Genomic DNA, 41,726 nt, shown 5'->3' with positions numbered 1-41,726 from the left:
ATATTAAAAACGGTCAACATTATTTAGGGAAGTTCAATTAATAATTAAAAACGATCATCGCTATTTGGGAGTTCAATCTGTGAAATCAGCGTAATCTGTGTCTGAAATATCCCTACATGCAACAGTTAGCTACCAAAAACCAATAACTAATAAAAACCTGTATCTGAAATATCCCTGCAACTAAGAGAGAGCAACAAATATTACAAGAATAAATCCCAAACAACACCAAAGCGCACCACAAAATCACGGTATGGGTTGTTAGGCGCCGAGTAGAAATTATAGCCTGTGAAAGACGAATTGAAGTGTTCAGCCTTTAAAAACAATCGGGCTTGACGAATTTTAACATTCACAAAGTAATCGAATCTCGGGAAATTTCCATATTCACGATCGTTTTGAACATAAAATTCAGCCAAAACAGGATTGTAGGCATCCATATAATACTTGGTGAAGTAATTAAAAGTGAGCCCTGTTTGTAAAAACAAGGCCTTTTTAAACATATGACTCGAAAAATACAAGGTATTACGCGTATTAAACTCAGGCACATTTAATACCTGGTTCTCGTCATCAACATTTTGATACTCTATGGTATTATTAAGTGCAAATTTCCCTAAGCGAAACTCCTTATCTAATCGTACTCGTAAATAGTTTATCGTTTTGTCATTTTGAAACGGAGACACTTGTCCGGTTACAGGATCGCCTTTAAAATAAATATAATTATCGATAGTAGAAAAATCTACCGAAACCGTTGCCCAGCGATCGGACACCACTTTAAAGGCTAATTGCTGACTTTCAACATTTGAAAAATCATTCTCCCAGTTATAGTCTAAATAATTACTTTGATATAATAAGGTGTTAAAATTAGGCATCTTTGAACTGTGATTTATAGAAGCCATAGCCTCGATATCCTTGTTCAATTTAAATGACGCATCAGCTTTAAAATAATTCCCGTCAAAATCTCCAGCAATATTAGCCCCAATATCTCCAGACAAATCAAAGCCCTTATATTGCTTATGGTACATCGCCCCTACTGCAACTACATCGCCTTTTAATCGATTTATAATAGTTTCACCTTCAACAATCACTAATTGATCATAACCATAATTATAATAGGAGTCGTTGATATTAAATTGTAAATCACCAATAATATGATTGCTATAATTTAACTGCAACTCATTATATAAAGTTTTAAGGGTGACTTTATCTGATAGGTTACTCGCGTTAAACGAGCTTCCAAAGTAATCGGTATTCGCTGTGTTTTGCTGGTATTCGTAATACTTACTTTCGGCCGATATGATATGATTTACCGTTAATAAGTTTTTAGATATAGAATCATTATTATTGATGATTTTATAGAAGTGATCTAAATGATAACGTTTACCTACCACCATATTTTCGGCATCTTCAAAACCAACCTCTAAAATAGAGCGGTCTAAAAACTCAGGATCACCACTCTCAAAATTAATCACACTGGCATCATCTAGTCCGCCATTTTCTTGGTTCATAAGGTCTTGAGTAACCCAATGCCCTCTAGCATGATAACGGTCGTTTTTTGAGGCATAAGAAAGTGTGAACCTAAAATTACCCGTACTGGTTAGCAAATGTTGATATTTTCCTAGGGAACGTAAGCCTTTGTAAGCAATGGAAAAATTAATACGAGGTGTCATATTAGTCGTAAAAAAGGCATCAACCAATTGTCCTTGCTCAAAAGCCGTTTTATAAAATAACTCGGTTAACGGGGTTGGCACACGATAGTAGTTAATATCTTCAACCTCCATGTAATTAAAATGCCTTGCTCTTGCCCCAAAAAGCGGCATTAACGCGGTGCTCTCAAAGTTATAAGTTAAGCTATTATAGGTTTGCCCTAAATTTGAAAAAGGGATCAATCCGAAATTATCTTTTCTTAAATAATTGAACTTATAATCCTTATGAACAGACAAGGTTGTATCAACGAAAGTCGTATCGTAGGCATGAGAAATGATTTGATACTGTTCAATATCGCCTTTTAGTTTTACCTTTTTATTATCTGTTCTACCTTCTGCAGGCCTAGGTTCTCTAATAGAATCTTGACTTGGTTCTCCTAAACCTTGTTCAAGATCTACTTGAGCACTAATTATATTTGCAAATAAAAGAAGTACGGAAACAAAACATAGCTTAAGAAGTTGAGGCTTCCTTTTTTCAGTATTCCCTTTTATGGTTAGAATCATATTATACTTATAAGTAAATAACAACATTTACGCTGTTATGGCTCGAATCATTTTTCTTGACGCAAAAGTAATTATTTGAACGTAAAGAGCGAGAAATTATTTCAAATAAAGCGGTTCGTTCCAACACGCTGACATTATCCTTAATAAAGAAAGCTGTTTCCTCTACTGAAACCAATTAAGAAAGCACCATACACCATATTTAAAGAGACTCCTTTTTAAATCACTAATAAAATACATGTTCATCTTTTAGATATAATCAATATTTTAGCGACATGTTATTAAAAAATCATTCCGGTTTTATTTTAGAATGTGGCACAGACGAAGCCGGTCGTGGCTGCCTCGCCGGCCCTGTTACTGCAGCGGCTGTTATTCTTCCTGAAAATTTTAAAAACAGTATACTAAACGATTCTAAGCAAATTAGCGAAAAGAAACGCATGCTTTTAAAGCCCATTATTGAAGAACATGCCCTTTGTTTTGAGGTATCACATGTGTATCAGGAAGAAATTGATGAGATTAACATTTTAAATGCTTCTATATTGGCCATGCACAAGGCGATTGAACAGCTACAGACCTTTCCAGAATTTATTATCGTTGATGGCAATAGGTTTAAAGATTACCCTAAAATTCCGCATGAAACCATCATTAAAGGCGATGGCAAATATTTAAGTATTGCCGCCGCTTCGGTTTTAGCAAAAACTTATCGTGATTTATACATGGACAAAATTCATGAAGAATTCCCGATGTACAATTGGAAAAAAAACAAAGGCTACCCCACTAAAGAGCATCGAGCAGCCATTCGTGAATTCGGAATTACAAAATATCACCGCAAATCGTTCCGATTATTACCAGAACAGTTAAAGTTCCCCCTATAAAGGTTTTAAATGAATTAAAAATTATAGTAGGTTTGTAGAAACAAATGCAACCCATGAGATTTTTTTGGATCCCACTCCTACTTATTGTATTGATTAGCTGTAACGAAGCAAACAGTAAACGTTCTGATCTTTTAGATTACACACCAAAAAACACCAGTGTTATCATTAAAACCGGGCAGTTTAACGGACTTAAAAGCAGTATAAAAAATAACGACCTATTAAATCAGCTTTCTGAAACTAGTTCTTATAAAGGTTTGGAAGTTTCATTAAAAAATCTAGACTACTTTAAACCTTCAAACGACTTTTTAATCTGTTTTTCTAAAGATCAAAACGATAGTTTGCAGTATGCCGTAATTGCAAAATTTGAAAAAAACCTGTTTGAAACTGATTCTATTCCGAATTACATGGAAGAATCATTGACTTACGATAAAAAAACCATCACTAAATCTACTATTAATGATGCGACCTTTTATAGCACGGTAATAGACAGCACTTTTTTTGCTTCTTCGTCTAAAACGCTTGTAGAAGCTGTTTTTGAACAAAGACCTGCAGATTCAGAGTTAAAAAAAATATACAACACCACAACTAACGACAAGGCCTTTTCAGTCATTTTGAAACCTGAAAATCCGTTTATAAAATCTATCTTCATTCAAGATTCCCTGCCTTTAAATCATTTTACCGAATACATCGCGCTTGATGTAGAAATGCATCAAAACAACATCCAGTTTAACGGTATCACTCAAGCTAATGATTCTACTGAAAGTATTATTAATAGTTTTAAAGGTACCGTACCGCAGGAAAATCAAATACAACATATTACCCCGTCTAACAGTGATGGGTTTTTAAGTATGACTTTTGATAGTTTTAAAACCTTTGATACCAATCTTCAGCATTTTAGACATACCGATACCTTGATTATGGACACGCCATTGTTTAATGACGTGATTGAAATTGGTGTGATTTATGAAGATGACAAGCGTGCTGTGGTTTTAAACTCTATTGATGTGATTGCAACCAACGACGCCCTTTTGAATGATCAGTCTTTAACCGACACCTACCGTGAGGTTAAAATCTATGATTTCAGTCAGCCAGAGCTTTTTCAGCAGAAATTTTCGCCACTCATTAGCTTTAATAAAGCGACAAACTACTGCGTTATCGATCAGTTTTTTGTGTTTACAAATGATAAAGCCCTCCTTCAAAACATCATCTCAAATTACCAAAACAAAACCACTTTAGCCGAAAAAGACCTCTATAAGAATACCAAGGAAGCCATTAGTGATGCCGCTTCCCTGCTTCAGTTTAACAATTCGGGAGCTTTAAAAAGCATTTTAAATAGAAATTTTGATGCTTCGGAAGATTATAACCTCCCTAATTATAACGCATCGGCCATTCAATTCATTTATGATACAAATTTTGCCCATGTTAACGGTATTCTTCAGAAGAACAAAACTAAGATTCATCAAAACACCATTTCTGAAGTCCTGAACATCAAACTCGATCATCAGCTTTTAAATGACCCGCAGTTTGTAAAAAATCATATTACCAAGCAGCTCGATATTGTCGTTCAAGATGTGAATAATCACCTGTACTTAATTTCTAACAAGGGAAAAATCCTTTGGAAAAAACAACTTCAAGGTCCTGTTTTAGGTCAAATCGAACAAATTGACATGTATAAAAACGGCAGACTTCAATTAGCCTTTGCTACACCAAACCATGTTTATGTACTAGACCGAAACGGTAATGAGGTAAAGCCATTCCCTTTAAAATTCAATGATAAAATCACCCAACCTCTAGCAGTTTATGATTACGATAAACGTAAAAATTACCGTTTACTCGTTACACAGGGAAAAAACCTACTCATGTATGATGCACGAGGAAAATCGATTAAAGGTTTCAAATTCAGTGGCGCCAAAGAGACTATTATTTCCAAACCCGAACATTTTAGACGTTCAGGAAAAGATTATATCGTATTTAAAACCAAAGACAAGCTACATATTTTAAGCCGTACTGGAAAAACGAGGGTGAAAACAAAAACCCATAACAGTTTCTCTGAAGCCCCGGTGTTCCTGTACAATAACAACTTTACAACAACCACTGACACCGGTGATTTAATTTCAACCGATACCCGTGGCGGTGTATCCATCAAAAATTTAAACCTATCCAAAGACCACAGCTTAGCCACGACTAGCAAAACTTTGGTTGCCCAAACGGAAAACAAACTCACGATTAAAGACAAGACTACGGAACTGGATTTCGGACAATATAGCAAACCTGGACTGTTCTACATCAATAATAAAATTTATGTATCAACCACAGACATACATGCCAATAAAGTGTATTTATTCGATAGCCAATCTGAACTGCTTCCTAACTTCCCAGTTTATGGAAACGGCCCTATGGCTTTAGAAAATATCGACAAAGACAATAAATTAGAGTTTGTAACGAAGGGCGAGAATAATTCAATTATACTTTATCAGATTAATTAGCGCGTGATTTCTACATTTATAAGTCAACATAATTTAATACTATTGCATACCAAATAACACACAGATGATTTCTAGAAAAAACGCGTCCATTTCACAGTTTATAATTCATAAAGTTGGTAATAAATTCAACGACACAAAAAATGCTTTTTCAGATAAAACCGTTGAGTTTGACGAAGCCAGTTATGAGCTCATGCTGCCGTTTTTACTCAGACCTTTTGGTAGCGTGGTACAGAGTTATCGTTTTAATCACCATTCCAACATCAGTTTAAACGAAATTAACAGCTACGCCGCACAACTCTTTAATGATGAAGAAGCTTTTGTAGACGTTTCAAAACATATTGTCACCCATTTATTTGAACAATCAAATTCCTCACAAATTAAAACCGGTGATGTTTTAATCGTGATGTTTGAAGGCATTGAGTTTCGTGACATCACGACCAACGCTATTGGCATTTTCAAAATTGAAAGCAAGGTAAATTTCTTTCAAACGTATTTAGAAGACAACAGCTATGATGTTTTAGTTCAGAAAGGAATCAGCTCTAAAAAAGTAGATAAAGGGTGTTTAATTTTAAATCAAAGTGACAACGAAGGTAATATCATCTTAAGTGTCGATAACAACAGTTACGATGCTCAATACTGGCTCAATCATTTTCTGAATATTAAATATGCCGATGATGCCAATAACCACACCCAACAGTACATCGAACTTTGTAAAGAGTTTTCAAACGAAATCATCCAAACCAGTTATGGCGCTCAAGAAAAAAACACTTTTTTAGCCAAAACCATAGATTTTTTCAAGGAAAATGAAACCGTAAACGTCGAGCGTTTTAAGGAAGAACTTTTTGAAGAAGACAAGCACAAAGAAGAATTTGAAGCCTATAAAAAAGAATTTGAAGGGGCTCAAAACCTTATCATCAGAAATCAATTTGATGTAGCTGAAGCGGTAGTAACTAAAGAGAAACGGAAGATAAAAACAGACATCAAACTCGACACCAATATTCAAATTAAATTGGATATTGACGCGCCTGATGCCTCTTCAGAATATTTAGAACGCGGTTATGACGACGAGAAGAAAATGCATTATTATAAGGTGTATTTTAACGCCGAAGATTAAATGTAAAGCTCAAAACACATTGATTATGTCCTTCCGAGGCTAGTAGAAATCTGAATAACATCCAAAAGGTTCTTCAAAAGATTCTTCAGTCGTCCCTCCTTCTGAATGACAAAATTCAGGTACAATCAAAAAGCCATCTAAAAATAAATTCAGATGGCTTTTTTGGTTTAGTTGATAAAGTGTGGTTCGAATTATACTAATTCTTGTTTAAAAAGAGGTTTAGTATTAAACGCCTCCTTTTAAAACGTCTTGCCAATTTTTCAATTCTTCCCACTCACCCAGATGCGCTAAATTAGCTTGTGCTGGCCAAGTTCTGGTCATCCCGCGGTGTGTAATGAATGCAGGTCCTGCATCTACAAGCATGGTTTCAAGAAAATCAATTGGTGTATTAGACAGTTGTTTATAGCTTATAATGCCTTTATCGTTAAGAAGTCCTTCTATTTTCGGACCAATACCTTCTATCTTTTTCAAATCCTGCTTCACGTAGGTTTCTTTTTCTTCGCTACCACCGCAGCCAAAAATAGACTTTAATAACCATCCTAAAAGGAAACCTAATATAAAGGCTGCCAAGAGCCATAAAAACCAAGGCCAAAAGACGTCAGATCCGTCGCAAGCTGTTGTACTTATTTGTAATAATCTCATAATTTATTTTTTTGGTTAATTGTTATTTTGAAATATGTATTTCTACTCGTCTGTTAAGCTTTTTATTTTCTGGTGAATCATTTGGTTTCAACGGCATGCTTTCCCCTTTAGATTCTACGGTGATTTTATCTTCAGCTACCCCTAGACCTATTAAATGTGCCTTATATGCGTTAGCGCGTTTAAGTCCGAGATCTTCATTATAATCCGATGCCCCGTCGCTATCCGTATGTCCCACAAGTTGAATATGGTCTCCAGAATCCTTTAAAAAAGCTGCTAATTCTTTAAAGTAAGCCAGTACACTTTCGTTAGAAACTTCTTCGGTAGAATCATACTTATAAAATACCATTGTGGTACCAAAGTGCTCAACAACATGATCATTTCGAGTCACCCATTTATATTTCAACTCATGTAAAATTTTAACTTGAGTTGTTTCACAATCGCTGGCAGCTCTGGCTCCAGTTTCAATGTCTTCTGAAGGTAATTCAGTAAATAAAGCTTTTACTTTTTCAGCACGATCAAGTCCGGCTTGTTCAGTTTCACCTGTAAAATAAGGCCCTACTAAAAGCAGTTTCTTCCCTTCTACTTGAGCATCAATAATCTCTTGTTTTTTTTCTGGCCATAAATCATTGGTAATGACTTCACCGGTGGCACAATCAAAAATTAACGGCCCGTAGGTCACAACAGGCTCGGGTTCCGCACAACATACTACCGTATCTTTATACCAGGCCCAGCTAAACCAAGCCAAGAGCAGAAAAAGAATAAACAGTACTAAAGCTAATGTTTTTTTCATTTTTATGATTTTTAGTTTCGCTCTTAAATGTACGAAAAAAACGATAACACATAGACTTTAACTTTCGTAAACTAATAAACAACATGGCTTTTAAAATTCATAACAATTAATTTGTAAAGCTTTAGGTCTCTTATGATTATCATTACAAACTGATAATACTCATGTTTTTTACTTTTTCGAATCCATAATTTCGCAGCTTAAAATATATCTCATGGAAATAAAAACAACACAAATAGCCGATAGCACAGCAAACCCTGCCCCATTAGGCTTATTAGCATTCGGGATGACTACCGTATTATTAAACTTTCACAATGCCGGCATGTTTGAATTAGACGCTATTATTTTAGGCATGGGTATTTTCTACGGGGGCCTTGCACAGGTTATTGCAGGCATCATGGAATGGAAAAAAGGAAACACTTTTGCTACAACGGCTTTTACATCATACGGCTTTTTCTGGCTAAGTTTTGTGGCCTTAGTACTTTTACCAAAAACAGGTTTAATAGCTGCTCCTGAAAATGCATCCTTAGTCGCTTATTTGGTAATGTGGGGCATTTTTACCGGAGCCCTATTTATTGGAACCCTAAAAATTAGCCGTGCTTTACAGTTTGTGTTTGCTTCATTAACCCTACTCTTCTTTTTATTAGCCCTTGGAGATTACACACACAGCGAAACTATAGGTCATTTAGCAGGCTACGTAGGTATTGTTTGTGGGTTTTCGGCCATATATACCGGCTTTGCTCAAGTGATTAATGAATTGTACAAAAAAGTGGTACTTACTATTGGACCTATGGATTAGTTTAAACAGACTATTAGATAAAAACAACCTTTCTCGACTCCGCTCGAAGCCCATCATAAATCATGAATGAAACCGGTGTTCGAGCGGAGTCGAGAACTTTTCTCACTACCAAAAAAAAATCACGTAAAGATGAATAAATCCCAAAATTGTTAAAAACAAAAAAAAATTATACGTCAACGAAGTTGTGTCATTCCGACGCTAGGAGGAATCTATTTCAACAATCAATCAGCTCCATTAATTCCTTAAATACCACCTTCTCGACTCCGCTCGAAGACCGTAAACAAACAATTTCAAAGGCGGAGTCGAGAACAAAATCATTACATTTAAAGTCAGAAAAACGAAATCAATGAAAATCGACAAATTCGTTCTATGCATTGTAGTCACGATCACTCTGGCTTACTTTTTTCCGCAATGGGGAAGTACGCAAAGTCCAATACCTTTAGACCGCATCAGCACTATTGGCGTATCCTTAATTTTCTTTTTCTACGGCTTAAAATTAAGTCCGAACAAAATTAAAGCGGGATTACACAACTGGAAACTTCACCTACTGGTCCAATCAACCACCTTTTTGCTTTTTCCGTTGATTGTTCTAGCTGCAAAACCATTTATTGTTACAGAAGAAGCCAACAGCCTGTGGTTATCCTTTCTCTTTTTAGCAGCCTTACCATCAACGGTATCTTCATCAGTAGTCATGGTATCGATGGCAAAGGGCAATGTGCCAGCAGCCATTTTTAATGCGAGTATTTCTGGACTTATTGGTATTGTGATTACGCCGCTGTGGTTAGAGCTCTTCATTCCTGAGCGTACTGCCAATTTCGACCTTAGTCAGATTTACATCAGCTTAATCGTCACGATACTGCTTCCCGTATTTTTAGGAATCCTTTTACAACGCTTCGGAAACCGTTTTGTTGAAAAATACAAACAGTACCTAACCACTTTTGACAAACTTGTTATCCTATTAATCATATATAAAAGCTTTGCCCACTCCTTTATAGCAGGTATTTTTAGTGGAATCAACATGACAGACTTACTACTCATTTCAGGACTACTCCTACTTCTGTTTTATACGGTGTATTTCACGGTTGCCTTCATAGCAAAAAAACTACATTTTAATCAAGAAGATCAAATCACAGCACAGTTTTGTGGCACAAAAAAATCCTTGGTTCACGGTACGGTATTCTCTGAAATATTGTTTCCAGCAACCTACCCCATCGGTCTAATCCTCTTACCGGTGATGATTTTTCACGCCATGCAAATTTTCATCATCAGCATCATAGCCTCACACTTAGGAAAAACCTCCACTTAACTACTTAACTACTTAACTACTTAACTCCTTACCCCCTCAAATCCTTAACTACTTAACTCCTCAACTCCTTACCTCCTCAACTACTCTAAAACCTCCTCAACTACTCAACTACTCAACTACTTCACCCCTCACCCCCTTACAAAAAACCAAACCCAAACCCACTTCTAAAACAAAATCCCTAAACTTCATATCAAAATTTTAAATTAACCGTAAAAACACCAAATATTTACAGCTGTTTAATGTTTAGTTAAAGTCATGTTAAGAAAATTCCATAACTTTGCAGTCGAAATATGACAATCATGACTTGACAGAAACAGAGTATATTATATTAATCCATTAATCCCTATCATTGTGAAAAAAATAAAACTTTTTAGTATGATTTCCCTCTCTCTCTTAATCATTGGCTCATCCCTATCCTTACTATATGTTATTATGTGTTGTTAAATATTTTAATAAACATTAATGCATAACAGCTCCCTAAAGGATTGGAAAGTCTTATACGTTAAACCAAGAAATGAAAAGAAGGTGGTTACCGCACTTTCAAAGCTTGGTTTGATGGCTTATTGTCCAATAGTGACAGAAATTCGACAATGGTCAGACCGTAAAAAAAAGGTAGAAGTTCCACTACTCACATCTTATGTCCTTGTTAAAATCAAGGATAATGAACACGATTTGGTTTTTCAAGTCCCAGGTGTAGTACGTTATCTTTTTTGGTTAGGCAAACCGGCTTTGGTAAAAGATAGCGATGTAGAAGTTATGAAAAATTGGCTTAACAAGGAACAAACTAAAGCCCAAGTTGATAACATTCAACCTGGCGACCGTATAAAAATAAAAGAGGGCGTTTTTAAAGGTAAAAAAGCCCTAGTTCATGAAATAAATACCAATAGAATCCAATTGATTTTATTAGATTTGGATATAAAAATTACTTTTAGCCGAAACTAAAGCGGTTTTAAGTATTTTTTTTGGTAAGATATCAACCTTTGCTGTGACTCAGGAGGCGTAGCGGTGGGATAAAGTCACGAAAACAGCCTATCAACACGCTAAATATCTAAAAAAAGAACCCCAAAAATAACGTTAAAACCAAACACAAAAACAGGATCTATGGTCGACCATATAAAATAATCGCCATACATCGTATTAATGAGTCCATTTTTGTGAAAAACGATACATTTACAATTGGATTATAATATCCAAAAACAACTTAACCAACCCCTAATTTATACATGAAAACTACGAAGTTTTACCTACTTCTTTCTTTATTGTGGATTAACCTTATAACGGCTCAAGAACAATCAGAATCTATTATTGTTGAAGCCCCATCCGACCGCTTTACGAACAACTGGAGTTTTTCTGCTGGCGTTAACATGGTTGACGACTCGGGCAATAGTCTAAATACACTCTTCGATTTTAAAGAAAACAGAAAACACAATTGGGCCTTCAAAAATCCTATTTATCTTGGTGCCACGTATTATTACAAGGCACAATTTAGCTTTTATGCCAGGACTTCCTTTAATAGTTTCAAACCAGGAAAAAGTATTGATGGCACCGTAGTGGACGAGCAATCTAATCCCGGTTTTTTTGCCTTCGACCTGGGTACCCTATACTCTTTTAAAAAATTGATGAATTCTGAAATCTTTGATTTGTATATCGGTTATGGTTTCGGCTATACCAATATAGGAGACTACATCAATCAAAAAGATCAACAAGAAATAGACCCCAAAGGGCGAATTACAGGTAATGCTTCAGGAGGCCTTAATATTTGGCTTACTAAAAATATCGCTCTAAACATGGAGGCCATAGCTAAGTTGGCATATACCACAGATACAAGTCATTATTTACAATATAATTTGGGTGTGGTTTATTTGCTGTCTAAAACACCCCTGTAGTCCCCTCATGGGGACAGGAATGACGTGAAAGCTTAAACTTTAGATAATACCCGGCCTAGCTAGCGTTATCGTAAAATTTGAAGTGAAGTATCCGTAAAATTTTAAGCTGTTTGAGCTACATCTCATAATCAACTTTGTAGAAAACCCTCAAGCGAGTTCCTAAAATTTAGGATACAAACAAAAAATTTAGAAACAAGCTTGTAAGACAAGACTTTTTTTTTACTTTTTTTGGCAATGAAAAAAAGTAAAGACATTTAAAAGACACACACATAATATCATGAGATGCTGAAACACCCGGCAGGCAGAAGTTCAGCATGACGAAATCAATAAACTTTAGATAATACACGGCCTAACAACCGATATTGTAAAAATAGCGACGTTAACTAAAAACATGAGTCAGAAAGTAGCATTTATCACCGGAGTAACAGGCCAAGACGGAGCCTATTTAAGTGAGTTCTTATTAAAAAAAGGGTACATTGTACACGGTTTAAAACGCCGTTCGTCCTTATTTAACACCGATAGGATTGATCATTTGTATCAAGATCCGCATATCGAAGATCGTAACTTTATTTTGCACTATGGTGATATGACCGATAGTACAAACCTCATTCGCTTAATTCAGGAAATTCAACCTGATGAAATCTACAACTTAGCCGCGATGAGTCATGTACATGTGTCTTTTGAAATGCCCGAATACACCGCCAATGCCGATGGTATCGGAACCTTAAGGTTGTTAGATGCCATTCGATTATTGGGTCTTGAAAAGAAAACCCGTATCTACCAAGCATCAACTTCCGAGTTATACGGAAAAGTACAAGAGGTGCCACAATCAGAAACCACACCCTTTTATCCACGTTCACCATATGCCGTAGCAAAAATGTACGCTTTTTGGATTACCGTAAACTACCGTGAAGCCTATGGTATTTATGCTTGTAACGGCATCCTCTTTAACCATGAGTCGCCTATTCGAGGGGAAACTTTCGTAACCCGTAAAATTACAAGAGCCACCTCAAGAATTGCCTTGGGTATGCAGGACAAATTTTACTTAGGGAATTTAGATGCCAAACGTGATTGGGGACATGCGAAAGACTATGTGCGCATGATGTGGATGATTCTTCAAGCTGATGAAGCCGAAGACTGGGTAATCGCTACAGGAAAAACCACAACCGTTAGAGATTTTGTGCGTTTAAGCTTTGCTGAAGTAGGTATTGAACTAGAATTTAAAGGTGAAGGTGTTAACGAAAAGGCCTTTGTAAAATCTTGTTCTAATGACGATTATCAGTTAGAAATAGGTAAAGAAATTTTAGCAGTTGACCCAAGGTATTTCCGTCCTACTGAGGTAGAACTTCTTATTGGCGATGCTACTAAAGCCAATGAAAAATTAGGTTGGAAATGTCAATATGAGTTAGCTGACTTAGTTAAAGATATGATGACAAGTGATTTAAACCTCATGAAGAAAGATCAGTATTTAGCTGATGCTGATTATAGGACGTTGAATTATTATGAGTAAAAATGACCATTGACGGTTGACAGTTGACAGTTGACAATGAAACGTTAACAAAAAAAAACATGAATATCAACGAGTTAGACATAGTTTCAAAAATAAAATACAAAAGTTAAAACCTTGTTGGAACCCCGTCAAAAGTCAAAGGTTAACAGTCAACGGTCAGAAAAACAGTCAACAGTCAAACGAAAAAAATGAACAAACAATCAAAAATATACATCGCAGGCCATCGTGGCATGGTAGGTTCGGCGATTTGGCGCGCTTTAGAAGCCGAAGGATATACCAACCTTATCGGAAAAACGAGTAAAGAACTCGATTTACGTAATCAAACTGCAGTAAATAATTTTATAAGCACTGAAAAACCCGATGTGATTATTGATGCAGCGGCGAAAGTAGGTGGTATTTTAGCAAACAGCCAATACCAATATGAGTTTCTGTTAGAAAACATGCAAATTCAGAATAATTTAATTGATGCCGCACACAAACACGAAGTTTCAAAATTTATTTTCTTAGGAAGCTCTTGCATATACCCCAAGTTAGCCACGCAACCCTTAAAAGAAGAGGATCTGCTAACAGGACCACTAGAACCTACAAACGATGGTTACGCTATCGCTAAAATTTCTGGCGTTCGCTTATGCAAAGCCATCAGAGATCAATACGGTAAGGACTTTGTGAGCCTGATGCCTACAAATTTATACGGCCCCTTTGATAACTTCGATTTAAAATCATCACACGTGCTACCGGCAATGATACGTAAGTTTCATGAAGCTAAAGCAAATAGTGAGCCTGTCGAACTATGGGGCAGCGGCACCCCCATGCGTGAATTTTTACATGTAGATGATTTGGCACAAGCTGTGATTTTTGCTATAGAAAACAAGTTACCAGAACACCTGTACAACGTAGGCACCGGTACCGACGTCACCATTAAACACCTCGCCGAAACCATTCAAAATATAGTAGGTCATACAGGCGAAATCATCTGGGACAGCACCAAACCAGACGGCACTCCAAGAAAACTCATGGACGTTTCTAAAATGAATAACATAGGCTGGAAAGCCTCAACCACTTTAGAAGAAGGCATCAAAGACACCTACAAATGGTTCTTGTCAAATGTTGAAAATTATAAAGAGGTAAAAATGTAGGATTTATGCCGTATGCTATCAGCTGTACGCTATATGCTAAAACATGTTTGTCACACTGAGCTTATCGTAATGAATATAAGTAACAAGTTTAATTGGGCTTCGACAAGCTCTGCCTGACAATATGTTTTCAGTATTAACACCACGTCTCAATGATCACGCAATGTCACACTGAGCCTGTCGAAGTGCAGATGAAAAGAAAAACACAAATAGTAAACGTAAACAAATATCCCCTGTAGAAGATTATAGGGGTGTACATAGAGGTTTAGAAATAACACCCCTAATGGCTACGCCAGGTACCTTCAATATAAACGATGTTTCCATTTCGGTAATCCTCAAGGGGACAAGAAAAACGAGAAAGTTTAAACTTCAGATAAAACCGGCCTAGCAAGCGGTATCGTGAAATTAGAAGTGAAGCCTCCGTAAAATTTTAGGCTGTTTGAGCTACATCTCATAATCAACTTTGTAGAAAACACTCAAGCGAGTTCCTAAAATTTAAGAGGCAAACGAAAAATTCAGATACAAGCTTGTCAGCCTAGACTTTTTTGTTACTTTTTTTGGCAATGAAAAAAAGTAAAAGCATTAAAAAGAAAACACATACACAATATATGATGAGACGCTAAAACCCCATGCCTACCGACAGGCAGGAGTTCAGCATGACACACGAGTTCAGCATAACGAAAACAATAAACTTCAGATAAAACCCGGCCTAGCAAGCGGTATCGTGAAATTAGAAGTGAAGGCTCCGTAAAATTTTAGGCTGTTTGAGCTACATCTCATAATCAACTTTGTAATAAACACTCAAGCCAGTTCCTAAAATTTAGGAGGCAAACGAAAAATTTAGATACAAGCTTGTAAGCCTAGACTTTTTGTTACTTTTTTTGGCAATGAAAAAAAGTAAAGAAATAAAAACATATTAAAACTAAAGATAACGTGCGTAGCACATAAGGGTATTGACATCACCTTGTACCTTTGAAACTTTAAAACTTTGAAACTAAAAACATTGAAAACAATAAAATCAATTTGCTGCATCGGTGCAGGTTACGTAGGAGGACCAACCATGTCAGTTATCGCACAGAAAAACCCAAACATTAAAGTCACTGTAGTCGATTTAAACCAGCAACGTATTGCCGATTGGAACGATCAAGACCTATCTAAACTCCCTATTTTCGAGCCTGGTTTAGACCAAGTGGTTGAAGAAGCTAGAGGAAGAAACTTATTTTTCTCAACACAAGTTGATGAGGCGATAGATGAAGCCGATATGATTTTTATATCGGTAAACACCCCTACTAAAACCTACGGCAAAGGTGTAGGGATGGCAGCTGATTTAAAATATGTAGAGCTTTGTGCACGACAAATTGCTAGAGTCGCCACATCCGATAAAATTGTAGTTGAAAAATCAACCTTACCCGTAAGAACGGCACAGGCCATAAAGAGTATTTTAGACCATACCGGTAACGGGGTGAAATTTCAAATCCTTTCCAATCCAGAGTTTTTAGCCGAAGGTACCGCGATGACGGACTTGGCAAACCCTGACCGTGTATTGATTGGAGGCGAACAAACCCCTGAAGGTAAAAAGGCTATTGAAGCTTTAGTTAATATCTATGGCGCTTGGGTGCCTAAAACCCAAATTTTAACAACCAATTTATGGTCTTCAGAGCTATCTAAATTAGTAGCGAACGCCTTTTTAGCTCAGCGTGTCTCTTCCATTAATGCCATTTCCGAACTTTGTGAAGCTACTGAAGCCAATGTGGAAGAAGTGGCAAAAGCCATTGGTATGGATTCCCGTATCGGACCTAAATTCCTAAAAGCATCCGTTGGTTTTGGAGGGTCTTGTTTTCAGAAGGATATTTTAAATTTGGTTTATATTTCTAAATCTTTAGGATTAAATGAAGTTGCCGATTATTGGGAACAGGTCATCATCATGAACAACCACCAACGTAATCGCTTCGCCAACAATATCGTATCAAACTTGTATAATACGGTGTCAGGTAAAAAGATTGCCTTTTTAGGTTGGGCCTTTAAGAAAGACACGAACGATACAAGAGAATCAGCTGCTATTTACGTGGCGGATAAACTAATCGATGAGCAAGCACAAATTTCTGTTTACGACCCCAAGGTTTCTGCAACACAAATGCAATCCGATTTAAATTATTTAAACACGAGAACAGAAACAGAAAATAAAACCTATTTAAAAACCAAAACCGACCCTTACAAGGCGTTGGAAAGCGCACATGCCATTGCTGTATTAACAGAATGGGATGAATTTAAAGATTATGACTGGCAACGCATTTATGAGGCTATGATTAAACCAGCCTTTGTTTTTGATGGTCGTAACGTATTAGATCAAGAACAATTAAAAGCTATAGGTTTTCAAGTACAATCTATAGGTAAATAATAATGTCAAAAAAAGTATACAAACGTCATATCATTAAAGCGATAACATGGCGCTTGGTAGGTACATTAGATACAATACTATTATCCTGGATCATTTCAGGGAGTCCTTTAGTTGGGCTGAAAATAGGCGTCTTTGAAGTAGTCACAAAAATGGCGCTATATTATGTTCACGAACAGGTTTGGTTTAAAATTAAAATACCAGAGAGCAAAAAAAGACATCTATTCAAAACCGTTACATGGCGTGTTATTGGTACCATAGACACCATGGTATTGGCTTGGATCATTTCAGGCAACCCCTTAACAGGTTTAAGTATAGGTGCTGCCGAAGTCATAACAAAAATGGGACTTTACTATTTACACGAACGGGCTTGGTATAAAATAGATTATGGATTAGAAAGAAGAAAACCCTCAGAAAAATGGAAAAAAACATCACAGCGCACGAATACAAAATATGTCGATTCGAACGTCAAAAATTAAATGGGCATAATTCCTTTTTAATTTTTTTCACAGGCTTGTCAGGCTCAGGTAAATCTACCATTGCCAACGCTTTAGAAGAACGTTTAAACCATAGTAAAATCCATACCTATGTACTCGATGGCGATAATGTAAGACGTGGTATCAATCAAAATTTAGGCTTTTCCCCTGAAGACCGTTCAGAAAATAACCGACGCATTGGAGAAATCTCAAAATTATTTATAGATGCTGGGTTAGTTGTTATGGCAGCCTTTGTCGCTCCGTATCAAAAGGACCGCAATTTTATAAAGGAAACGGTAAATCCTGATAATTTCGTTGAAGTTTTTGTAAACACCAGCTTAGAAGTCTGCGAAGAACGTGATATTAAAGGCTTGTATAAAAAAGCACGTGCTGGTGTAATTAAAAATATGACAGGTATTTCAGCGCCTTACGAAGCACCAGAAAATCCTGATGTTGAAGTGTCACACTTAAACAGTATTGAAGAATCGGTTGATATTATATTTCAAGCCATTAAAAATAAATTAGACCTTAAAAAAAGTATTAATGAGTAAATATTATTTAAATTATTTGGACGAATTAGAGTCGGAAGCCATTTATGTATTACGAGAAGTATGGGCGCAATTTGAAAACCCTGTCATTTTATTTTCTGGAGGTAAAGATTCAATCCTAATAACACACTTAGCTAAAAAAGCATTCTACCCTTCTAAGATACCGTTCCCATTAATGCACGTAGATACTGGGCATAATTTCCCTGAAACCATTCAGTTTAGAGATGATATTATTAATGATTTAGGGGCTAAACTTATCGTGGGCTCCGTACAAGAGTCTATTGATGATGGCCGTGTAGCTGAAGAAAAAGGTAAAAATGCTACCCGAAATGCGTTACAAATCACAACTCTTTTGGACGCTATAGAAGCTAATAAAATTGATTGTGCCATTGGCGGTGGTCGTCGTGATGAAGAAAAAGCTAGAGCTAAAGAACGCTTCTTCTCACACAGAGATGATTTTGGTCAATGGGATCCTAAAAACCAACGTCCAGAACTTTGGAACATTTTTAACGGAAAACATTTTGAAGGTGAACATTTTAGAGCCTTCCCTATTTCCAATTGGACTGAAATGGATGTTTGGAACTACATCAAAAGGGAAAACATTGCCATTCCTTCATTATATTTTGCGCATGAACGTGAAGTGGTTTGGAGACAAGATGCATGGATTCCAAATTCTGAGTTTTTAGTGTTAGAAGATCATGAAGAAATTGTCACTAAAAAAATCCGATTTAGAACTTTAGGAGATATTACCATCACTGGAGGTATTGAATCTGATGCTGACAGCTTAGAAAAAATCGCAGATGAAGTCTCTGGTATGCGTCAAACCGAACGTGGTAACAGAAGTGACGACAAGCGTTCAGAATCCGCCATGGAAGATCGTAAGCGTCAAGGGTATTTTTAAAACCCTATGTCACAATGAACCTTGTCACACTGAGCCTGTCGAAGTGAGGTCGAAGCACTGTCAAAGTATTATTGAAACAACACAAAACTCAATCAAAACACGAAATAAAAAATAAAACACACTGTCAGCCTGAGCCTGTCGAAGGCCAATTGAAGACCAATTGAAGGCCAATCGAAGCACTACCAAAATAAAACAAACACCAAAACAATATAGCACTTCGACAAGCTCAGTGTGACAACATAACATAACTCAATCAAAGCACGAAACACGAAATAAAACGCACTGTCAGCCTGAGCCTGTCGAAGGCCAATCGAAGCCCAATCAAATAAGATGAAAATATATTATGTTTACATACTTAAATGCAAAGATGATTCATATTACATTGGAATAACTTCAAACTTGACACAACGCATAACAGAACATAATACAGGAAAAGACAAAGGCTCTTACACCTATAATAAAAGGCCTGTAATATTAAAATGGTTTGCAGAATTTACAGATGTTAATCTAGCAATTCAAAAAGAAAAACAATTAAAAGGCTGGAGTCGAAGAAAAAAGCAAGCATTGATAGAAGAAGATTGGGATAAACTAGTAGAATTTTCAAAAAACTATACTGAATATGGTAGACAATGAACGTTTAACTACCCTTCGACAAGCTCAGGGTGACAATTTCGACAAGCTCAGGATGACAGTTTCGACAAGCTCAGGATGACAACACAAATAAAACACACACCATGATAGACAACAACCAACTTTTAAGATTTACAACAGCAGGAAGTGTAGATGACGGAAAAAGTACATTAATCGGCCGACTTCTATACGATTCGAAATCCATTTTTGAAGACCAATTAGAATCCATTGAAAATACAAGTCGTAAAAAAGGGCATGAAGGTGTTGATTTAGCCTTGTTTACTGACGGCTTACGTGACGAACGCGAGCAGGGTATTACGATTGATGTAGCCTATAGATATTTCACCACACCAAAGCGTAAATTCATTATTGCTGATACGCCAGGACATATTCAATACACCAGAAACATGGTCACCGGAGCTTCTTCTGCCAATGTAGCTACCATCTTAATAGATGCCCGTCATGGGGTTATAGAACAAACCAAACGTCATGCATTTATTGCCTCTCTATTACAAATACCACACGTTATTGTTTGTGTAAACAAAATGGATTTGGTAGATTTTTCCGAAGACACCTTTAACGATATCGTAAATCAATTTGAAGATGTGGCTTCTAAGTTATTGATTAAAGACGTTCGTTATATTCCAATGAGTGCGTTATTAGGAGATAATGTGGTTAACAAATCTGAAAACATGGCATGGTACCAAGGTGCCCCTATGTTACATACTTTAGAGACCATGCACATTAGTAGCGATATCAACAAAGTCGATGCGCGTTTTCCTGTTCAAACCGTTTTAAGACCACAAAGTGAGGCTTTTAGAGATTACAGAGGCTATGCCGGACGTGTAGCTAGTGGTATTTTCAGACCAGGAGACGAGGTAACCATTTTGCCTTCAGGGTTTTGTTCTAAAATCAAAACCATCGATACATTAGATCAAACTTTAGAAGAGGCCTTTGCTCCTATGTCTATTTCCATGACCTTAGAAGATGATATCGATATTAGCCGAGGAGATATGATTGTCCGTTCAAACAATGTACCTGAAACTTCTCAAGACTTAGAAGTCATGTTATGCTGGTTACATAATGAACCGGCAAAACCAAGAGCAAAGTACAGTATTCGCCATACCTCTAACGATCAAAAAGCTATGATTAAAGAGGTGATCCATAAGATAGATATCAAAACACTGGGCCGTATTACTGATGATAGTCCGCTTAAAATGAACGAAATTTCAAAGGTTAAAATTAGAACAACAAAACCTTTAATGGCCGATTCATATCGTGAAAACCGTGCCACGGGTAGCTTTATTTTAATAGACGACACGACAAACGATACTGTAGCCGCAGGCATGATTGTTTAGTTATTGGTTGTTAGTTGTTAGTTGTTAGTTGTTAGTTAAAGGTTTTTGATTCTTGATAAGAAAACAAAATGGCCTTACCTTTTTAAAATTTATATTGAACAACATTCCGTCAAAAGTCAATTGTCAATTGTCAACCGTCAAACAGAAAAACCATTAACATAATTCGTTTCTAAAGATTTTAATTGCAAACTAATTAAATCATGAATAGCACATTTGAAAAGCTAAAGTTAAAATTTTAATCAAACCCCGTCAAAAGTCAACAGTCAACAGTCAACCGTCAATTGTCAACATTCAACAAAATGAAAAAACTTACCGAATTAGCCATTAAGGCCGCCTTACTAGCAGGACAACGTATAATGGAAATTTATGATACCGAAGATTTTGAAGTCAACTTTAAAAGTGACGATTCCCCTTTAACCAAAGCTGATATCGCATCACATAACATTATAGTAAAGGCTTTAGAAACCCTACCCTACCCTATTCTATCTGAAGAAGGACAAAACGTATCTTTTGAAGACCGAAAAAACTGGAACCAACTCTGGATTGTCGATCCTATTGATGGCACCAAAGAGTTCATAAAAAGAAATGGAGAGTTTACCGTAAACATCGCTTATGTAGAAAATCAATTTCCTACTCTTGGTGTTATTTATGTTCCTGCTCAAAACATTTTATACTTTGCCAACAATGAAATAGGTGCCTTCAAATTAACTGATCCGGCCATGGATTTTTCTTTAGAACACATGCTAGACAAGGCTAAAAAAATGCCTCTAGACCATAAAAAAGAAAGATTTACCATCGTAGCCAGTCGCTCGCACTTATCACCAGAAACACAGGAGTTTATCGATAGCATGAAAGCCAAGCACGGTGAAGTAGAAACGATTTCGAAAGGGAGCAGCCTAAAACTTTGCATGGTGGCTGAAGGTATCGCAGACTGCTACCCGCGTTTTGCCCCCACCATGGAATGGGATACTGCTGCTGGCAACGCCATTTGTTTAGCCGCTGGCTTCGATGTGATTGATCAAGGCACTGGGGTAAATATGCTTTATAACCGTGAGGAATTATTAAATAATTGGTTTTTAGTAAAAAAAGAAATTTAGTTTTTAAAGATAAAATTACGATGAGTGAAAACAATAAAATAGCAGTCATTGGCTTAGGCTATGTCGGGCTACCTTTAGCACGTTTATTTGCCACAAAATATCCAACGGTAGGGTTCGATGTGAATACCAAAAGAGTGGCCGAGCTAAATTCAGGAACAGACAGTACGCTTGAAGTAGCAAGCGATATTCTTCAAGCCGTTTTAGTGAAACAACCCACATTACAAAAGGGTCTATATTGCACAACAAATCTTGAACAGCTGTCGCACTGTAACTATTTTATCATTACCGTACCTACACCTGTAGACAAAAACAACACCCCAGATTTCACCCCACTAATTAAAGCCAGTGAAATGGTAGCGAAAGTTCTAAAAAAAGGAGACATTGTTATTTACGAATCTACGGTTTACCCCGGAGCAACCGAAGAAGTGTGCATACCCATACTGGAAAAAAACTCTGGATTACAGTTTAATAGTGATTTTTATGCGGGTTATTCCCCAGAACGTATCAATCCAGGAGATAAAAAACACACCGTTGAAAAAATTCTTAAAGTCACTTCCGGTTCTACTCCAGAAATAGGTATTCAAGTTAATGAATTATACAAATCGGTTATTACAGCAGGTACACACCTCGCACCAACTATAAAAGTGGCCGAGGCCTCTAAAGTGATAGAAAATGCACAACGCGATATCAACATCGCCTTTGTTAACGAACTCGCTAAAATATTTAACCTACTAGATATCGATACTCATGCCGTGCTAGAAGCCGCTGGAACCAAATGGAATTTCCTGCCCTTTAAACCCGGACTGGTAGGCGGTCATTGTATAGGCGTAGACCCTTATTATTTGGCTCAAAAAGCACAACAAGTAGGTTACCACCCAGAGATCATATTGGCAGGCCGCCGTATTAATGACAGCATGGGGAAATATGTGGCTACCGAGGTGATAAAACTCATGATTAATAAGGAAATTAAAGTGAAAAAAGCCAACATCTTGGTTTTAGGCATCACCTTTAAAGAAAATTGTCCAGACGTGCGTAACACACGTGCCGTAGATGTGGTGAACGAACTAAAACAATTTGGAACACAAGTCACTATTTACGACCCACTAGCCAACCCTGAAGAGGTCATGCATGAATATGGACTAGTAACCAGTAACCAAAAACCAAATACAACTTTTGACGCCATCGTTTTAACTGTAGCGCACAAAGCATTTGCCAACATGAACCTGAAAACCCTATTAAACCCCAATGGTATTATTTACGATGTAAAAGGGGTGTTAACTGAAGTTGAAGGTAAGTTATAATACAACTTCTAATAAAAAATATTAAACATAAATAAACCCTAACAAACTGGTGAATAATATAAATATCCATCAGAAAAACAATAAAAACCTAATTATAAACAAGATCTACCAAAAAATATAATAATTAAGCAGCACTAAAAACACACAAATAAATCATAATATTTATGAAAACGAAGGTTTTGAAGTCAACTTTAAAAGCAACCATCCCCATTAACTAAAGCTGATATCGCATCACATAATATTATAGTAAAAAGTCTAAAATCCTTACACTATTTTTTGTAAAGTAGATTAAGACACACATTATGAAGCTTGAAAAAATTGGAGCTAACTATGGATTGTAACCCTAATGATAGTACCAAAAAATTGATAAAAAGAAATAGAGAGTTTTCTTTAAATAATTGCCTCTGTAGAAAAACAAGTCCGTACTCTTGGTGTTATTTAGGTTCCTCTCAAGACATTTTTTATTTTTTAATACTTAAATTGGCGCCTATAAACTGACCTATACTGTCATGGATTTTTCTTTAGAACATATGGCAGGTCAAGCAAAAAAAACATCTCTAGACTTTAAAAAAGAAAAAATATCATCTTAGCGAAACGTTCATATTTCTCCCCAGAAAAATAAGAATTTATTCATATACCACTTTGGAATTCGACATAAATAGTAAGAGAATAGACTGCAATTTTGCAATAAAAAAGTGAACGTTTGAAGAAGTTTTATAAAATCAATGTTAATTGATGTATAATTATCTTAATGAAAAACATTAAACAAAAAACTATAACCGGCACAAAATGGACCACATTAAGTACCATTATAATAGCCCTTACTTCATTAGTTAAGCTATCTATACTTACAAGATATTTAGAAAAAGAAGATTTTGGTTTAATGGCTATAGTTACTGTAGTTTTAGGATTTATAAATCTATTTATGGATATGGGCATTACCACTGCCATTCTACATGTGCAAAATATCACAAAAAAAGAATATGCAAGCCTATATTGGTTAAATTTTTGTTTTAGTATTATTCTCTTATTGTTTATTATCACAATATCCTCTCCTGTTTCTGTATTTTACGAAGAAACTGAACTAAAAACACTACTTAATTTAATGAGTTTAGGTCTCATTTTTTCTGCTTTGGGGAGACAATTCAAAACTATAGAACTAAAGCACCTTAATTTTAAACTAATTTCAATAATAGATATCGTAAGTGCTATTATCGCCCTAGTTCTAGCAATTATTTTAGCGCTTAAAGGTTTTGGTGTTTATACTTTAGTCTATTCCGCATTAACACAATTTCTCTGCTCAAACCTAATTTACTTATTTGTTGGTATAAAAAAAAACGAACTAATTTTACATTTTAAATTTACAGAAACTAAACGCTTTCTCAAAATTGGGGCCTTCCAAGTAAGTGGGCAAATCATTAATTATTTCAACAAAGACTTAGACACCTTACTTATTGGAAAATTGTTAGGTACAGAAATTTTAGGAGGGTATAGCTTAGCTAAACAGCTAGTTCTCAGGCCTACTTCCTTAATTAACCCTGTTTTAACAAAGGTAGCAACCCCTTCATTAGCCATTTACCAAAATGATAACCAAATCTTACGGAGAAATTATTTAAAATTATTAAACTTTGTTTCAACTCTAAACTTTTCCGCGTATTTAATACTAGCACTATTAGCCCATGTAATTGTTACCGTTTTATATGGTGAAGCATTTAAATATATATCACCTCTAGTACAAATATTATGTATATATATGTATCTTAAATCAATTAATAACCCAATAGGTTGTTTAATTATAGCTACTGGTCGAACAAAATTAGAGTTCTATTGGCACTTATTATCTTTAGTAGTCTTTCCTATATTCATATATATAGGCAGTTATTATGGGATTTATGGAGTTGCTTCGTCTCAATCAATTTTTATGATTATAACCTTATATCCATTCTGGAAAATTTTAATAAATAAAATGATTAATGTGAAGTTTTCAGAATATTTATACTCTCTCATCCCTAACTATAGACTTAAAGCTATTAAAAACTATTTAAAAGGCAAAAAATAATGACTATTAATACTTTCAAACCAATTAAAAGCAAGAAAGACCTGATATACTATATAGACAAGGACAAAAAACAATTAAATATTCATAGCCGCAGTTTTTTCTCTGAATTATTTTTCCCAAATAATATACTCAAGTTTCAAATAACATTAAGAAAATTAGAATATTATCATAATAATGAACGTAACTTTATAAGGTTAATTAAAAAAACATTGGTACTTTTTAAATATAGAAGGTTATCAGAAAAACTATCTTTCAGTATTCCCGTAAATACGGTTGGCCCAGGCTTATCAATTGCTCATTATGGTCCCATAATAATCAACACGAAAACAAAAATTGGTGCTAATTGCAGAATTCATGTTGGGGTAAATATTGGTGAAGTCAACGGCTTAGCTCCTGTTATAGGTGATAATTGTTATATAGGTCCAGGAGCAAAAATATTTGGAAATATTAAAATTGGAAATAACGTAAAGATTGGAGCAAATGCTGTTGTTAACAAATCATTTAATCAAAATAACATTTCAATTGCAGGAATACCATCAAAAATAATAAAAAATAACAACTAATGAAAATACTAATAGTAATAGGTACACGTCCCAATTTTATTAAAGTAACTCAATTTAAAAAATTGACAAAAGAATTGTACCCCAATATGGAACCTAAAATTGTTCACACGGGGCAACATTATGATGAGAAGATGGCTAATGTATTTTTTGATCAATTTGAATTACGTCCTGATTACTTTTTGAACATTTCACCAGCAAGTCCTGTGAAACAAATGGCCGACATTATGGTCTCTTTAGAAGATTTAATAGATAATACCTTTACACCAGATTTAATGATTGTTCCTGGTGATGTTAATTCCACGTTAGCGGCCTCACTAGTTGCTAATAAAAAAGGAATAAAACTAGCTCATTTAGAAAGTGGCTTACGTTCATTTGATAGAGAAATGCCAGAAGAATGGAATAGGATTTTAGTAGATGAAATGGCTGATTATTATTTTGTAACCGAAAAAAGTGGTATTAAATATTTAGAGGAAGAAAAAAGAAAAGGTCAGATATTTTTCGTTGGCAACACCATGATTGATACCATGGTTGGTTTTGAAAACCAAATACAAGAAAGTAAAATATTAGAACAACTAAATATTGATACCAATTTTGTATTATTAACATTACACCGTCCATCTAATGTAGATAGTGAAAATGGGGTAAAAACAATGATTGAACTCTTAAAATATCTAAATAAAAGAATAAAGGTCGTTTTCCCTATACATCCAAGAACTAGAGCAAGAATTTCATCTTTTGGCTTTGACGATGATTTCAACAAACTAAGCAATATTATTCTTTCAGAACCTTTAGGTTATTTCGATTTCCAAAAGCTTATTGCTACATCCAAAATGGTATTAACAGATAGTGGAGGTATTCAAGAAGAAACAACCTTTAGAGGAATCCCATGCTTAACATTGCGTGAAAACACAGAACGTCCAAGCACCATAGAAGTAGGAACCAACACTTTAGTGCCTTTTAACTTTGAAGTGTTACAAAAATATATTGATCAAATCTTAGACGGTACTTATAAAAAAGGCCAAGTTCCTGAATTATGGGACGGGAAAGCTACTGAACGCATTTTAAAAAATATTAACAATGAATTCTAAACTATACTATCTAACTCTAAATGAAAATGTTGGAGGTATTTTTCAAAGCCAAGTTATAGATGTTATTAAACTTTATAAAACGAATAGTATTAATATAACTCTTATTTGCTTTATTAGTCTTCATTCGTACAGAGCAAATAGAAATAAAATAAAGAAATTATTACCTGAAGCTATTGTACTTCCTGCTGTTCCAAAACTAAAATTTTTTAAATTAAACAAATACTTACTTCAAGTATTTACTAATAAAAATGCTACTATTATATGTAGAGGTATATTTGCTACTATTTTAGCCCAATCTACAAAAAAATTAAAAGTAATTTATGATGGTAGAGGTGCTATTACTGCAGAGCAAAACGAATATAACGTTTATGCAAACACAGGTTTAGAACACTTAATAAACGAGTTTGAACGAAGATCTGTTTTATCTAGTGATTTTCGCATAGCAGTAACCAATAAGCTTGTTGAATATTGGAGACAAGAATTTGAATACACACAAAATGAACATGTGGTTATTCCATGTACCGTAGCAAATCATTTTTTACTTCCTCCCAATTTAAAAAACATAAAAAAAATAAAAGAGACGTTTAATATTGTAGAGACTGACATAATTCTTTCTTTTGTTGGAGGAAACTCTGACTGGCAATCTTTTGATAAAATAAAATTTTATATCATTAAAATTTTGAATCAAAATCAAAATTGTAAAGTGTTTTTTATATCTAAGTCTAATACACATATTGAAGATTTACAACATACATATCCAAATAGGGTCTTTCATAAATTTGTACCTCCAAAGGAGGTGCCAAGTTACTTAGACATTTCAAGTTATGGTATATTGTTTCGAGAAAATAAAATCACTAATAAAGTAGCTTCTCCTGTTAAATGTGCTGAATATTTAAGTAGAGGACTAAAAGTACTCATAAGTGATAATATTGGAGATTATTCATCCTTATTATTATCGAATAACATGGGGCTTGATATTACTAAAACATTAGAGTTAACCAAACCAAGTTTAAATGAAAAAATAAGAATAAAAAATTATGCTATTGCTCATTTTAGTAAAACCTCACCAACCATACAAAATTCATATAAACTGTTAAATCAAATAAAACTAGACTTAATTTAAAATTATTCCTCTCATATTAGACAAATTACTACTATTAATGGAGTAAATACAATTCTTTGATCCAATTGGAATTTCTGTTTATCAAAAAAAAATGTAAAAGAATTTTAATGTCCAAAATAAAAACATGAACTATGTCATCAGAAAAAAAAATAATTAAACCTAGCTTTTTCGTAGTTGGCGCTCAAAAAGCTGGAACAACAACCTTTTACGAAATTTTCAAAAATCATCCAGAAGTATATTTACCCCAAAAAAAAGAAACTCGTTTTTTTTCACATCATTATAATAAAGGGCTTTCTTGGTATCTAAATAATTTTTTTACTGTAAATATCAGCAATACATTTTCTATTAGCGGAGAAACAGACCCAGGATATATGGATAATTCTGAAATACCAGAAAAAATACATTCACTTTTAGGTCAAGATATTAAAATAATTATGTTAGTTAGACAGCCAGTAAAGAGAGCTTACTCAGCGTATAATATGTATAAAAAGTTTAATCAAAATACTTTTAAAGAGTGGACTAAGTATAATTTTAGCGACCACTTAGAAAAGGAGTTTAAAGGAGAAATTGAATCAAATTATATCAAGTGGAGTAAGTATCATCAATCTTACTCTAATTATAAAGAAATTTTTGGTTCAGAAAATGTGAAACTAATTATTTTTGAAGATTTTATATCAGATAAAAAAAATAAAATTATTAATGATATATGTAGTTTTTTAAATATCTCAACCGATTTTAATTTTGATACAGATCAACACGCTAACAAAGGTAACCTTCCTAGACATTCTGTACTCAATTTTATTTATGGGTCGAACTTCTTTGTTAAAACAATAAGGTCTTATATTAACTCTCATCAAAATATTAAGGTTTTTGTAAAAAAAATATTTACAAAACCAGTTAATAGACTTTCAAAAGATGATATTGATAATTATACTAATAAGTATTTTGAAGAAGATATTTTAAACTTAGAAAAAGAATTAGGACATAAGATAACAAAATGGAAATAGCACTAATTACAAATAGCATCTACCCTTTTGTTATTGGAGGAATTCAAAAACACTCCTATTTTTTAGCAAAGTATTTTGCCATGAATAAAATTAATGTAGATGTTTATCATCCTACAGATACTAATGACATCACACTAACCGACTATTATAGTGAAGACGAATTAAATTATATTAATTTTATAATAGTTCCTTATCCTAAAAGCCGAAAGTTCCCTGGTCACTATATATATAATTCTTATTTATTTTCAAAAAGGTTATACAGATCAGTCAGTAAAACAAAAGAGCCTCATATTATTTACGCGCAAGGGTTTACTTCTTGGTATTTTCTAAAAAAGGACCCATTTTGTAAAAACCTAATTTCTAATCTACATGGTTTAGAAATGTTTCAAACCTCAATTAATTTAAAAAATAAATTAGAACAGTTTTTATTAAGGCTTCCTGCCCATACCATTATTAAAAAATCTAATAAACAAGTGTCTTTAGGAGGAAAACTAACAACGCTTTTATTAGACAATGGTGCAAAAAAAAATAGTATTAAAGTGCTTCCTAATGCCATTGAAGCGAACTGGATTCAACCTACCAGCCAAATAGAAACGCAAACACCAAAGAAAAAACTAAAATTAATTTTTATAGGACGATACGAAAGACGCAAAGGCATTGAAGAATTTCATGACGTTATAAAAAGCACCATAGACAATCTAAATTATGAGGTTGAATTTATTGGCCCTATACCGATAGATAAGCAACTCATTCATGATCAAGTGGTTTACTTTGGAACTATACGAGATAGTGATTTTATAAAACAAAAATTAACAAATGCCGATGTTTTAATCTGTCCAAGCTACTCCGAAGGCATGCCTACAGTTATTCTTGAGGCTATGGCTTGTGGTTGCGCCATTATAGCCACTGATGTAGGTGCAGTAAGTTTAATGGTTAGCAGTTCGAATGGTATATTACTTAAAGGTTTAAATATAAAAGACGAACTCCAAGAAGGGATTAAGCAAATTACTATGCTCAAAGAAAAAAGCATAAAAGAACTAAAAAGAAATTCTATAGTTAAAGTTAAAGAACATTTTACTTGGGATTTGGCTATAAAAAAAACAATTAAAGAAATAATTAGTGAAAGACATTTTTAAATATTATAAGTCTTTTAAGGGTGTTTTTATTCCTGCTATTCTATTTTTAATAATAGGGGTCGCAACCGGTTTTATAGGAGCCACAGCATTTGCTCTAATTATTTTTTCTTTAAAAAAATACAAGTACAAACTAGAGTTTTTCTTAATCGCTTTTTTACTCACCTATATTTTAGCCAATAATTTTTCGGGGCCTTTTGCCTACAATGGCAATTTACGTTTTATTATTCTAGCATTAGCATTGGTAGTGCTTATCCAGATTAACATAAGTAAAGTTAGTCTAGCTTGGTATAGCCTCCCTTTTGTGATTGTCAGTTTTGTAATAACGTTGTTGTTTTCGCCACTTGGTTTTGAAGCCCTATCAAAAAGTCTTGGATATATTTTTGTAGCTTTTACCATTTTTAAGCTTACCGACATCCTCTATGTCAAGCAAGATAAAATTGCAATTATCCTATTTCATTTTTTTTTAAGCTTCCTCATAATCAATTTGGTATTGGTCATTAACCCAAACTTTTACTTAGTAGGGCGTTTTATGGGATTAACAGGAAACCCGAACGGCTTAGGCATGTTGCTAGTGTTTATGTATGGGGTCATCGACTTACTCAAGCAACGTAAGGAGTTGACCTCAATAAAAAAACCCATCCTGTTGGGGTACATGTTTTTGACTTTCGCACTCATACTATTGACAGGCTCCCGAACAGCCCTCGGCAGTCTTATTTTTTATGTGCTTGCCAATAAAGTGCTTACTAACACCAAAATGATTATTCCTTATAGCTTATTTATGGTTTTGGCTCTATTGACCATTTACTTTGTAAGCCTTCAGGACTTACTCACCTTTGTGGGTTCTAATATTGATTTAAGGCTAAACTCCATTGAAACCGCGAGTGGTCGCACCGTTGTTTGGGGCGTAGCTTGGGAAGAAATCACCAGGCACTTTTGGTACGGTCAAGGCTTTATGTACGACACTTATTTCATAAAAGATTATGCGGACAAGTATATTGGTCTTGTACGAGAACGTTATTGGGGAGGAATTTGGAGTTCCTATTTATCCTTACTTTTAAATGTGGGCATTGTTGGTTTGCTTGCTTTTGCTTGGATGGTTATTAAACTCTATAAAAAAGCAAAATTAAAAGCTACCGCTCTAATTTATATTATAACGGTATTGCTGATAGGTGTAACCGAATCTTGGATGGCAGCCTCCATGAATCCTTTTACTCCATTATTCTTTTTATATTTTGCCATACAAAACCAACCCCTAAAACAAACGATGCCAAACCCATGAAAATATTAGTACTTTTCACCAAACTAACCGGCTACTGGATGGCCTGTATGCAACACGATGCAGGACGAGCAGGCAACACCTATTTGGTATTTAGGAAAGCGCCAAGCCCTGAAGCGCCGTTTCAAATTGATTCTACAAAAAAGATTAATATTCAGAATGCCGACAACCTAACTACAGATGCCCTACTGCAAAGCGTGAACAAGTTTCAACCCGACTTAATCTATGTTGCAGGTTGGACCGATAAACGCTACCTCAAAATAGCAAAAGCATTTAAAAAACAAGGAACCCCTGTGATTACTGGCATGGATAACCAATGGTTAGGATCACCTAAACAGAAAATAGCCAGTTTTTTAAGCCCCTTAGCCATAAAGCCCTACTTTTCTAATATTTGGGTCGCTGGTCTACCTCAGTACTATTATGCAAAAAAATTAGGTTTTTCAGCATCTCGTATTTTAACGGGCTTATATTGCGCCGACGAAAATTTGTTTAAAAACATTTCACAAACCAAACACCTGAATCAGTTTATATTTATTGGTCGCCTAGTGGAGCATAAAGGACTAAAACTCTTTTTTAAAGTACTAGAAGATTTAATAGATGAAGAAAAGTTCAATTTTAAGGTTCATATTATCGGCAATGGGCCACTGTCTAGCTCGATTCCTGATCATCAAAACATTAAACACACGGCTTTTGTTAGTCCTGAAGCATTACCTAAGTTACTAGAAAATTCGGGAACCTTTATTTTACCTAGCTTATATGAAGCTTGGGGCGTTGTAGTCCATGAAGCTGCTCTAGCAGGTTTACCAATTATTACGACACAAGAAACTGGTGCCGCCTCGCAATTTGTAATAAACAATTTCAACGGCAGTATTTATAAAGCACAAGATCACCAGGCGTTAAAGCTTTTATTACTCAAATATAGTGACTTAACGGAACAAGAATATTTTACTCTTTCTAAAAACAGCAAATCCTTAGCTCATAAAATAAATTTAGAGGAATGGTCTGCTAAAATTAATGGCGTCGTAAATGTCTAATTCAAAAAAAAACATCTTATTTTTTACAGATTGGTTTTTACCGGCCTATAAAGCTGGAGGCCCCATTCAATCGGTGGCAAACCTGACCAATCATCTAAAAGAAACCTTTAATATTTGGGTCGTAACTTCCAATAGCGACTTAGATGCTGAATTAGTTTTACCACCAACCGAATTAAATACATGGATTGCCAAAGACGGATATCATGTAATATACCTAAACAAAGACCATCAAAATAAAAACACTTATAGAAGTATCCTAAACGAAATTCCCGTACATGCTATTTATTTCAATTCCTTATTTTCATTAAATTTCACGCTTATTCCACTTTGGCTCACAAGAAACAGCTCAATTAAAAAAGTAATGGCTCCAAGAGGCATGCTAGGCAAAGGAGCTCTAGCCATAAAACCCACTAAAAAGAAGTTTTTTTTAAAATTATTTAAAGCTTTTAAATTACCTAATAAGCTACAATGGCATGCCACTGATATTAGTGAAAAAAATGAAATCATTCAACACTTCGGTAAAAGAGTTAAAATAGACGTTGTACCCAACCTTTCAGCAAAAATGACTGATCTAGTGCCGGTAAAAACTAAAGTAGAAAACAGCATAAACCTCTTTTTTCTATCCAGAATCTCTGTAAAAAAAAATTTATTAAGTGCTATTAAATCTTTGGAACAAGCAACCTGTTCAATTAATTTTAAAATCATAGGTCCGATCGAAGAAATAAACTACTGGGAAGACTGTCTTAAAACTTTAAATAAGTTACCTAAAAACATCCATTTTGAATATCTGGGAGCTATTCCTAATATGCAAATTAAAGATACCTTAAGAGATTTACATGTGCTGCTTTTACCTACACAGCATGAAAATTTTGGACATGTCATTATGGAGTCTTGGCAAAATGGTTGTCCGGTCATTATTTCTAAAAACACGCCTTGGAAAAATCTTAAAACAGAAAAATTAGGGTTTGATTTAAACTTAGAGCAAATTGATGATTTCACTAAAGCGATACTTTTTTTTGCAAAAATGAATGAAAAAGAATTTCAATCTTGGTCTCAAGCGAGTTTTAGCTTTGCTAAGAAATTCACAGAAAACCCGGAGCTTATAAATCAATCCAAAGCGCTTTTTGAATAGCTTGTTTATTTTATCTTTATAAACCAAATGAAAACAGATTTATCAAACTACAATAACCATTGGTATCAACCCGGTAATAAATTAAAAAGGCTGCTTTGGTACTTCACCAATGTGCTGTTTTTCATAAATCCTTTAAACCCTTCTTCTAAACTAAAAGTTTTCTTACTAAAATGCTTTGGAGCTAGCATAGCAGAGGGGGTGGTTATAAAGCCTGCAGTAAATATTAAGTATCCTTGGTTTTTATCGATTGGTAAAAACACATGGATTGGAGAACATGTTTGGATAGACAATTTAGCACAGGTAACCATTGAAGATAATGTTTGTATCTCACAAGGGGCGATGCTTCTGTGCGGTAATCACAATTACAATAAATCTACCTTCGACTTAATGGTAGAAAAAATAGCCATAAACCAAGGCGCATGGATTGGAGCACAATCAATGGTTTGTCCTGGTGTTACCATTTATAGCCATGCGGTATTAGCAGTAAGTTCTATTGCCACAAAAAATCTAGAAGCTTACCATATATATCAAGGCAATCCCGCCTTAAAAATTAGAAAAAGAAATATTAATTAATTATAAATTATGAAAAGAATTTTAGTCACTGGAGGTGCCGGGTTTGTCGGTTCCCATTTATGCGAACGCTTACTCAACGAAGGCAATGATGTTATTTGCCTAGACAATTATTTTACCGGTAGCAAGGAAAACGTGGTGCATTTATTGGACAATCCCTACTTTGAATTAGTACGTCACGACATTACCGAGCCTTTTTTTGCAGAAGTAGATGAAATTTATAACATGGCCTGCCCTGCTTCACCAGTACATTACCAATATAACCCCATAAAAACCATTAAAACATCGGTTATGGGGGCCATCAATACACTGGGGTTAGCCAAACGTGTTAAGGCTAAAATATTACAAGCCTCTACCTCTGAAGTTTATGGCGATCCAACCGTACACCCACAACCTGAAAGTTATTGGGGGAACGTCAACCCGATAGGCGTACGTTCTTGCTATGACGAAGGGAAACGTTGTGCGGAAACTTTATTTATGGATTATCATAGCCAAAATGATGTTGCCATTAAAATCATTAGGATTTTCAATACCTATGGTCCACGTATGAACCCTAACGATGGTCGCGTGGTGTCTAATTTTATCATGCAAGCCCTTCGTGGTGAAGATATTACCATTTTTGGGGATGGCACACAAACCCGTAGTTTTCAATATGTAGATGATTTGGTGGAAGGCACGATAAGAATGATGCAGTCAACTCCAGACTTTCTAGGCCCCGTAAACCTTGGGAATCCCAATGAATTTACCATGTTGGAATTGGCAGAAGCCGTAATTCGCCTAACCAACTCGAAGTCTAAATTAATCTTTATGCCACTGCCGCAAGACGACCCGAAACAACGTCAACCAGACATCAGTTTGGCTAAAGAAAAACTCGACGGTTGGAAGCCACAAATTGAACTTGAAGAAGGCTTAACCAAAACCATAAGCTATTTTGAAACCAAATTATAAATGGACTAACACCCATGAAAATAACCATCATTACCGCAACTTACAACAGTGAGGCTGCCATAACATCCTGTATACAGTCGGTTTTAGAGCAAAACTACCCTCATATTGAGCACCTTATTATTGATGGGGTCTCAACCGATGGCACGCTTAAAACCGTTAAAACCTTACAGGAACAGCATGCTCATATTAAGCTTATATCGGAGCCTGACCGCGGGATTTACGATGCCCTTAATAAAGGCATTACGCACGCCACAGGCGAGGTGATTGGTTTTGTGCATTCCGATGATTTTTTAGCGTCACCCACCGTGTTAAGCCAAATAGCAGCCCAGTTTAAAAGTTCTAATGCCGATGGTGTTTATGGCGATTTACAATATGTAGATAAGCAAAACACCAACAAAGTGATTCGTTATTGGAAAAGTTGTGCCTTTACCCCTAAACTCTTAAAAAAAGGTTGGATGCCGGCTCACCCTACACTATTTTTAAAACGGGACATTTATAAAAAACATGGTATATTTGACCTAAACTTTAAAATAGCGGCAGACTATGATTTTATTTTGCGCATCTTTAAAGAACACCACTTAAAATTCAGCTATTTGCCTACGGTTATTACCAATATGCGCATAGGTGGGGCTAGTAACCGTAGCTTAAAAAATGTGATAATAAAATCTAAAGAAGATTATAAAGCACTGAACACGAATCAAATTGGAGGATGGTACAGCCTGCTCTATAAAAATGTTTCTAAATTAAGTCAGTTTTATAAGAAATAATTAAAATGCCAGTAATCAATCATAAACTGCGAAGCAAACCTGAAACACTGTGCCTGTCGTCAGGCACAGTGTTTCAGGTGCTCTTAATAAAGAATTTATATTTACAAATATTATAAGATGCTGAAACAAGTTCAGCATAACGAAAAATAACATGCTAGCAAATATTTTATCAAATCCACTAACCTTAGCCATCATTTGTTGTTTTGGTTCCTTTGGCTTAGTGAATTATATGATTCCAAAAATCATTTTTATGGTCAATCACCATAATTTAAATGAGGAACCTGGGCATCGCAGTGCACACACCAAAGCCACCCCAACCATGGGTGGGCTTGCTTTTTTTGTGGCATTGATATTAAACCTATTTTTATTTAAATATATTGACCAAGATGCCGTTGGTCTAAACCTGGCGGCAGCCCTTACCTTAGTATTTATCATCGGGTTTAAAGACGACTTGTCGGTATCTACCCCAAGGGCCCGCTTACTAATGGAAAGTATTGCGGTAGTAATCATATTATGTCACCCTGGATTTCACAAAGCTACCTTTGATGGCTTTTTAGGGCTTTATGACACGCCTCAACTGCTTATTGATGGCTTGCACATTATTATCGTCTTAACTATTATTAATGCCTATAATTTAATTGATGGTGTAGATGGTTTGGCCTCAGCGATTGGTATTAGCGCCTTCTCCATTCTAGCTCTCATTTATTTTAAAATAGATTTCCATTTCTATATCATACTGGCCTTGGTGCTTGTTAGTATGCTCATGGCGTTTTTAAAATACAATTTTTCACATCAGCGCAAAATATTTATGGGAGACACAGGTTCCCTAATCATAGGATTTTGTTTGGCTTTTTTATGTCTGCGTTTTTTAACCATCGACACCAATTTATACGAGCTATTTTCCTTTAAAACTGAAAATAAACTGTTTGTGGTTACTGGTATTCTAGCGGTGCCTTTTTTTGATATGTTACGTGTTATAGGGGTGCGTTTATCGCAAGGTGCCAATCCTTTTACAGCCGACCGAAACCACCTCCATCATATTTTACTGGATTTAGGTTTACCACATTACCAAATCGCCCTTATTTTAGGCGGCCTTAATTATGGTTTAGCCATTATTTTAATATACCTTTCCGCCCAATTACCTAGTGTTGCTATGCTTGGAATTTTAGTACTCTTATTCTTAATAGTTGTCGCTGTTTTTTACAAACTCAACCCTAAAAAAACACCTTTAAAACAAGACAAATAAAAATTGATGAATCCCTTAATATGAAAAAAACATTACATAGACTATTTTCTCTCTACAGCCTACTAATAATGGGCTCCTTACTTTTAGGCTCCTGTGTGTCCACTAAAAAAATTGAATATTTTCAAGGCTTGGAAAGCTCTGATTTAGAAACACAAATTAATTTCAGTGAGCCAAAAATTCAAGCAGGTGATTTAATTTATATCAATATCACCGCGGCTAACGCAGAAGCAGCATTACCTTTTAACCTATATCAAACTCCCATTGTAGGCGCTGTAGCCTCAGCACAGCCTCAGGCTTATTTGGTAGACCCAGATGGCAATATTAACATCCCTGTTTTAGGTAAAATTCATATTGCAGGACTCAGTACTAAAGCATTAACCTCAAAATTAGAAACTGAACTAGAACAGTACCTCACAAATCCTGTAATTAATATTCGATTTGAGAATTTTAGAGTATCGGTTCTAGGTGAAGTCAACAACCCTGGGGCGATATCTGTTTTAAATGAACGCATGTCAGTTATTGAAGCCATCACCATTGCTGGAGATTTAACCATTTATGGAAAACGTGATGCCGTGCTTTTAATACGCACAGAAAATGGCGTAAAACAACACATCACGCTCGATCTCACTCAAAAAGATCTTTTAGAGTCACCTTACTTTTATGTGAAACAGAATGATATTATTTATGTGACGCCTAATAAGACCCGAATAAACTCATCTGCTGTAGGTCCAAACACCTCGGTGATATTCTCTTCCATTTCAGTCCTACTCGCTGTAATAGCCTTACTTATTTAATTAAAGAATCATGCAAAATCAAAATACCCCTCAAAATTTTATTGTAGTCGAGGACGATACGACTAACCTACGTCAAGAAATTGAAAAATATACTTTGCACTGGAAATGGTTTATTTTGAGTGTGCTACTGGCTGGTTTAGCTGCTTTTTTATACTTACGTTACACGCCTAATGTTTATGAGGTAGCAACCACCATACTCATTGAAGATGATGCCCAAGAGGCGGCTCCCGAATTAGCAGTTTTTGAAGAGCTGGGTATTGGAGGTAATCAAAAAAATATCGCGAATGAGATTACCATATTAGAATCAAGAAGCCTCATGGAACAAGTTTCTAAAAACCTTAATCTCAATATATCTTACTTTAAGGAAGGTAACATTAAGCGCGCTGAACTTCTAAAAAGAGAGCTCCCTTTTAATATTCATTATTTAACACCTGACTCTATTTTATTTGACCAAAGCACAGCGTTTAAAATTAAAATGATTTCTGAGTCTCAATTTCAGGTTTCTAATTTAAAAGGTGAGCACACAAAAGCATATAGTTACGGAGCACCATTCCAATATAACAACATAAAAGCCATCGTAACCCCAAAAGACTTAAAACAAAATACAGAAGATGATTTTACGGTGACGATAAGGCCTTTAAAGCATGTTGTGCAAAGCTTTAGAAATCAAATTCAAGTAACATTATTAGGCCCGAACGCCAGTGTTATCGAATTAAAGATGCAGAGCCGTAAAAAAGAAAAAGCCAAAATCATACTAGATGAAATGGTGCGTCAATACAATAAGGATGCTATTGAATACAAAAACCTCATCGGAAATAACACAGATGTCTTCATAAAGGAACGTTTAGCTCTTATCCAAAAAGATTTACTGGATGTCGATAAAGACGCAGAAACCTTTAAAACCGAAAACAAACTCACTGATATTGAAACGGAAACGGGTATTGTGTTAACTACAAACTCCGAAATTGAGAAAAAAATTATCGAGCTCAATACCCAATTAAAAATGGTTGACTATGTTAAAAGTCATTTAAAGGAATTTGACGACACCCTGATTCCTGAAAACCTAGGGCTCAACGATGCCAATATTAACTCCAACAGTAGTGAATACAATACATTACTCCTAGAACGCACGCGCATTTCAAAAAGTACGGGTGATAAAAATCCAGTTATCATAAACTTAGATAATCAACTTGAACAAATTCGAGAAAGTATTCTAAGAGGCCTTGAAAATTTTAAATCCAGTTTAAAAATAGCACTTAACGACGCTAAAGCCCAAGAACGTTTATTAGATAACCGCATAGCCTCAGCACCAAAACAAGAACGTGAGTTTAGAGATATTTTACGTCAGCAACAAATTATTGAAACCTTATATCTTTTCCTATTAGAAAAACGGGAGGAAAATGCCATTTCAATGGCGGTAACGGCACCAAATGCCAAATTAATTGATAAGGCGGAAAGTAACTTGTACCCTGTAAGTCCTAACAGAAAAATGATTTTTTTAACTGCTATTTTGTTAGGTTTTATGATTCCTATCGCCGTAATCTTTCTAAGCAACCTTTTAGACAACAAAGTACACACCCAGAAAGAGCTAGAAGCTTTAGTAAAAGCGCCTTTTATGGGAGCTATCCCTACAACCTCTAAAAATGATCGCATGTTGGTTAAGGAAGATCGTGGCAGTATGGCAGAAGCTTTTAGAATGTTAAGAACCAATCTTAATTTTATGCTGGGCCATGTTGATCATACAGGCAAAACCATTTTTGTCACCTCTACTCTACCCGGAGAAGGTAAAACGTTTATCACGATCAACTTAGCGACCGTATATGCCATGACCGATAAAAAGGTCTTACTTATTGGTGCTGATATACGCAAACCTAAAGTAGCGGAGTATCTAAATATTAGTTCAAAAAACAAAGGCCTTACCGAATACTTGGCTGATGAATCAGTAACACCCGAAGACATTATAGAACATCAAGAGTGGGGCTTCGATATCATTCAATCGGGGGTGATTGCTCCAAACCCTGCCGAACTCCTTATGAATGGCCGTTTAGATGAAATTTTAGCCTATAGCAAGCAACACTACGATTTCATTATTGTAGATACCGCACCAGTAACCCTGGTCACCGACACCCTGCAAATTGCACCAAAAGCCGATTTATTTCTATACATCACTCGCGCCAATTATTTAGACAAGCGTTTATTAGATGTTCCACAACAACTATACACTGAAAAACGCCTACCTAACATGGCAATGGTCATGAACGGCGCTGATCCTAAAAAAGGCTACGGTTATGGCTACGGTGGTTATGGCTATGGAAAGGTTGAAGACACGAAAAAACCGTGGTGGAAGTTTAAGAAATAAAGCGCCATTTCATAAATGATATCATTTTTAAAATCTCAGGTTAAATTTAATCTGAGATTTTTTTTGATAAACCTCATAAGCATCAAAAACATTCATTACTTTCCTTTTCACTCAGTCCTTACACCCCTATAATCCCCTCAAGGGGATAGTACCGCACGTGGTTTCAAAACGATAATCATGTACACATCAAGAGTAGTCGAATCACTCCCCTAAACCAAAAGCCGCAAAAAAGTACCGCACACCTGTCCCCTTGAGGGGACCACAGGGGTGTCCATCATAACTAGAAACCACAGAGGTCTAAATGCTGTTACCTTAGCGACATTCCTGCTCACTCAGGCGCAAACTCCCCTATAATCCCCTCAAGAGGATAGTACGCACGTGCTTTCAAAACGGGTATCATGTAAACATCAAGAGTAGTCCAATCACTCCCCTAAACCAAATACCAAAAAAAAGTACCACCCACCTGTCCCCTTGAGGATTACCGAAATGGAAACATCGTTTTCATTGAAGGTACCTGGCGCAGCCAACAGGGGTGTCCGCAACGCCTGGAAAATACAGGCCTGTCCGTCATGACTATGATCAAAGGCTTCTCTAGGAATACTCACCCCGCAACAACTCAACCCGTTCCTCAATAACCAATAGCACACTAAACATCTCTTGCATAACCTCCGCATTAGAAAACCTCAAAAAAGTAACACAATAAGCTTCCAATTCTTGCTGTCGTTTAGCATCATATAAAACCTTATGATTATGGCTACTCCCATCAACTTCAATAGCCAAACGAAATTCGTGACAGTAAAAATCAACGATATAATTCAACATAGGAACTTGCCTATGAAACTGAACACCAAAAGCACGCCTCTTTATTTTCTGCCAAAGTACAATTTCAGGTTTTGTACTATTTTTTCTAAGCTCCCGAGCATAGTTTTTAAGTTTCGGGTGGTATGGTATGATTTTGTTTCTCAAGGTTACAAGTTTTAGCTTCGCTAAAATATAATATTTTTCTTACTCTCGCCTCCTTGAGGGGACTTACAGGGGTGTCCGCAACGCTTGGAAACCAAAGTGGTGTCCGTCATAACTAGGAACCACAGCGGTCTAAAGTCTGTTACCTTAGCCACATTCCTGCTCACTCGACCTCAAACTCCCCTATAATCCCCTCAAGAGGATAGTACGCACGTA

Annotated in this window: 36 protein-coding genes; 32 read left to right on the top strand and 4 right to left on the bottom strand. The window is 35.4% G+C overall.

Annotation, left to right across the window (positions count from 1 at the left end; translation table 11 throughout):
* Positions 1–200 precede the first annotated feature (200 nt).
* The gene (locus F6U93_RS09770) at positions 201–2,204 is read right to left on the bottom strand and encodes a putative porin (RefSeq protein WP_150939281.1); all 2,004 of its coding nucleotides are present in this window, start codon (positions 2,202–2,204) and stop codon (positions 201–203) included.
* A 272-nt stretch (positions 2,205–2,476) separates the two neighbouring features.
* On the opposite strand from F6U93_RS09770, the gene F6U93_RS09765 reads away from it, so the two are divergent.
* From F6U93_RS09765 to F6U93_RS09755, 3 genes are all read left to right on the top strand, one after another.
* Positions 2,477–3,076: a ribonuclease HII gene (locus F6U93_RS09765; protein ID WP_150939279.1), complete on the top strand. Its 600-nt coding sequence runs from the start codon at positions 2,477–2,479 to the stop codon at positions 3,074–3,076.
* Between the two features lie 53 nt (positions 3,077–3,129).
* Positions 3,130–5,562, top strand: coding sequence for a ribonuclease HII (locus tag F6U93_RS09760; protein WP_150939277.1), 2,433 nt, complete (start codon positions 3,130–3,132; stop codon positions 5,560–5,562).
* A 64-nt stretch (positions 5,563–5,626) separates the two neighbouring features.
* Complete coding sequence (locus F6U93_RS09755; RefSeq protein WP_150939275.1) at positions 5,627–6,676, top strand: nucleoid-associated protein; 1,050 nt, start codon at positions 5,627–5,629, stop codon at positions 6,674–6,676.
* Positions 6,677–6,901: 225 nt separating this feature from the next.
* Here the strand turns inward: F6U93_RS09755 and F6U93_RS09750 are convergent, their stop codons facing one another.
* Positions 6,902–7,318: a hypothetical protein gene (locus tag F6U93_RS09750; protein ID WP_150939273.1), complete on the bottom strand. Its 417-nt coding sequence runs from the start codon at positions 7,316–7,318 to the stop codon at positions 6,902–6,904.
* 22 nt (positions 7,319–7,340) lie between these two features.
* A complete protein-coding gene (locus tag F6U93_RS09745) occupies positions 7,341–8,108 on the bottom strand; it encodes an OmpA family protein (protein ID WP_150939271.1) in 768 nt (255 codons plus the stop codon).
* 211 nt (positions 8,109–8,319) lie between these two features.
* Between F6U93_RS09745 and F6U93_RS09740 the strand changes: the two genes are divergently transcribed.
* From F6U93_RS09740 to F6U93_RS09600, 29 genes are all read left to right on the top strand, one after another.
* A complete protein-coding gene (locus tag F6U93_RS09740; RefSeq protein WP_150939269.1) occupies positions 8,320–8,904 on the top strand; it encodes an acetate uptake transporter in 585 nt (194 codons plus the stop codon).
* A 346-nt stretch (positions 8,905–9,250) separates the two neighbouring features.
* Entirely contained in the window at positions 9,251–10,210 is a 960-nt protein-coding gene (locus tag F6U93_RS09735) for a bile acid:sodium symporter family protein (protein WP_150939267.1), read from the top strand.
* A gap of 462 nt (positions 10,211–10,672) precedes the next feature.
* Positions 10,673–11,152 carry a UpxY family transcription antiterminator gene (locus F6U93_RS09730; protein WP_150939265.1) on the top strand — a complete coding sequence of 160 codons (480 nt, stop codon included), beginning with the start codon at positions 10,673–10,675 and terminating at the stop codon, positions 11,150–11,152.
* A gap of 281 nt (positions 11,153–11,433) precedes the next feature.
* Positions 11,434–12,096 carry a hypothetical protein gene (locus tag F6U93_RS09725; protein WP_150939263.1) on the top strand — a complete coding sequence of 221 codons (663 nt, stop codon included), beginning with the start codon at positions 11,434–11,436 and terminating at the stop codon, positions 12,094–12,096.
* 391 nt (positions 12,097–12,487) lie between these two features.
* Positions 12,488–13,606: a GDP-mannose 4,6-dehydratase gene (gene gmd / locus F6U93_RS09720; RefSeq protein WP_150939261.1), complete on the top strand. Its 1,119-nt coding sequence runs from the start codon at positions 12,488–12,490 to the stop codon at positions 13,604–13,606.
* A gap of 188 nt (positions 13,607–13,794) precedes the next feature.
* Positions 13,795–14,742 (top strand): GDP-L-fucose synthase family protein, encoded by a 948-nt coding sequence (locus tag F6U93_RS09715; protein WP_150939258.1) that lies wholly within the window; start codon positions 13,795–13,797, stop codon positions 14,740–14,742.
* Positions 14,743–15,742: 1,000 nt separating this feature from the next.
* Positions 15,743–17,137, top strand: coding sequence for a UDP-glucose 6-dehydrogenase (locus F6U93_RS09710; protein ID WP_150939256.1), 1,395 nt, complete (start codon positions 15,743–15,745; stop codon positions 17,135–17,137).
* 2 nt (positions 17,138–17,139) lie between these two features.
* A complete protein-coding gene (locus F6U93_RS09705) occupies positions 17,140–17,613 on the top strand; it encodes a DUF2061 domain-containing protein (protein WP_150939254.1) in 474 nt (157 codons plus the stop codon).
* Positions 17,553–18,161: an adenylyl-sulfate kinase gene (gene cysC, locus F6U93_RS09700; RefSeq protein ID WP_150939252.1), complete on the top strand. Its 609-nt coding sequence runs from the start codon at positions 17,553–17,555 to the stop codon at positions 18,159–18,161. The genes F6U93_RS09705 and cysC overlap by 61 nt, the downstream gene beginning before the upstream one ends.
* A complete protein-coding gene (gene cysD / locus F6U93_RS09695) occupies positions 18,154–19,059 on the top strand; it encodes a sulfate adenylyltransferase subunit CysD (RefSeq protein ID WP_150939250.1) in 906 nt (301 codons plus the stop codon). Before cysC ends, cysD begins: the two co-directional genes overlap by 8 nt.
* 330 nt (positions 19,060–19,389) lie before the next feature.
* The gene (locus tag F6U93_RS09690) at positions 19,390–19,692 is read left to right on the top strand and encodes a GIY-YIG nuclease family protein (RefSeq protein ID WP_150939247.1); all 303 of its coding nucleotides are present in this window, start codon (positions 19,390–19,392) and stop codon (positions 19,690–19,692) included.
* Between the two features lie 101 nt (positions 19,693–19,793).
* Positions 19,794–21,047, top strand: coding sequence for a sulfate adenylyltransferase subunit 1 (locus F6U93_RS09685; protein ID WP_150939245.1), 1,254 nt, complete (start codon positions 19,794–19,796; stop codon positions 21,045–21,047).
* Positions 21,048–21,346: 299 nt separating this feature from the next.
* Positions 21,347–22,144: a 3'(2'),5'-bisphosphate nucleotidase CysQ gene (gene cysQ / locus F6U93_RS09680; protein WP_150939243.1), complete on the top strand. Its 798-nt coding sequence runs from the start codon at positions 21,347–21,349 to the stop codon at positions 22,142–22,144.
* Positions 22,145–22,164: 20 nt separating this feature from the next.
* Positions 22,165–23,445: a nucleotide sugar dehydrogenase gene (locus tag F6U93_RS09675; RefSeq protein ID WP_150939241.1), complete on the top strand. Its 1,281-nt coding sequence runs from the start codon at positions 22,165–22,167 to the stop codon at positions 23,443–23,445.
* Between the two features lie 751 nt (positions 23,446–24,196).
* Complete coding sequence (locus F6U93_RS09670; RefSeq protein ID WP_150939239.1) at positions 24,197–25,504, top strand: MOP flippase family protein; 1,308 nt, start codon at positions 24,197–24,199, stop codon at positions 25,502–25,504.
* On the top strand, positions 25,504–26,067 hold the full coding sequence (locus tag F6U93_RS09665; RefSeq protein ID WP_150939237.1) for a serine O-acetyltransferase: 564 nt from the start codon (positions 25,504–25,506) through the stop codon (positions 26,065–26,067). Before F6U93_RS09670 ends, F6U93_RS09665 begins: the two co-directional genes overlap by 1 nt.
* Positions 26,067–27,155, top strand: coding sequence for a non-hydrolyzing UDP-N-acetylglucosamine 2-epimerase (wecB, locus tag F6U93_RS09660; RefSeq protein ID WP_150939235.1), 1,089 nt, complete (start codon positions 26,067–26,069; stop codon positions 27,153–27,155). Before F6U93_RS09665 ends, wecB begins: the two co-directional genes overlap by 1 nt.
* Complete coding sequence (locus F6U93_RS09655; RefSeq protein ID WP_150939233.1) at positions 27,145–28,278, top strand: glycosyltransferase family protein; 1,134 nt, start codon at positions 27,145–27,147, stop codon at positions 28,276–28,278. The genes wecB and F6U93_RS09655 overlap by 11 nt, the downstream gene beginning before the upstream one ends.
* Positions 28,279–28,409: 131 nt before the next feature.
* Entirely contained in the window at positions 28,410–29,285 is an 876-nt protein-coding gene (locus tag F6U93_RS09650) for a sulfotransferase family protein (protein WP_150939231.1), read from the top strand.
* On the top strand, positions 29,276–30,421 hold the full coding sequence (locus F6U93_RS09645; RefSeq protein WP_150939229.1) for a glycosyltransferase family 4 protein: 1,146 nt from the start codon (positions 29,276–29,278) through the stop codon (positions 30,419–30,421). Before F6U93_RS09650 ends, F6U93_RS09645 begins: the two co-directional genes overlap by 10 nt.
* Positions 30,405–31,700, top strand: coding sequence for an O-antigen ligase family protein (locus tag F6U93_RS09640; RefSeq protein WP_150939227.1), 1,296 nt, complete (start codon positions 30,405–30,407; stop codon positions 31,698–31,700). Before F6U93_RS09645 ends, F6U93_RS09640 begins: the two co-directional genes overlap by 17 nt.
* Positions 31,697–32,731, top strand: a complete 1,035-nt coding sequence (locus tag F6U93_RS09635; protein ID WP_150939225.1) for a glycosyltransferase — start codon at positions 31,697–31,699, stop codon at positions 32,729–32,731. The genes F6U93_RS09640 and F6U93_RS09635 overlap by 4 nt, the downstream gene beginning before the upstream one ends.
* A complete protein-coding gene (locus F6U93_RS09630) occupies positions 32,724–33,863 on the top strand; it encodes a glycosyltransferase family 4 protein (RefSeq protein WP_150939223.1) in 1,140 nt (379 codons plus the stop codon). The genes F6U93_RS09635 and F6U93_RS09630 overlap by 8 nt, the downstream gene beginning before the upstream one ends.
* A gap of 27 nt (positions 33,864–33,890) precedes the next feature.
* Complete coding sequence (locus F6U93_RS09625; protein WP_150939221.1) at positions 33,891–34,436, top strand: WcaF family extracellular polysaccharide biosynthesis acetyltransferase; 546 nt, start codon at positions 33,891–33,893, stop codon at positions 34,434–34,436.
* Positions 34,437–34,445: 9 nt separating this feature from the next.
* Entirely contained in the window at positions 34,446–35,381 is a 936-nt protein-coding gene (locus tag F6U93_RS09620) for a UDP-glucuronic acid decarboxylase family protein (protein WP_150939219.1), read from the top strand.
* 14 nt (positions 35,382–35,395) lie between these two features.
* Positions 35,396–36,148: a glycosyltransferase family 2 protein gene (locus F6U93_RS09615; protein ID WP_150939217.1), complete on the top strand. Its 753-nt coding sequence runs from the start codon at positions 35,396–35,398 to the stop codon at positions 36,146–36,148.
* A 151-nt stretch (positions 36,149–36,299) separates the two neighbouring features.
* Complete coding sequence (locus F6U93_RS09610) at positions 36,300–37,394, top strand: MraY family glycosyltransferase (protein WP_150939215.1); 1,095 nt, start codon at positions 36,300–36,302, stop codon at positions 37,392–37,394.
* A gap of 20 nt (positions 37,395–37,414) precedes the next feature.
* On the top strand, positions 37,415–38,188 hold the full coding sequence (locus tag F6U93_RS09605) for a polysaccharide biosynthesis/export family protein (RefSeq protein WP_150939213.1): 774 nt from the start codon (positions 37,415–37,417) through the stop codon (positions 38,186–38,188).
* 10 nt (positions 38,189–38,198) lie between these two features.
* Positions 38,199–40,547 (top strand): GumC family protein, encoded by a 2,349-nt coding sequence (locus F6U93_RS09600; RefSeq protein ID WP_150939211.1) that lies wholly within the window; start codon positions 38,199–38,201, stop codon positions 40,545–40,547.
* A gap of 591 nt (positions 40,548–41,138) precedes the next feature.
* Here the strand turns inward: F6U93_RS09600 and F6U93_RS09595 are convergent.
* A complete protein-coding gene (locus F6U93_RS09595) occupies positions 41,139–41,513 on the bottom strand; it encodes an endonuclease domain-containing protein (RefSeq protein WP_150939209.1) in 375 nt (124 codons plus the stop codon).
* Between the last annotated feature and the right edge of the window lie 213 nt (positions 41,514–41,726).

This window comes from Pseudotamlana haliotis, assembly GCF_008806375.1.
GTDB lineage: Bacteria > Bacteroidota > Bacteroidia > Flavobacteriales > Flavobacteriaceae > Pseudotamlana > Pseudotamlana haliotis.
Note: the sequence above shows the minus strand (reverse complement) of the source record. Positions and strands in the feature narration are given on the sequence as shown.

Coding starts and splice junctions, on each gene's coding strand:
- F6U93_RS09770 (WP_150939281.1), bottom strand. CDS start 2,204: ATGATTCTAACCATAAAAGGGAATACTGAAAAAAGGAAGCCTCAACTT.
- F6U93_RS09765 (WP_150939279.1), top strand. CDS start 2,477: ATGTTATTAAAAAATCATTCCGGTTTTATTTTAGAATGTGGCACAGAC.
- F6U93_RS09760 (WP_150939277.1), top strand. CDS start 3,130: ATGAGATTTTTTTGGATCCCACTCCTACTTATTGTATTGATTAGCTGT.
- F6U93_RS09755 (WP_150939275.1), top strand. CDS start 5,627: ATGATTTCTAGAAAAAACGCGTCCATTTCACAGTTTATAATTCATAAA.
- F6U93_RS09750 (WP_150939273.1), bottom strand. CDS start 7,318: ATGAGATTATTACAAATAAGTACAACAGCTTGCGACGGATCTGACGTC.
- F6U93_RS09745 (WP_150939271.1), bottom strand. CDS start 8,108: ATGAAAAAAACATTAGCTTTAGTACTGTTTATTCTTTTTCTGCTCTTG.
- F6U93_RS09740 (WP_150939269.1), top strand. CDS start 8,320: ATGGAAATAAAAACAACACAAATAGCCGATAGCACAGCAAACCCTGCC.
- F6U93_RS09735 (WP_150939267.1), top strand. CDS start 9,251: ATGAAAATCGACAAATTCGTTCTATGCATTGTAGTCACGATCACTCTG.
- F6U93_RS09730 (WP_150939265.1), top strand. CDS start 10,673: ATGCATAACAGCTCCCTAAAGGATTGGAAAGTCTTATACGTTAAACCA.
- F6U93_RS09725 (WP_150939263.1), top strand. CDS start 11,434: ATGAAAACTACGAAGTTTTACCTACTTCTTTCTTTATTGTGGATTAAC.
- gmd (WP_150939261.1), top strand. CDS start 12,488: ATGAGTCAGAAAGTAGCATTTATCACCGGAGTAACAGGCCAAGACGGA.
- F6U93_RS09715 (WP_150939258.1), top strand. CDS start 13,795: ATGAACAAACAATCAAAAATATACATCGCAGGCCATCGTGGCATGGTA.
- F6U93_RS09705 (WP_150939254.1), top strand. CDS start 17,140: ATGTCAAAAAAAGTATACAAACGTCATATCATTAAAGCGATAACATGG.
- cysC (WP_150939252.1), top strand. CDS start 17,553: ATGGAAAAAAACATCACAGCGCACGAATACAAAATATGTCGATTCGAA.
- cysD (WP_150939250.1), top strand. CDS start 18,154: ATGAGTAAATATTATTTAAATTATTTGGACGAATTAGAGTCGGAAGCC.
- F6U93_RS09690 (WP_150939247.1), top strand. CDS start 19,390: ATGAAAATATATTATGTTTACATACTTAAATGCAAAGATGATTCATAT.
- F6U93_RS09685 (WP_150939245.1), top strand. CDS start 19,794: ATGATAGACAACAACCAACTTTTAAGATTTACAACAGCAGGAAGTGTA.
- cysQ (WP_150939243.1), top strand. CDS start 21,347: ATGAAAAAACTTACCGAATTAGCCATTAAGGCCGCCTTACTAGCAGGA.
- F6U93_RS09675 (WP_150939241.1), top strand. CDS start 22,165: ATGAGTGAAAACAATAAAATAGCAGTCATTGGCTTAGGCTATGTCGGG.
- F6U93_RS09670 (WP_150939239.1), top strand. CDS start 24,197: ATGAAAAACATTAAACAAAAAACTATAACCGGCACAAAATGGACCACA.
- F6U93_RS09665 (WP_150939237.1), top strand. CDS start 25,504: ATGACTATTAATACTTTCAAACCAATTAAAAGCAAGAAAGACCTGATA.
- wecB (WP_150939235.1), top strand. CDS start 26,067: ATGAAAATACTAATAGTAATAGGTACACGTCCCAATTTTATTAAAGTA.
- F6U93_RS09655 (WP_150939233.1), top strand. CDS start 27,145: ATGAATTCTAAACTATACTATCTAACTCTAAATGAAAATGTTGGAGGT.
- F6U93_RS09650 (WP_150939231.1), top strand. CDS start 28,410: ATGTCATCAGAAAAAAAAATAATTAAACCTAGCTTTTTCGTAGTTGGC.
- F6U93_RS09645 (WP_150939229.1), top strand. CDS start 29,276: ATGGAAATAGCACTAATTACAAATAGCATCTACCCTTTTGTTATTGGA.
- F6U93_RS09635 (WP_150939225.1), top strand. CDS start 31,697: ATGAAAATATTAGTACTTTTCACCAAACTAACCGGCTACTGGATGGCC.
- F6U93_RS09630 (WP_150939223.1), top strand. CDS start 32,724: ATGTCTAATTCAAAAAAAAACATCTTATTTTTTACAGATTGGTTTTTA.
- F6U93_RS09625 (WP_150939221.1), top strand. CDS start 33,891: ATGAAAACAGATTTATCAAACTACAATAACCATTGGTATCAACCCGGT.
- F6U93_RS09620 (WP_150939219.1), top strand. CDS start 34,446: ATGAAAAGAATTTTAGTCACTGGAGGTGCCGGGTTTGTCGGTTCCCAT.
- F6U93_RS09615 (WP_150939217.1), top strand. CDS start 35,396: ATGAAAATAACCATCATTACCGCAACTTACAACAGTGAGGCTGCCATA.
- F6U93_RS09610 (WP_150939215.1), top strand. CDS start 36,300: ATGCTAGCAAATATTTTATCAAATCCACTAACCTTAGCCATCATTTGT.
- F6U93_RS09605 (WP_150939213.1), top strand. CDS start 37,415: ATGAAAAAAACATTACATAGACTATTTTCTCTCTACAGCCTACTAATA.
- F6U93_RS09600 (WP_150939211.1), top strand. CDS start 38,199: ATGCAAAATCAAAATACCCCTCAAAATTTTATTGTAGTCGAGGACGAT.